The organism is Actinomycetospora cinnamomea, from assembly GCF_003096675.1.
GTDB lineage: Bacteria > Actinomycetota > Actinomycetes > Mycobacteriales > Pseudonocardiaceae > Actinomycetospora > Actinomycetospora cinnamomea.
Window position 1 is genome coordinate 1 of sequence record NZ_QEKW01000005.1, and the last position, 56455, is coordinate 56455.

General features: G+C 75.2%; 58 protein-coding genes and 1 pseudogene (1 of these 59 cut by a window edge). 27 read left to right on the forward strand and 32 right to left on the reverse strand.

Annotation, left to right across the window (positions count from 1 at the left end):
- From C8D89_RS11135 to C8D89_RS11160, 6 genes and pseudogenes are all read left to right on the forward strand, one after another.
- Positions 1–405: pseudogene (locus C8D89_RS11135) on the forward strand (metal-sulfur cluster biosynthetic enzyme); the annotation flags it as partial.
- Positions 406–433: 28 nt separating this feature from the next.
- The gene (locus C8D89_RS11140; protein WP_116708214.1) at positions 434–1066 is read left to right on the forward strand and encodes a hypothetical protein; all 633 of its coding nucleotides are present in this window, start codon (positions 434–436) and stop codon (positions 1064–1066) included.
- The gene (locus C8D89_RS11145; protein ID WP_116708498.1) at positions 1063–1659 is read left to right on the forward strand and encodes a hypothetical protein; all 597 of its coding nucleotides are present in this window, start codon (positions 1063–1065) and stop codon (positions 1657–1659) included. The genes C8D89_RS11140 and C8D89_RS11145 overlap by 4 nt, the downstream gene beginning before the upstream one ends.
- On the forward strand, positions 1660–1914 hold the full coding sequence (locus C8D89_RS11150; RefSeq protein ID WP_116708215.1) for a hypothetical protein: 255 nt from the start codon (positions 1660–1662) through the stop codon (positions 1912–1914).
- Between the two features lie 13 nt (positions 1915–1927).
- On the forward strand, positions 1928–2461 hold the full coding sequence (locus C8D89_RS11155) for a bifunctional nuclease family protein (RefSeq protein WP_116708216.1): 534 nt from the start codon (positions 1928–1930) through the stop codon (positions 2459–2461).
- 141 nt (positions 2462–2602) lie between these two features.
- The gene (locus tag C8D89_RS11160; protein WP_116708217.1) at positions 2603–4462 is read left to right on the forward strand and encodes a sigma-54-dependent Fis family transcriptional regulator; all 1860 of its coding nucleotides are present in this window, start codon (positions 2603–2605) and stop codon (positions 4460–4462) included.
- On the opposite strand, the gene C8D89_RS11165 is transcribed toward C8D89_RS11160, so the two are convergent.
- From C8D89_RS11165 to C8D89_RS11195, 7 genes are all read right to left on the reverse strand, one after another.
- Positions 4443–5324 (reverse strand): IclR family transcriptional regulator, encoded by an 882-nt coding sequence (locus C8D89_RS11165; protein ID WP_133251878.1) that lies wholly within the window; start codon positions 5322–5324, stop codon positions 4443–4445. The genes C8D89_RS11160 and C8D89_RS11165 overlap by 20 nt on opposite strands.
- A 139-nt stretch (positions 5325–5463) precedes the next feature.
- A complete protein-coding gene (locus tag C8D89_RS11170) occupies positions 5464–6963 on the reverse strand; it encodes a YcaO-like family protein (RefSeq protein ID WP_116708219.1) in 1500 nt (499 codons plus the stop codon).
- The gene (locus C8D89_RS11175; protein WP_116708220.1) at positions 6960–7805 is read right to left on the reverse strand and encodes an MBL fold metallo-hydrolase; all 846 of its coding nucleotides are present in this window, start codon (positions 7803–7805) and stop codon (positions 6960–6962) included. The genes C8D89_RS11170 and C8D89_RS11175 overlap by 4 nt, the downstream gene beginning before the upstream one ends.
- A complete protein-coding gene (locus tag C8D89_RS11180; protein ID WP_243418026.1) occupies positions 7796–8794 on the reverse strand; it encodes a Gfo/Idh/MocA family protein in 999 nt (332 codons plus the stop codon). Before C8D89_RS11180 ends, C8D89_RS11175 begins: the two co-directional genes overlap by 10 nt.
- Complete coding sequence (locus tag C8D89_RS11185; RefSeq protein WP_207787175.1) at positions 8791–9879, reverse strand: class I SAM-dependent methyltransferase; 1089 nt, start codon at positions 9877–9879, stop codon at positions 8791–8793. The genes C8D89_RS11180 and C8D89_RS11185 overlap by 4 nt, the downstream gene beginning before the upstream one ends.
- A 68-nt stretch (positions 9880–9947) precedes the next feature.
- The gene (locus C8D89_RS11190; protein WP_243418027.1) at positions 9948–10892 is read right to left on the reverse strand and encodes an HD domain-containing protein; all 945 of its coding nucleotides are present in this window, start codon (positions 10890–10892) and stop codon (positions 9948–9950) included.
- Positions 10889–12073 carry an inositol-3-phosphate synthase gene (locus C8D89_RS11195; RefSeq protein ID WP_243418028.1) on the reverse strand — a complete coding sequence of 395 codons (1185 nt, stop codon included), beginning with the start codon at positions 12071–12073 and terminating at the stop codon, positions 10889–10891. The genes C8D89_RS11190 and C8D89_RS11195 overlap by 4 nt, the downstream gene beginning before the upstream one ends.
- A 239-nt stretch (positions 12074–12312) precedes the next feature.
- Between C8D89_RS11195 and C8D89_RS11200 the strand changes: the two genes are divergently transcribed.
- Together C8D89_RS11200 and C8D89_RS11205 are read left to right on the forward strand one after the other, a co-directional pair.
- The gene (locus tag C8D89_RS11200; RefSeq protein WP_116708222.1) at positions 12313–12495 is read left to right on the forward strand and encodes a PspC domain-containing protein; all 183 of its coding nucleotides are present in this window, start codon (positions 12313–12315) and stop codon (positions 12493–12495) included.
- 94 nt (positions 12496–12589) lie between these two features.
- Positions 12590–13540, forward strand: a complete 951-nt coding sequence (locus C8D89_RS11205) for a slipin family protein (protein ID WP_116708223.1) — start codon at positions 12590–12592, stop codon at positions 13538–13540.
- Here the strand turns inward: C8D89_RS11205 and C8D89_RS11210 are convergent.
- From C8D89_RS11210 to hrpA, 7 genes are all read right to left on the reverse strand, one after another.
- Positions 13509–13694, reverse strand: coding sequence for a DUF1707 SHOCT-like domain-containing protein (locus tag C8D89_RS11210; protein WP_116708224.1), 186 nt, complete (start codon positions 13692–13694; stop codon positions 13509–13511). The two genes, C8D89_RS11205 and C8D89_RS11210, sit on opposite strands and share 32 nt — an antisense overlap.
- 7 nt (positions 13695–13701) lie before the next feature.
- Complete coding sequence (glsA, locus tag C8D89_RS11215; RefSeq protein WP_116708502.1) at positions 13702–14730, reverse strand: glutaminase A; 1029 nt, start codon at positions 14728–14730, stop codon at positions 13702–13704.
- A gap of 45 nt (positions 14731–14775) precedes the next feature.
- The gene (gene glsA / locus C8D89_RS11220; protein ID WP_116708225.1) at positions 14776–15777 is read right to left on the reverse strand and encodes a glutaminase A; all 1002 of its coding nucleotides are present in this window, start codon (positions 15775–15777) and stop codon (positions 14776–14778) included.
- An 89-nt stretch (positions 15778–15866) separates the two neighbouring features.
- Positions 15867–16208 carry a DUF4235 domain-containing protein gene (locus tag C8D89_RS11225; protein WP_116708226.1) on the reverse strand — a complete coding sequence of 114 codons (342 nt, stop codon included), beginning with the start codon at positions 16206–16208 and terminating at the stop codon, positions 15867–15869.
- Positions 16205–16582, reverse strand: coding sequence for a DUF3618 domain-containing protein (locus C8D89_RS11230; RefSeq protein WP_116708227.1), 378 nt, complete (start codon positions 16580–16582; stop codon positions 16205–16207). The genes C8D89_RS11225 and C8D89_RS11230 overlap by 4 nt, the downstream gene beginning before the upstream one ends.
- The gene (locus tag C8D89_RS11235) at positions 16560–17006 is read right to left on the reverse strand and encodes a phage holin family protein (protein WP_116708228.1); all 447 of its coding nucleotides are present in this window, start codon (positions 17004–17006) and stop codon (positions 16560–16562) included. The genes C8D89_RS11230 and C8D89_RS11235 overlap by 23 nt, the downstream gene beginning before the upstream one ends.
- A gap of 140 nt (positions 17007–17146) precedes the next feature.
- Complete coding sequence (hrpA, locus tag C8D89_RS11240) at positions 17147–21223, reverse strand: ATP-dependent RNA helicase HrpA (RefSeq protein WP_243418029.1); 4077 nt, start codon at positions 21221–21223, stop codon at positions 17147–17149.
- Positions 21224–21520: 297 nt separating this feature from the next.
- Here hrpA and C8D89_RS11245 point away from each other — a divergent pair, with 297 nt between their 5' ends.
- The 12 genes from C8D89_RS11245 to C8D89_RS11300 all read left to right on the forward strand — a co-directional run bounded on the left by C8D89_RS11245 (position 21521) and on the right by C8D89_RS11300 (position 32078).
- Entirely contained in the window at positions 21521–22075 is a 555-nt protein-coding gene (locus C8D89_RS11245) for an RNA polymerase sigma factor (RefSeq protein WP_207787176.1), read from the forward strand.
- The gene (locus tag C8D89_RS11250; RefSeq protein WP_116708230.1) at positions 22072–23619 is read left to right on the forward strand and encodes a dynamin family protein; all 1548 of its coding nucleotides are present in this window, start codon (positions 22072–22074) and stop codon (positions 23617–23619) included. Before C8D89_RS11245 ends, C8D89_RS11250 begins: the two co-directional genes overlap by 4 nt.
- A gap of 44 nt (positions 23620–23663) precedes the next feature.
- Positions 23664–24473, forward strand: coding sequence for a serine/threonine-protein kinase (locus tag C8D89_RS11255; protein WP_165825653.1), 810 nt, complete (start codon positions 23664–23666; stop codon positions 24471–24473).
- A gap of 111 nt (positions 24474–24584) precedes the next feature.
- The gene (locus C8D89_RS11260) at positions 24585–24917 is read left to right on the forward strand and encodes a hypothetical protein (RefSeq protein WP_116708232.1); all 333 of its coding nucleotides are present in this window, start codon (positions 24585–24587) and stop codon (positions 24915–24917) included.
- A 12-nt stretch (positions 24918–24929) separates the two neighbouring features.
- Complete coding sequence (gene grpE, locus C8D89_RS11265; protein WP_116708233.1) at positions 24930–25337, forward strand: nucleotide exchange factor GrpE; 408 nt, start codon at positions 24930–24932, stop codon at positions 25335–25337.
- Positions 25334–27187 carry a dynamin family protein gene (locus C8D89_RS11270; protein WP_116708234.1) on the forward strand — a complete coding sequence of 618 codons (1854 nt, stop codon included), beginning with the start codon at positions 25334–25336 and terminating at the stop codon, positions 27185–27187. The genes grpE and C8D89_RS11270 overlap by 4 nt, the downstream gene beginning before the upstream one ends.
- Positions 27184–27558 carry a hypothetical protein gene (locus tag C8D89_RS11275; RefSeq protein WP_116708235.1) on the forward strand — a complete coding sequence of 125 codons (375 nt, stop codon included), beginning with the start codon at positions 27184–27186 and terminating at the stop codon, positions 27556–27558. Before C8D89_RS11270 ends, C8D89_RS11275 begins: the two co-directional genes overlap by 4 nt.
- The gene (locus C8D89_RS11280; protein WP_116708236.1) at positions 27537–29240 is read left to right on the forward strand and encodes an Hsp70 family protein; all 1704 of its coding nucleotides are present in this window, start codon (positions 27537–27539) and stop codon (positions 29238–29240) included. The genes C8D89_RS11275 and C8D89_RS11280 overlap by 22 nt, the downstream gene beginning before the upstream one ends.
- 49 nt (positions 29241–29289) lie before the next feature.
- Entirely contained in the window at positions 29290–29700 is a 411-nt protein-coding gene (locus C8D89_RS11285; RefSeq protein ID WP_116708237.1) for a hypothetical protein, read from the forward strand.
- Positions 29701–29789: 89 nt separating this feature from the next.
- Complete coding sequence (locus C8D89_RS11290) at positions 29790–30554, forward strand: class I SAM-dependent methyltransferase (protein ID WP_207787177.1); 765 nt, start codon at positions 29790–29792, stop codon at positions 30552–30554.
- A 205-nt stretch (positions 30555–30759) separates the two neighbouring features.
- Entirely contained in the window at positions 30760–31722 is a 963-nt protein-coding gene (locus tag C8D89_RS11295; protein WP_243418030.1) for a sensor histidine kinase, read from the forward strand.
- 11 nt (positions 31723–31733) lie between these two features.
- Positions 31734–32078 (forward strand): VOC family protein, encoded by a 345-nt coding sequence (locus C8D89_RS11300; protein WP_165825654.1) that lies wholly within the window; start codon positions 31734–31736, stop codon positions 32076–32078.
- Here the strand turns inward: C8D89_RS11300 and C8D89_RS11305 are convergent.
- The gene (locus C8D89_RS11305) at positions 32075–32716 is read right to left on the reverse strand and encodes a maleylpyruvate isomerase family mycothiol-dependent enzyme (RefSeq protein ID WP_116708239.1); all 642 of its coding nucleotides are present in this window, start codon (positions 32714–32716) and stop codon (positions 32075–32077) included. The two genes, C8D89_RS11300 and C8D89_RS11305, sit on opposite strands and share 4 nt — an antisense overlap.
- 48 nt (positions 32717–32764) lie before the next feature.
- Between C8D89_RS11305 and C8D89_RS11310 the strand changes: the two genes are divergently transcribed.
- Positions 32765–34171 carry a metalloregulator ArsR/SmtB family transcription factor gene (locus tag C8D89_RS11310; protein WP_165825655.1) on the forward strand — a complete coding sequence of 469 codons (1407 nt, stop codon included), beginning with the start codon at positions 32765–32767 and terminating at the stop codon, positions 34169–34171.
- Between the two features lie 30 nt (positions 34172–34201).
- A complete protein-coding gene (locus C8D89_RS11315) occupies positions 34202–34840 on the forward strand; it encodes a response regulator (protein ID WP_116708241.1) in 639 nt (212 codons plus the stop codon).
- On the opposite strand, the gene C8D89_RS11320 is transcribed toward C8D89_RS11315, so the two are convergent.
- Positions 34841–35326, reverse strand: a complete 486-nt coding sequence (locus C8D89_RS11320; protein WP_116708242.1) for a CoA-binding protein — start codon at positions 35324–35326, stop codon at positions 34841–34843.
- Entirely contained in the window at positions 35323–36648 is a 1326-nt protein-coding gene (locus C8D89_RS11325) for an O-acetylhomoserine aminocarboxypropyltransferase/cysteine synthase family protein (RefSeq protein ID WP_116708243.1), read from the reverse strand. The genes C8D89_RS11320 and C8D89_RS11325 overlap by 4 nt, the downstream gene beginning before the upstream one ends.
- A gap of 104 nt (positions 36649–36752) precedes the next feature.
- On the opposite strand from C8D89_RS11325, the gene C8D89_RS11330 reads away from it, so the two are divergent.
- Positions 36753–36986 (forward strand): hypothetical protein, encoded by a 234-nt coding sequence (locus C8D89_RS11330; protein ID WP_116708244.1) that lies wholly within the window; start codon positions 36753–36755, stop codon positions 36984–36986.
- Here C8D89_RS11330 and C8D89_RS11335 read toward each other — a convergent pair whose 3' ends face one another.
- The 11 genes from C8D89_RS11335 to C8D89_RS11385 form a co-directional block, all read right to left on the reverse strand.
- On the reverse strand, positions 36987–37397 hold the full coding sequence (locus C8D89_RS11335; protein WP_133251879.1) for a hypothetical protein: 411 nt from the start codon (positions 37395–37397) through the stop codon (positions 36987–36989).
- Positions 37394–37894: a GNAT family N-acetyltransferase gene (locus tag C8D89_RS11340; protein WP_165825656.1), complete on the reverse strand. Its 501-nt coding sequence runs from the start codon at positions 37892–37894 to the stop codon at positions 37394–37396. The genes C8D89_RS11335 and C8D89_RS11340 overlap by 4 nt, the downstream gene beginning before the upstream one ends.
- A 36-nt stretch (positions 37895–37930) precedes the next feature.
- Positions 37931–39088, reverse strand: coding sequence for an acyl-CoA dehydrogenase family protein (locus C8D89_RS11345; RefSeq protein WP_116708247.1), 1158 nt, complete (start codon positions 39086–39088; stop codon positions 37931–37933).
- A complete protein-coding gene (locus tag C8D89_RS11350; RefSeq protein ID WP_116708248.1) occupies positions 39089–40630 on the reverse strand; it encodes a class I adenylate-forming enzyme family protein in 1542 nt (513 codons plus the stop codon).
- On the reverse strand, positions 40627–41661 hold the full coding sequence (locus tag C8D89_RS11355; RefSeq protein ID WP_116708249.1) for a TIGR03617 family F420-dependent LLM class oxidoreductase: 1035 nt from the start codon (positions 41659–41661) through the stop codon (positions 40627–40629). Before C8D89_RS11355 ends, C8D89_RS11350 begins: the two co-directional genes overlap by 4 nt.
- The gene (locus C8D89_RS11360) at positions 41658–43517 is read right to left on the reverse strand and encodes an acyclic terpene utilization AtuA family protein (RefSeq protein WP_116708250.1); all 1860 of its coding nucleotides are present in this window, start codon (positions 43515–43517) and stop codon (positions 41658–41660) included. Before C8D89_RS11360 ends, C8D89_RS11355 begins: the two co-directional genes overlap by 4 nt.
- Positions 43514–45526 carry an acetyl/propionyl/methylcrotonyl-CoA carboxylase subunit alpha gene (locus C8D89_RS11365; protein ID WP_207787178.1) on the reverse strand — a complete coding sequence of 671 codons (2013 nt, stop codon included), beginning with the start codon at positions 45524–45526 and terminating at the stop codon, positions 43514–43516. The genes C8D89_RS11360 and C8D89_RS11365 overlap by 4 nt, the downstream gene beginning before the upstream one ends.
- Positions 45527–45622: 96 nt before the next feature.
- Positions 45623–47248, reverse strand: coding sequence for an acyl-CoA carboxylase subunit beta (locus C8D89_RS11370; protein ID WP_116708252.1), 1626 nt, complete (start codon positions 47246–47248; stop codon positions 45623–45625).
- Positions 47245–48069 carry a TIGR03084 family metal-binding protein gene (locus C8D89_RS11375; protein WP_116708253.1) on the reverse strand — a complete coding sequence of 275 codons (825 nt, stop codon included), beginning with the start codon at positions 48067–48069 and terminating at the stop codon, positions 47245–47247. The genes C8D89_RS11370 and C8D89_RS11375 overlap by 4 nt, the downstream gene beginning before the upstream one ends.
- Positions 48069–49259 (reverse strand): acyl-CoA dehydrogenase family protein, encoded by a 1191-nt coding sequence (locus C8D89_RS11380; protein ID WP_116708254.1) that lies wholly within the window; start codon positions 49257–49259, stop codon positions 48069–48071. The genes C8D89_RS11375 and C8D89_RS11380 overlap by 1 nt, the downstream gene beginning before the upstream one ends.
- A 53-nt stretch (positions 49260–49312) precedes the next feature.
- Positions 49313–50824, reverse strand: a complete 1512-nt coding sequence (locus C8D89_RS11385) for a long-chain-fatty-acid--CoA ligase (RefSeq protein ID WP_116708255.1) — start codon at positions 50822–50824, stop codon at positions 49313–49315.
- Between the two features lie 84 nt (positions 50825–50908).
- Between C8D89_RS11385 and C8D89_RS11390 the strand changes: the two genes are divergently transcribed.
- Positions 50909–51592: a TetR/AcrR family transcriptional regulator gene (locus C8D89_RS11390; RefSeq protein WP_165825657.1), complete on the forward strand. Its 684-nt coding sequence runs from the start codon at positions 50909–50911 to the stop codon at positions 51590–51592.
- A 32-nt stretch (positions 51593–51624) separates the two neighbouring features.
- Here the strand turns inward: C8D89_RS11390 and C8D89_RS11395 are convergent, their stop codons facing one another.
- The 4 genes from C8D89_RS11395 to C8D89_RS11410 form a co-directional block, all read right to left on the reverse strand.
- Positions 51625–52434: a hypothetical protein gene (locus C8D89_RS11395; RefSeq protein WP_116708257.1), complete on the reverse strand. Its 810-nt coding sequence runs from the start codon at positions 52432–52434 to the stop codon at positions 51625–51627.
- Between the two features lie 46 nt (positions 52435–52480).
- Complete coding sequence (locus C8D89_RS11400; RefSeq protein ID WP_116708258.1) at positions 52481–53077, reverse strand: dihydrofolate reductase family protein; 597 nt, start codon at positions 53075–53077, stop codon at positions 52481–52483.
- A gap of 30 nt (positions 53078–53107) precedes the next feature.
- Positions 53108–53548 carry a DUF6069 family protein gene (locus C8D89_RS11405; RefSeq protein WP_116708259.1) on the reverse strand — a complete coding sequence of 147 codons (441 nt, stop codon included), beginning with the start codon at positions 53546–53548 and terminating at the stop codon, positions 53108–53110.
- A gap of 85 nt (positions 53549–53633) precedes the next feature.
- Positions 53634–54080: a nucleoside deaminase gene (locus C8D89_RS11410; RefSeq protein WP_116708506.1), complete on the reverse strand. Its 447-nt coding sequence runs from the start codon at positions 54078–54080 to the stop codon at positions 53634–53636.
- Between the two features lie 116 nt (positions 54081–54196).
- Here C8D89_RS11410 and C8D89_RS11415 point away from each other — a divergent pair, with 116 nt between their 5' ends.
- From C8D89_RS11415 to C8D89_RS11425, 3 genes are all read left to right on the forward strand, one after another.
- Positions 54197–55033 carry an Fpg/Nei family DNA glycosylase gene (locus tag C8D89_RS11415; protein ID WP_116708507.1) on the forward strand — a complete coding sequence of 279 codons (837 nt, stop codon included), beginning with the start codon at positions 54197–54199 and terminating at the stop codon, positions 55031–55033.
- A gap of 99 nt (positions 55034–55132) precedes the next feature.
- Positions 55133–55855: a hypothetical protein gene (locus C8D89_RS11420; RefSeq protein ID WP_116708260.1), complete on the forward strand. Its 723-nt coding sequence runs from the start codon at positions 55133–55135 to the stop codon at positions 55853–55855.
- Positions 55852–56455, forward strand: partial view of a glycosyltransferase family 2 protein gene (locus C8D89_RS11425; RefSeq protein ID WP_207787179.1) — the beginning only. The gene runs 1367 nt beyond the window's last position; only the first 604 of its 1971 coding nucleotides appear in the window; it begins with the start codon at positions 55852–55854; its stop codon lies off the right edge, out of view. Before C8D89_RS11420 ends, C8D89_RS11425 begins: the two co-directional genes overlap by 4 nt.

The window sequence follows — 56455 nt, forward strand, 5'->3', positions numbered from 1 at the left end:
GCGGCGCGGGCGGGTTTCGTGAGCTCGATGGCCGGCAGCGAGGTGGGCGAGGCGGTCTCCGAGCTCCACGACCTGCGGCGCACGTTCACCGAGCGGGCGATGCTGGCCGGCACCGACCTCGTCGTCCGGCCGCTCGTGCGGGCGGGGACGACGCCGGAGCAGCTGGTCGGCATGACGCTGGCCGACGCGCCGGCGAGCGAGGACCTGACCCGGTTGCGCGCCCGGCGTCGCGAGCTCGGGATCCCGGCCGACGACGACGCCCCGCTGGTGGTCGACGCGGCAGGCCGTGCCGTCGGGATCGACGCGCTGCCGCTGCACCTGCGCAAGGCGCGCAGCTACCAGGTGGGCGTCGACGCGAACACCAGCATCTGCCGCGGCCAGCTCGCGGCCCGCTACGGGCTGTAGAGCAGCCCGCCGAGAGGAGGGGCGCGCCATGGCGCCCGTGCCGTCCGAGCCGGTACGGCTCGACCCCGGCAACCACGAGGACGCGGGCGCCGGGCGCTGCCTCATGGAGCACGTCTCGGTGCTCGCGGGCGAGCCCTTCCGGGCCTGGCCGCGGTGCACCCATCCCGCCGTGGCGGCGCTGGCCACCCAGGTCAACGACCGCTGCTCGACCGACGGCCGCCGGGCGCTCCTGCGCCGGGCGGAGGCCCTGACGCTGGCCGACAGCGACGACCCGGCGCTGACGTGGCGACTGGTCGCCGTGGCCGCCGGGACGGTGCTCGCGCTGCGTCCGGGCGACCCGGTGGCGACCCGGCGCCTCGCCCGCGCCCGCCGGGCCCGGCGGGTGTGGGGTGCGGCGGTGCCCCGCGGGCTGGCGCGCCGGCTCCCGCGGTGGGCCGTCGTGGCCTGCGGGCTCGCCGCGCTCGACGATCTCGTCGCGGCGCTGTGGGCCGTCCTCGCCGTCGCCGGGCCGCCGTGCACACCCCAGCGCGACGTCGTGCTCGTCGCCCTGCTCGACGCCGTCCTCGACGAGGTGCTCGACGAGGACCGTCCGTCCCCCGACGGCCCGCGGCGCGGCGGCATCGCCGCGCCCCGTGCCCCCCGAGAGGAGATGTGCGCATGACCGCTCCCAGCGAGACCCCGCGCACCGTCCGGCGCATCGCGTCCCCGGCCGCCGCCGCGCTGGCCGACCTCGCCGCGATCTTCGACGACCTGCAGACCGTGCTGCTGTGCTGCGAGCGCCTCGTGACGCAGCTGAGCGTCCCCGAGCCGGACCCGGTGGTCGTCGAGTCGCTGTGGACCACCGCGCTGCTGTCGTACTCCCGGTGCTTCGCGCCCGGCGGCCGCGGGATGGGCCTGACCGAGGCCGACGTCGAGGGCCTCGAGCTCGAGGGCGAGGTGCTGGCCTGGCACAAGATGGTCCGCCAGATCAAGAAGCACTACGCCGACCCGGCCGTGAACCCGCGCGAGACCTTCGAGGTCGGTGTGGCCGTGTCCGACGGGACGCCGCAGGGCGTGGCGATCACCTCGACCCGCCAGGCGCTGCCGGACACGATCTCCGTGCACCAGACCGGGGCCATCGCCTACCAGCTCAGCCAGCTCGTCGACGCCCGCATCGGCGAGCACCAGGCGACGGTGCTGGAGGGCGCCCGCACGTTGAGCCCGGCGGAGCTGGAGACGCTGGACGAGGTGGAGCTGACCGAGGGGAGCGAGTAGGTGATCGAGAAGTACAACCCGTGGACGGTCGTCAACGTCGTCTTCCGTCACCTCGCGGAGCAGGGCCTGCACCCCGTGCTCGGGGAGTCCGGCGACCCGTCGGCCGCCGCGTCCCAGCTGCTCGAGGCGCTCGGGATCACCCCGGGCGACCCCTCGTGGGGTGAGGGCCAGGACGCCGAGCGCGTGCGCAACGACCTCGCCGCGCTGCGGGAGGCCTTCGAGGCCGACGAGTCGACGTCGTCGCGGGACCGATGAGGGGGGAGCCACGGTGGCGGAGGTCCGGTTCGCACGGCTCGCGGTGCACCGCATGACCCGGGAGCCGTTGGCGCTGCTCGTCGAGACGGGGGGCGATCGCTGCGTCGTGGTGTCGGTGCGTGCCCCGCAGGCCGAGGTCATCGACCGCGGGGCCCGCACGGACGACGGGGACGAGGACGGGCGGATGACCCAGGACCTCGTCGCGGACCTGGCGGCCCTGGTCGGGCGGCGGCTCGAGCGGGCGGCGATCACGGAGCTCGTCGACGACCGGTTCCGCGCCGAGCTCGTCCTCGACGACGGCGCGCGCCTGCCCGGCCGGCCCAGCGACGTCCTGGCCGTCGGCGTGCGGGAGGGGCTGCGCCTCGAGGTCGCGGACGCGGTGCTCGACGCGGTCGGCCAGTCGTTCGCCGAGCTCGGCGGCGACCGGTCCGAGCCGGCACGCGAGGCCGCCGAGGAGGTCGAGCGGATGCGGGAGTTCCTCGAGGGGGCGACGGCGCAGGACTTCGGGGCACCGGGCGCGGACGGCGGGGAGCGCGGTCCCGGCTGACCAGCACGGAACGTCGGACGGTCCTGACCTGCGACGTCGTCTCGATCCGAGACAGTCGCAGGTCTCCTCCGAGGCCCCGTCCGGCCGTACCATGTCGTGTTGCGCATCACTCCGGTGTGGGCGCAGATGGCGAGGTGGCCCATGGACCGACGCGCCGAGAGCGACCTCGGCCGCGCCCGCGAGCACTTCGTCGACCGCGGTGCGGTGGACGCCCGCAGCGTGGTCCGGCCCGAGATCGTCGACTCCTGGGAGCGATCCCGGCGCGCCGGTGTGGACGCCACCCAGCTGGCGTTGCCCTACGAGCCCGACCTCGACTTCGACGGGAGCCTCGCCAACTGCGCGCGCCCGGTGCTCGACGACCTCGCCGAGCGCCTCTCGGGGATGTCGGTCGCGGTCGTGCTCACCGACGCCGACGGGCGCGTGCTCGAGCGGCGCGTCGGCGAGGGTGAGCTGCAGCGCCGGCTCGACGCGATCTCGCTCGCGCCCGGGTTCAGCTACGCCGAGGAGTTCGCGGGCACCAACGGCGTCGGCACGGCGCTGGAGGGGGCCATGCCGGCCCTCGTCGTCGGCGCGGAGCACTTCAGCGAGCGGCTCCAGGGGTTCGCCTGCGCCGGCGCGCCGGTCCGCGGCCCCGACGGCGGGCTCGCCGGCATCCTCGACGTCACGTGCCTGCGCGCCGAGGCCAACGACCTCATGCGCTTCCTGGCCCAGCAGGCGGCCACCGACATCGAGGACGTGCTGCGCGAACGCGGCGGCGCCGGGCTGCGCCGGTTGATGGCGGCGTTCCGGTCCACGTGCGGGCGCAGCCGCGGGCCGGTGTTCGCCCTGACCGACGATCTGGTCATGGCCAACCGGGCGGCCCGGGTGCTCTCGGGCGCGGACCAGGAGCGCATCGCCGTCCGGGCCGTCGAGCGCGGTCACCCCGCCCGGCCACGGCAGGACCGGGTGCTGCTCGCCGACGGGCCGGCGCGCCTGATGATCACGCCCGTGCCGGCCGGGCGCCCCGCGGGGGTGGTCGTCGAGGTCGTGCGCAGCCGCAGCAGCCTGCGGCTCGCGGGCGGGGACGACGCGCCCCCGGCGCTGCTGTCCGTGCCCGCGGGCGGCCACGAACCGCCGGCCCAGGACCGTCCGCTCCCCGGGCTCGCCGGCACCTCGCGCCCGTGGCGGACCGCGGCGGCCGGGCTCCGCGCGGCCGCGGGGTCGGGGCGCAGCACCGTCGTGGTGGGCGAGCCGGGCACCGGCAAGACCGTCGCGGTCCGCGCGGTGCACGGCGAGGTGCGGCCGACGGCGCGGTGGATCACCGTCGACGGCGCCGACCCCGACGCGGCCGTGGTGCTCGCCGGCTACGCCGCGGAGGCGTCGGGGACCCACGGGCGCGCCGGACCCGCCGGGCCGGCGGGCGCGGGCGGTCCGGGGCCGGCCACCGTGGTCGTCCGGCACGCCGAGGCGCTCGACGCCGCCGGGGCGGGGGCGCTCACCGCGCTGCTCGGGGAGGTCCCGTCGACGTGGTGGGTGGTGGGGCTCGTCAGCGGCGAGCGCGCGCCGGAGGACGGCCCCGTCGGTGCCGTGCTGTCCGGGTTCGCGACGTCGGTGGTGATCGAGCCGTTGCGCCGGCGCCCGGACGACGTCCCGCTGCTCGCCGCCGCGCTGCTCGCGCGGCTCGCCCCGGCGCGACGTGCGCGGTGCACCGCCGAGACCACCGCGCTGCTCGCCGGCGCCCGCTGGCCAGGCAACGTCACCCAGCTCGCCGACGTGCTGCGCCGGGCGCTGGCCGCGCGGCCGGCCGGCGACATCGAGCCGTCCGACCTGCCCGCGGAGTTCGCGGTGCACGGCACCCGGCGCCGGCTGACCCCGCTGGAGGCCGCGGAGCGCGACCTGATCGTCTCGGCCCTGCTCGAGGCGGGCGGCAACCGCTCGGCGGCCGCGGCGGCCCTCGGGATGGGCCGGGCGACGCTCTACCGCCGGCTGCGGGCCTTCGGGATCACCGACGTGGGCCGCTGACGAGGTCGTCCCGCCCGACCGGCGCGTCGGGCACCGGGGGCACCGGGCGGGCCGCGAGCTCGCCGGCCCACTGGACGGTCGCCCGCTCCGCCACCGCGCGGACGGTCGCGAGGAGCTCGTCGCCGTCGGCGGCCAGCCGGCGCGCCGAGCAGGACACGCCGATCGCCACCGTCGAGGTGCCCGACGGGGCGACCACGGGGGCGGCGACGGTGGCGAAGCCCTCGGCGTACTCCTCGCGGTCGACCGCCACACCGTCGCGGAGCACGCCCTCGAGCTCGCGACGCAGCGCCTCGGTGTCGGTGATGGTGGCCGGGGTCAGCCGGGCGAGCGGCTCGCCCTCCACCGCCTCCCGGTACACCGGCGAGGTGGCGAGCAGCACCTTGGTCAGCGCGAGGGCGTGCGCGTGGTGCGGCGGGATGTGCTGGCCCAGGCCCGGGAGCTTGGCCAGCCCCTGGTGGCCGCGGGTGTCGGTGACCGACGCGACCACGGTGCCGGTGCGTCGTACGAGGTAGGCGCGCTGGCGCGTGCGCCGGTACAGCTCGGTGGCGGCCTCGGCCAGCACGGCGCCCGGGTCGGGGTCGCCGGGCACCGGGCTCGCGGGCTCGGTGGTGCCCCACGCGCCCCACGGCGGGGCGTCGGTGAGGCGACAGCGTCCCGAGCCGTCCCGCTCGGCGTAGCCGGCGTCGCACATGGTGTTGATCATGTAGCGGGCGGTGGCGGCGCTCTTCCCGAGGTACTCGGCGAGGTCGGCGGCGCACAGGCCGCCGGGGTGGTCGCCGAGCAGGCGCAGCGCGCGCAGGACCGTCGCCGCGGTCTTGAGCGACCGCGAGCCCCCACCCGTCACCACTCCGTCGTCGTCCACGTCCCCGAACGTAGGGCGTCCGGGGTATGACGCCTGTCTCAATGTGGGACGGCCACCCACGTGCGTGATCTTCTGACCTATAGCTCAGAAGATCACGCACGTAGGGGACCACCGCGGACCGGCCCCACGAGCTTCCCAGTCAGCGGAGGTCGACGGGCTCGCCGGCGTCGGCGCGGGCGAGCGCGTGGCGGCCGGGCTCGCGGTAGAGCGGGTAGAGCTCGCCGACGGTGCGGTCGACGGCCGCGCGGTCGAGCCACGCGGATCCGCCCAGGCGCTCGCGGCCCTCGGCGGTCAACGCGACGGGGGCCGCGCCGGCGTGCGGCGGCTCGCCGAGGCCGGCCAGCGTGCTGCCGCGGGCCAGGAGCCGCTCGACTCCCCGCGCGCCGATCCGCCCGTAGGACATCGTCTCGGCCTCGAGCCCCGGCACGATCACCTTGACCGCGGCCGCCGCGCCCGTGTCCGCGACGACCGTGAGCACGTCGAAGCCGTCGAGACGGGCCAGCAGGTCGTCGAGGACGGCGCCCGGGTCGTCCAGCCCGGGGGTGTGCGGGAGGTCGGTGAACGCCACCGTCCCACGGTGCGACAGCACGGTCGGGGCCAGCAGGTCGCGCAGCTCGGTGGCGGTGCGCCCGACCCAGTCGGCCATCGCCTCGAACGCCCGGCGCTCCTCGGCGTGCGGGGGCCGGGCGAGCTCGCGTTCCCAGTAGTCCGCGTCCATCAGCGGCCGCACGGCGTCCAGGTCGGCGTGGGCCACGAGCTTGCGGACCCGCGCCGCGCAGAACTCCAGCAGCGCCTTCTGCAGCGCGGCCTCCCGGTCGGCGTGCGCGGCCTCCCCGCACGCCGTCACCGCGATCGGGTGCGGGGCGTCCTCCGGGTCGGTGTCGTGGCCGACGACGTGCAGGACGGTGACGCCGAAGTCGGTCGAGGCGAGCTTGGCCGTCACCGTGACGCCGACGTCGGCGAGGTGGTCGAGCAGGCGACACGTCTCCGGGTCGCTCACCCCGGCGGTGTCGATGACGATGCCGCGGTCCATGGCGCGGAACGCCGTGGTGTTGCCGTCGCGCTGCAGCAGCTCGCCCAGCCCGTGCCCGACGGCGCGCTCGACGGTGTCGCCCGCCCCGCAGCCGTTGGTGATGACGGTGATCAGCCGCTCGTCGGCGGGCTGCCAGTCGATGTCCACCGGGTACGGAGCGGCGAACTCGGCGGGGACCAGCACCTCCTCGCCCGTGCGCCACCGCGTGGTGGGCAGCCACCAGCGCGGCCGGTCGGGGTCGTAGGCGGTGCCCGCGGGCAGCACGAGGGACACGGGGTCGGCGACGCGGTCGTCGCCGCGGGCCGCGCGCAGGTCGGTGTACGACCCGCGCACCGGCTCCAGCTCGCGCAGGCGCCGCGAGAGCAGCATCTCCTCGGCCAGCTCGGCGTGGGCGGCGACGCGGGCCCGCGACGCGGAGAAGCCGTAACCGAAGGCGGCGCTGCGCGGCCACCGCCCGGACGGGTCGGCGTAGTCGGCGCTCACCACCGCGACGCCCGTGCGGTCGGCGCCGTGGACCTCGTGGTCGCCCACCTCCCCGGGCGGCAGCGCCGCGTCGAGGTCCGCGGTGACGCGGTCGTGGGTCCCGTCGGCCGACGACCCGGTCACGAGAGCTCCTCCAGCGGGATCGGGCCGGCCAGCGGCTGGGCGGAGAGCAGCCGGTCGTAGAGCGCGATGACCTGCTTGGTGGAGATCCCCGCCGCGTACTCGAACGGCGTGGCCACGGCCTCGAAGTCGAGCCGCTCGATCACCGCGTAGGCGTCACGGATCTCCTGGTGCGACAGCGGGATCTGCGCGTGGAACGCCTTGTGCGCCGACAGACCGACGGGCCGGCCGTCGGCGTCGAAGCTCGCCTTGAGCATGTCGCCGCAGAAGAGGATCCCGCGGCGCTCGTCGTGCAGCACCATGTGGCCGTCGAAGTGGCCGCCCGTGCGGTGGGCGACGAGCCCGGGCGCGAACTCGTGGCGGTCGTCGAGCGGCCACGTGACCCGGAAGGCCTTGGTCCACTCCAGGTCGCGGACCCCGATCGCCACCACCGGCGGGTCCAGCTCGTCCTGCAGCTGGAAGAGCGCGCCGTACCCGTGCACGTGGCTCGACGCCAGGGCCGCGAGCCCGCCGCGGCGGCGCAGCTCCTCGATCGCCGCCGGCGGGTAGAGCCCCGCGGCCTCCCAGCCGACCAGGCTCGTGCCACCCCCCGGGGGCCCGGTCTCGATCACCCAGCCACAGGTGCCCAGCCCGACCTGCGGCTCGCACCAGAACCCGGTGACGCCGGGCGTCACCTCCTCCCACCGGGCCTCGCGGCCGACGGCGAGGTCGTCGAACGCGCGGAACTCCCACCCGTCGGAGGGCAGGGCGTTGCGCACGTCGACACACACCGGGCACTGCGGCGGCGCCGCGAACCAGCGCTGCCAGTGACCGCAGTTGGTGCAGGTCCAGGCGCTCAGGGGCATGCCGCCTCCATCAGCAGGGCGTGCAGGGCGAGGTCGCGCTCGAGCGGGTAGGGCCAGGCCGTCTCGCCGCGCACCGCGGCACCGAACGCGGCGAGCTGGCGGGAGAAGGGGCCGGCTTCGGCGTCGAACGCGACGGGTTCGGCCACCCCGGTCACGGCGTCGATCCGCGTGAGCCGGCCGCCGGGGTCCTGGCCGAGGGTGTCCTCGGCGACGGCCTGGGCGCGGGTCCCGACGACCTCGAGACGCCGGCGGGGCAGCGGGTCCGCGGTGGAGAAGCTGACGTGCTGTGTCAGCAACGTGCCGCTCGCCGTGCGGCCGGCCAGCACCGCGCCATCGTCGGGCCGCACGGCGTCGGCCGCCGTCCCGACGTAGTGGTGCACCCGGGTAGCGGTCAGCGCCACGAGGTCGACGAGGTCCTCGCCGAGGATCCGGCCGGTGAGGTCGACGCCGTGGGGGGCGAGGTCGATCATCGCGCCGCCGCCGGCGCGCGCCGGATCCACGCGCCAGTTGTCCCGCCCGCCGGTCGGCGTCGCCCAGTCCGGTGGCAGCCAGCACCCGTAGACGATCCGCACGGTCGTCACGACGCCCAGCTCGCCGCCGGCGACCATCGCGGCGATCGCCTCGTGCGCGGGGTGGAAGCGCTGGTCGAACGCGGTGCCGGCGAGCAGCCCGGAGGCCGCCGCCACCATCTCCTTCGCGGTCGCCACGTCGTGGGCCAGCGGCTTCTCGCACAGCACCGGGATGCCGGCGGCCGCGACCGCCGCGACGACGGGCGCGTGCGCGTGGTTGGGCGTGGCGACGTACACCGCGTCGAGGCCCGGGGCGGCGAGCAGGGCGTCGAGGTCGCCGAACGCCGGCGCGAGCCCCTCCAGCGCCGCCGGGTCGCGGTCGTGGACGCCGACCAGGTGGGCGGACGGGTCGGCGGTGACCGCGGGCAGGACGAAGTCGCGCGCCACCCACCCGGCGCCGACGACCCCCCAGCCGGTCACCACGGCTCCGGCAGGTCGACGAGCAGACGGCGGGCGACCGCGTCGCCGGGCAGCGGGTCGGGCCAGCGCCGGGGCAGGTAGGTCGACGCGCGCGGCCCGTACTCCTCGCCCCACACGGGGTTGGGCCAGCGCCGCTCGCCGTCGGCGTAGAGCGGGTTGGGACGCAGGTCGGCGCCCGGCGCGGGGTCGAGGAACCCGGGCTCGGGCACGGCGGCGCCCTCGTCGCGGGCCAGCGCCACGGCCTCGGTGTCGCCGAGATCCCCGGTGTCGGCGGACCGGGGCAGGCGACGCTCCAGGGTGGCCGAGGTCAGCTCCTCCTCGCCGTACGTGCTCGCCCCGGGCAGCAGTGCGGCCCAGCCCTCGGGCGGGCGCGGGTGACCGGGCCGGCCCGTGGTGTGGCAGTGCGCGGCGACGACGGCCCCGCCCGCCCCGGCGTGCTCCGCGGCCGTGGCGAGCACGGCGGCAGGGTCGTCGAGGAAGTAGAGGACGTCGTGCACGGCCACGTAGGCGTCCCCGGCCGGCGACACCGGCCACGGGTGGCCGAGGTCGGCGCAGACGAGGGCGACGTCGTCGCCGACGACGAACCGGCGGGCGAGCCAGAGCTTGGCGAAGACGACGTCGATGCCGGTCAGGGGTCCCTCGTGGGCCTGCGCGAGGCGGCGCAGCAGGTGCCCGGCCCCGCACGCGAGGTCGAGCACCGGGCGCCCGGCCGGCGGGTGCGCGGCGGTGAGGGCGAGCACCGCGAGGCCCGACGGGTCGTGGTCGCGGTGCAGGAAGTAGTCGCCCACCCGACCGAGGCCGAGCCCGGCCACGGCCTCCCGCAGCGTCGTGGCGTCGAGGACGGCGCGCAGCTGCTCGGCCGGCGGCGGGGGCTCGTCCCACCAGTCGTCGTTGTCGGCGAGCAGTACGGCCGCGGCGTCCCGCTCCCGACCGTCGTCGAGGGCGGTGAGCGCGGCGTCCCGCACCGCGTCCCGCCCCGCCCGCAGGTACGGGACGCCCGCGAACACCGGCCACCGCGTCGTGCCGTCGGTGAGGCTGTGCGGGGTGTCGGCGCGCAGCGCGGCCCCGTTCTCCGGGCTCCGCACGGCGGCAGCGAACGCGCGGTTCGCTGCTTCTATGCGCGCGAACTCCCCGTTCGCGGCACGCGGCGCGCTCACGGCAGCAGCCCCGCCGCGTCGAGGACGGCGTTCTGGTGCGCCTGGACCGGCGAGGCGTGCACGAGCTCGAGGTCGACCAGCGCCTCGCGGGCCGTGAACGCGGCCGCGCGGGCGTGGTGGTGCACCTGCAGGACGCGGTCGAGCACGTCCGCGGCGTGGAACGTCGCGCCCAGCGGGGTGTGGGCGTCCGCACGCGCCGCGAGCAGGCCGCGGACCCGGTCGGCGAGCGGGCCCGGCAGCGTCGCCAGCTCCCGCTCGGCCAGCCGGTCCACGACGGCCTCGAGGTGCTCGCCCAGCAGCATCTCGCCGGCGAACCCGGCGTCGGGCATGGCGGCGTTGTGCAGGTGGTGGGCCAGCCCGAGCAGGAACGCCTCGCCCCGGTCGGCGCCGTGGTCCTCGGCCAGCAACGCCCCGTACACCGCGACCGCCCAGCAGTGCTCGCCGTGGTCCTCGGGCGGTTCGATGATCAGCCGCGGGCGGCCGGGCGCCGTCGCCCCGGCACGCGGCTGGCGGCACAGCGCGCCGACGAACGCCGGCGGCACGGTGGCCGTCGTCCCCGGGTCGGGCGCGGCGTGCAGGCGCTCCAGCGTCGTCGGGTGCAGCACGCCCGCGGCGACCTCGTCGATCGCCCGGTCCCGCACGGCGCGGGCCTCGTCGGCGGTCAGGCCCGCGAGCGCCAGGACGCCGGCGTCGATCCCCGCCAGCCGGGCGCCGGCCACGGCCGCCGCGGTCTCGGCGTCGGCGACCGACACGGGGTCGGCCCCCTCGACGAGGGCCGCCCACGCGCGGACGAACGCCCGGGCGGCCATCGAGTCCTCGGCGTCCGCGGTCCGGACCCGCTTGAGGTCGCCGACCTCGCGCAGCAGGCCCGGGACCGCGGCGTAGCGCCCCGAGGGTCCCGACGGCGCGGGCAGGACGCCGCTCGACGCCCCGGCTGTCACGGGGCGCCCGCGCCGATCCACTCCCGCAGCACCTTCTCCTGCACGTGCAGGGCGTGCTCGGGACGCGAGCCGTCGCGGGTCACCGGTGCCTTGAAGAAGTAGCCCAGCTGCTCCTGGGCGCCGCCCTCGCCGCGGCGCTGCGCCTCGACGACGAGCCGGACGAGCTCGAGCACCAGCGGCGCGGCGAGCACCGAGTCGCGGCACATGAAGTCGACCTTGACCTGCATCTTCTGGCCGAGGAAGCCGACCAGGTCGATGTTGTCCCAGGCCTCCTTCTCGTCGCCGCGTGGGCGGTAGTAGTCGATCCGCACGACGTGGTCGTCGACCTTGTAGCCGAGGATGTCGTCGAGCACCGAGCCCTTGGTGTTGACCTTGCTGGACAGCGACGCCGGGTCGTCGAGGATCTCGCCGTCGCGGTTGCCGAGGATGTTGGTGGAGTACCAGCCGTCGACGGTCAGGGCACGCGAGCGGAACGCCGGCGCCAGCACGGTCTTCATCATCGTCTGGCCGGTCTTGCCGTCCTTGCCGGCGACCGGGACGCCGCGCGCCACCGCGAGCTCCTGCAGGGCGGGCACGTCGGCCGCCGCGCTCGGTGTGAAGTTGATGTACGGGCAGCCCTCGGTGATCGCCGCGTAGGCGTAGACCATGCCCGGGGTGATCGCGGCGTCGTCGACGTCCAGGGCCTTCTCGAAACCCTCGACCGTGGCCAGGGCCGGCAGCGTCAGGTTCGGCCAGCGCTCGGTGGAGGCCAGGTTCACGACGACGAGGTGATCGAGGTCCTGCTCGACGCGGAACCGCCGCAGGTCCTCGGCGATGTGGGCGACCCGGTCGCGCAGCGCGGCGACGGCGACGAGGTTGTTGCCGCGGGCGTTGCGGCAGTACTCGGGGTCGGCGACGGCGGGCCACGGCTCGATGCCGGCGAGCGCCGGGCCAACGACCTCGATCTGCCGCGGGTCGAGCACGCGGTGCCCGTGGGCGGCCTTGGCGAGGTCGTCGCCGTCGACGTCCCAACCGGCGAACACCATCGACGTGTAGGGCACCAGGCCCTCGGCGTCGGCGAAGGGCAGACCGTCCCGCCCCATGGCGCCGAGCTTCATCATCTCGACGCCCGCCACCGCGGTGGTGGCGACCGCGCCACCGAGCCCGACGATGGCCACTCCCGTGCGTGCTGCTCCGGCCACGCGGTCCTCCTCGACCCTGAGCCTCCAGGTCCGATCGGACCCCCGCCGAGGTACCAACGGTCGTGCGCGGTCGAAACGGTGATTCGGCGACGAGCGGTGCGGCCCGCCCGGTGCTCGGGGTCCCGAGGGGCACCCCGGGAAACGCCGGGGTCGGGCACGGAAGCCGCCGGCCGGACGTTGGGGGAGTGTCGGGAGCGAGGACCCCGGGAACGGCCCGGGGCACACGGAACGGAGGCGTCATGGCCACGCTGACCAGGCCACAGCACAACAAGGTGATCGCGGGTGTGTGCGCGGGACTGGCGGAGCGCTTCGGGATGTCGGCCGGGGTCGTGCGCCTGCTGTTCGTGCTGTCGTGCCTGCTGCCGGGCCCGCAGTTCGTGATCTACATCGCGCTGTGGGTGATCATGCCGAAGGCGTGGTGATTCAGCCCGCTCTCAGCTCCCGGTCAGGTGCCCACCAGGCGCCGATCAGGCACGGCGAGGATGGTGGACACCGACTCACCGAGAGGAGTCGGACATGGAAGCGTTCCTGATCGTCCTCGTCGTGATCGGGCTCCTGGCGCTGATCACGGGGGGATCCGCGATCCACGCCGTCCAGCAGTACCAGCGCGGGATCGTGCTGCGCTTCGGCCGGCTGCTGCCCGCCGTGCGCCAGCCCGGGCTGCGGGTGATCATCCCGTTCGTCGACCGGATGCGGAAGGTGCCGATCCAGACCACCGTCCTCGACGTGCCGTCCCAGAACGCGATCACGAAGGACAACGTGACGATCGGAGTCGACGCCGTCGTCTACTTCCGCGTCGACGACCCCGTCCGCGCGGTGATCAACGTGGACGACTACCTGCGCGCCACGTCCCAGGTCGCCCAGACGTCGCTGCGGTCGGTCATCGGCCGCGCCGACCTGGACACGCTGCTGTCCGATCGCGAGGCGATCAACAGCGAGCTCAAGGCGGTCATCGACGCGCCGACCGAGGACTGGGGCGTGAGCATCGACCGCGTGGAGATCAAGGACATCGCGCTGCCCGAGGGCATGCGGCGCTCGATGTCGCGCCAGGCCGAGGCCGAGCGCGATCGGCGGGCCCGCGTGATCTCGGCCGAGGGCGAGCTCGAGGCGTCGGAGAAGCTCACCCAGGCCTCCGAGCGCATGAGCGCCGCCCCCGGGGCGCTGCAGCTGCGCCTGCTGCAGACCGTCTCCGACGTGGCGTCGGACAAGAACTCCACGCTGGTCATGCCGATGCCGGTGGAGCTGCTGCGCTTCTTCGAGAACGCGACCGGGACGGCGACGGGGACCGCGAGCACGCCGGGCGTGACCGGTCAGGGCACGGGTCAGGGTGCAGCGACCGACCCCGAGGCCGCGCGTCGCGCGATCGAGGCGGCCGCCGAGCCGCTCGCCCGCGACGGCGCCGAGCCGTTCACGGACGACGAGGCGGACGAGCCGGTCACCAGAGGTGACCGGGCAGGTCGCGGGTGAGGTCGGAGAGCTCGCCACGGGTCGTCGCGGCGTAGGCCGCGGCGACCCGTTGGTCGAATTCCTCGACGCTCAGCCGGCCGTTGCCGACGGCCCGCTGCAACCGTTCCACGGTGAGCTCGCGCTCGGAGTCCGAGGCCCGTACGTCGCGCTGCACGACCCCATCATGCCCGGGTCGGGGTCGAGCTCGGCTCCGCTGCGTCTCCCGCGGGCGTGGGCTGGGCGAGCCGGCCGAGGATGGCGTCCTGCGGGTCGGCGAACACGTGCAGGCCGAAGACGGCCGACATCTCGCGGCACAGGGCCACCCCGCGCACCGAGTTGCCGTGCACGTCCAGGCCGGGGGAGTACACGCCGAACCCGAAGTACCGGGGCAGCACGAAGACGATGTCGCCGGACACGCCGCTCTTGGCCGGGATGCCGACCTCGCTGGCCCATTGACCCGCCGCGTCGTACATCCCGCAGGTCATCATGACGCTGACGATGTCGCGCACGTGCTCGCGCGCGACGGCCCGCTCCCCGGTGAGCGGGTTGACCCCGCCGTTCGCGAGCGTGGCGCCCATGACGCTGAGGTCGGCGGCGTTCACCGTGATCGAGCACGCGGACAGGTAGGTCTCGACGACCTCGTCGATGTCGCCGTCGATCATGCCGAGCGAGCGCATGATGTAGCAGAGCCCGAGGTTGCGGTCGTTGCTGCGCAGCTGCTGGCGCAGGATCCGCTGGTCGACGGCCAGTTCCGGGTTGCCGGAGTACGCGCGGTAGCACGCGAGGATGCGGTCGACCTTCTCGTCGACGTCCCGGCCCGCGACGAGGTTCGCCGCCACCAGCGCGCCCGCATTGATCATCGGGTTGTGGGGCCGGTGGTTCGCCTCGTCGAAGGTGATCGAGTTGAAGGGGTCGCCGGAGGGCTCGACGCCGACGCGGCGCAGGACCTCCGCCGTGCCGTTGTCCTCCAGCGCGAGCCCGTAGGTGAAGACCTTGGACACCGAGTGCAGCGGGAAGCGCACCGAGCAGTCGCCGGCCTGCCACTGCGTGCCGTCGACGTTGGTCCCGGCGAGCCCGAAGTGGTGCCGCTCGTCGTCCGGCGCGTCCGGTGGGTAGTAGCCGACGACCTGGTCCTCGCCGAACGTCCGGTACTTCGCGTGGAGCTCGTCGAGCTGCCGCCGGACGAGCGCCTCCTCCTCCTTGTCGACCATGATCGGCATTCTGCCGTGGCCACCCGCCGTGGGGGAGTCCCGCCGTCAGGCCCGCGTCAACCGGGGCCCTCCGGTGCGGCCGAGGCGCCCGAAGCGGGTCTGGTCGGGGGTGGCGAACATGTGCAGCCCGTAACGGTCGGACAGCTCGCGGAACACCGCCTGGCCGCGCACCGAGTTGCCGTGGGCGTCGAGGCCCGGCGAGAACGTCGCGAGCCCGAGGCGGCCCGGCATGACGGCGACGATCCCGCCGGACACGCCGCTCTTGGCGGGGATGCCGACGTCGGTGGTCCACTCGCCGACGGCGTCGTACATGCCGCAGGTCATCATCACGCTGACGACGTCGCGGACGTGCCCGGCGTCGAGGGCCCGCTCGCCGGTCAGCGGGTTGACCCCGCCGTTCGCCAGGGTCGCGCCGAGCACCGAGAGCTCGCAGGTGGTGACCCGCACCGAGCACATCGACAGGTACACCGCGAGGTTGTCCTCGATGTCGCCGGTGATCATGCCGAGCGAGCGCATGAGGTAGCTGATCGCGAGGTTGCGGTCGGCCGAGGCCAGCTGGTCGGCGAGGAGGTCGGTATCCACGACGAGGTCGGGCACGCCGGTGAACGCGCGCAGCCGCGCCAGGATCCGGCCGACCTTCTCGTCGAGCGTGTCGCCGTGCACGAGGTACGCGGCGACGAGGGCGCCCGCGTTGATCATCGGGTTGTGCGGGCGCTGGTGCTCGTCGTCGAAGGCGATGGCGTTGAAAGGGTCGCCCGAGGGCTCGACGCCGACGTGGCGCAGCGTCGTCTCCCGCCCGTTGTCCTCGAGGGCGAGCGCGTAGGTGACGACCTTCGAGATGGACTGCAACGGGAAGCGGTGCTCGCAGTCGCCGACGGTCCACTGGGTGCCGTCGACCGCGGTGCCGGCCAGGCCGAAGATGTCCTCCTCGTCCTGGGCGGCGGGCAGCGCGATCGAGACGATGTCCTCGTCGTGCTGGTCGGCGTGATGGTCGTGCAGCTGCTCGAGCTGCTCCTGGACCAGGGCCTCCTCCGCGTCGCTCACCACGAGCGCGGATTGTCCATCCCGGCGGATCGGTTGTGCGTGACGGGGCTCGGATCCTCGTCAGCGTCCGGACGACGAGGGTCGTGCCGGGCTCAGTTGCCGGGCCACTCCCCGCTCCACCGCTCGAACGCCAGGGCGCCGGCGCGGTCGATGACGACCCTCACCACCGCGAAGATGGCTCCCTGCAGGCCCGCGGCGAGCAGGATCGTCTTGAGGTCGGTGCCGCTGTCCAGGGCGTCGGGGGGTTCGGGTGGCGCCGGGTGGGGAGCGACCCGCTGCCAGATCTTCGTGAAGATCATGTTGGCGATCAGGCCACCGAGCAGCGAGGCCACCATCCCGACCGGACGGTAGAGGACCTTCGCGCTGGTGCTGGTCGGTCCCGTGTCGTGCCGGCCCCTCTGGGCCTGCTGGGCCTGCTTGGTCTGCTGTGTCATCGGCGCACTTTCCTCCAGATCGCCCGGGTGACCACGAGCGCGACGAACCCGCCGGCGACCTTGATGGCGATGGCGCGGGCCTGCGGGGTGAGGTTGCCGTGGTCGTCGAGGGCGGCGTCCTTGACCTGCGCGTACACCTCGATGCCGCGGGCCTGGGCAAGACGGGCCTGGGCGGCGGCGCGCTGCCGGGCGTCCTCGACCGAGTCGCGGGCCTGGGCCTTCACGTCGAGCTTCTGGGTGAGCGCGTCGACGGTGTCGCCCAGCTCGGCGCGGGTGGCCTCGATGTCCGCGACCAGCTCCTCGGCTCCGGCGTCGGGGCCGGGAGGCGCGGGGCGGGCCCCCGTAGGGCGCTCAGGACGGTCGGGTGTGCTCACGGTGACGGGCCTCCTGTACCTGTTCCACGTCGCGGGAGACGTTGTCGATGGTCCGCTGGGGGGTGGGCGAGACCTGCTGGACCTCCTTCTTGCCGAGGAGACCTGCCACGCCCGCGGCGACGAACAGCGCCGCGGTCACGATCAGCGCGGACGCCCACAGGGGCAGCACCAGGGCGAGGGCGATGATCGCGGTGGCGATCGCGGCACCGAACCCGAACAGGGCGAGCACGCCGGCCCCGCTGAGCAGCCCGGCGCCCTTCCCCGCCTGCCGGGCGCTGTCCTTGAGCTCGACCTGGGCCAGCGCGAGCTCGTCGCGGACCAGCCGTGACGTCTGCTCGGAGAGCCGGGTCATCAGCTCGCCCACCGACGCGTCGGCCGGTGGGCCCGACGGCGGCGAGGATCGGTCGGGGGCGTGGTTGCTCATCAGCTCACTCCTGGAGGACGGTGCTCCTGCGGACGCTCGCCCGCGACGGCTGCGACGAGCCGCCCGACCCACCGCCGGGGTCGAGCCGGGACGCGTCGAGGTCGGCAGCGACGGGGCAGGGTGCCCGACGCCCCGGAGCGTTACGCCCGTCCCCCGGCCGGCGCCCGGAGCCCGGCCAACGCCTTCGTGATCCGCTGCTCGGAGACCGGGCCGGCCGTGCCGACCTCCTGGGCGAACGCGCTGACCCGCAGCTCCTGGAGCATCCAGCCGACCGCGTCGAAGGCGTCGCGGTCGAAGGTGCGCGGCTCGGCCGCCGCCCGCGTGCGCTGCTCGCGGTAGGCCGCCTCGACCCGGTGCACCACCGCGGTGGCCTCGGCGTCCCGGCGCGGCGCGGTCGGGAGCTTCTCCAGCCGCTTCTGCGCCGCGCGCAGGTAGCGGGCGACGTCGGGCAGCCGCGCGACCGGGGTGCGCGCGACGAAACGGTCGCCGACCAGGGTGTGCAGCTGGCCGCGGACGTCGTCGACGGCGTCGGTGAGCAGGCCGCCCGGCCGCGCGGCGACCTCGCCGAGGGCGAGCTCGACCCGTCCCGCCTCGGCGAGCACGGTCTCGGCGCGCGAGAGCACCTCGGCCGCGGCTGCCGGCAGCCGCGCCGCGACGTGGGCGCGCAGGGCCTCGAACGCCTCCGGGTCCCACGCCGGGCCGCCGCCCGTGGCCACGAGCGCGTCGACGGCGGCGTCCACGCAGTCCTCGGCGAGCGCGGTCACGTCCCGGTAGCCGCCCGCGGTCATGGCGCCGCGCAACCGCAGCACCGCGGTGTTGTCCAGCGAGCGCACCAGCGACTTCGCCGGCGACGGCACGGCGAGGCGCAGCAGCCGCCGGGTGCCGGCGCGCATCGCGTCGCGGGCCTCGAGCGGGGAGTCGAACACCCGCACGTCCACCGACGACCCGCGGTCGACGAGCGCGAGGTGGGCGGTGACGGTGCCGCCCGGGCGCTGCTGCTCGCGCGTCCGGGGCAGCGTGCCCACCTCGGCGAACGACGTCAGCCCGCGCCGCTCGACGCCGTCGGCGACCTTCGCGACCGCGGCGCGGGTCGCGTCGGCGTGCCGGCGGCGCAGCGCGCCCAGGTCCGGGCCCTCGGCGATCACCCCGTCGTCGTCGCCCACCACCCGGAACGTCAGCCGCAGGTGCGTCGGCAGGCTCGCGACGTTCCACGCCTCGACGGGCACGTCGAGCCCGGAGAGGCGCCTGACCGCCTCGGACAGCGCCGGCAGCAGCGGCTCGTCGCCGCGCGGGCGCCCGTCGTGGGCGAGGCGGGCGAGCAGCGCGCGGGCGGTGTCCGGCGCCGGCACCAGCGAGCGGCGCAGGGTCTTGGGCAGCGCGCGGACCAGCGCGGTGAGCATCTCCTCGCGCAGGCCGGGCACCTGCCACGCGAGGTCCTCGGCACGCACCTGCCCCAGCACCGCGAGCGGCACGGTGACCGTCACGCCGTCGGTCTCGGCGCCCGGCTCGAAGGCGTAGGACAGCGGCAGCGTCAGCCCGCCCGAGGTCCAGGTGTCGGGGAACTGCTCGGCGCTCGGGGCCTCCCCGGCCAGCAGCGCGGCGGGGTCGAGGTCGAGCAGGTGCGGGTCGCGCCGCTGGGCCTTCTGCCACCACCGGTCGAAGTGCCGCACCGAGACGACGTCGGAGGGCACCCGCGCGTCGTAGAACGCGAGGATCGTCTCGTCGTCGACGGCGAGCTCGCGGCGGGCGCGGCGCTCCATCTCCTCGACCTGCTCGAGGCGCTCACGGTTGCGCGTGACGAAGGCGTGGCGGGTGGTCCACTCGCCCTGCACCAGCGCGTGCCGGAGGAACAGGTCGCGGGCGACCTCGCGGTCGACCCGGTGGTAGTCGACGGTGCGGTCCATCGCCAGCGGCACCCCGAACAGCGACACCCGTTCGGAGGCGACGGCGGTGCCGCGACGCTTCGACCAGCGCGGTTCGGAGTACGTGCGGGTGACGAGGTCGCCGGCCGCACGCTCGACCCACGCCGGGTCGACGCCGGCGACGGTGCGCGCCCACAGCCGCGAGGTCTCGACGAGCTCGGCGGCCATGACCATCGTCGGCGGCCGCTTCGCCACCGTCGAGCCGGGCCAGATCGCGAACCGGGCGCCGCGCGAGCCCTCGTACTCGATGAGCGCCCGGCGCCGCGGCTTGCCGGTCCTCGGGTCCTTCGGCGGCTCCTGCGCCAGTCCGATCTGCGAGAGCAGCCCGGTGAGCAGCGCCTGGTGGACGCGGTCGGCCAGATCCTTGGAGACCTCGTCGGAAGGCTCGTTCCGCGTCAGGCCCAGCTCATCGGTGAGCTGGCGCAGCTGCGCGGCGAGGTCCTGCCACTCGCGGATGCGCAGGAAGTTCAGGAACTCGGCCTGGCAGCGCTTGCGGAACCGGTTCGACGAGAGCTCGCGCCGGCCGGACCGCACGTGCTCCCACAGGTGCACCCAGGACAGGAAGTCCGAGCGCGGGTCGGTGAAGCGCGCGTGCGCCGCGTCGGCCGCTGCGCCTTCTCCTCCTGGGGAACTCCTCCCGCCTGGCCGCTCCCTGGGGTCCTGCGCCGAGAGCCCGGCCGCGATCACGGTGACCTCGTGCAGGCAGCCCAGCTCCTCGGCCGCCAGCACCATCCGCCCGATGCGAGGGTCGACCGGCAGGCGCGCGAGCCGGCGGCCGGTGTCCGACAGGCGCGTGGCGTCGCCGCCGACGAGCGCGCCGAGCTCGGTGAGCAGGCGCACGCCGTCGCGGACCGCGAGCCGGTCGGGCGGGTCGACGAAGGGGAAGTCCTCGACGGGCCCGAGCTTCGCGCCCGCCATCTGCAGGATCACCGAGGCGAGGTTGGTGCGCTGGATCTCGGGGTCGGTGAACTCGGGCCGGGCGTCGAAGTCGTCCTCGGCGTAGAGGCGGATGCAGACGCCGTCGGCGACGCGACCGCAGCGCCCGGCGCGCTGGGTGGCCGAGGCCTGCGAGATCGGCTCGATGGGCAGGCGCTGCACCTTCGTGCGCCGCGAGTAGCGCGAGATGCGCGCCAGGCCCGGATCGATCACGTAGCGGATGCCCGGGACGGTCAGCGACGTCTCGGCGACGTTGGTGGCGAGCACGACCCGTCGCCGCCCGCCCGACGCGGGTTCGAAGACGCGGTGCTGCTCGGCGGCGGACAGGCGCGCGTAGAGCGGCAGGACGTCGAGGTCCTCCACGTGGGCCTGCTCGGCGTGCTCGCGCAGCGCGTCGGCCGCGTCGCGGATCTCGCGCTCGCCGGAGAGGAAGACGAGGACGTCCCCCTCCGGACCCTCCCGGCGCAGCTCGTCGACCGCGTCGACGATCCCGTCGACCTGGTCGCGGGGCTGGGAGGGCGGGTCGGCAGCAGGGTCGACGAGCGGCCGGTAGCGGACCTCGACGGGGTACATCCGGCCGGAGACCTCGACGATCGGAGCGGGTTCGCCCGAGGGGCTCCGGAAGTGCTCGGCGAAACGCTCGGGATCGATCGTCGCCGACGTGATGACCACCTTGAGGTCGGGGCGGCGCGGCAGGAGCTGGGCGAGGTAGCCGAGCAGGAAGTCGATGTTGAGGCTGCGCTCGTGCGCCTCGTCGATGATCAACGTGTCGTAGCGGCGCAGCAGCCGGTCCTGCTGGATCTCGGCGAGCAGGATGCCGTCGGTCATGAGCTTGACCAGCGTGTCCTCGCTCGCGCGGCTGGTGAAGCGCACCTGGTAGCCGACGACGTCGCTGTCGGTGGTGCCCAGCTCCTCGGCCACGCGCTCGGCGACGGTCCGCGCGGCGATGCGCCGCGGCTGGGTGTGACCGATGGTGCCGAGCACGCCGCGCCCGAGCTCGAGCGCGATCTTCGGCAGCTGGGTCGTCTTCCCCGAACCGGTCTCCCCGGCGACGACCACCACCTGGTGGGTCTCCAGTGCCGCCCGGATCTCCTCGACGCGGTCGCTGATCGGCAGCTCGGCCGGGTACGAGACGGCCGGCACCGACGCCCGCCGCCGCGCCAGCCGCTCCTCGGCCTCGGTGACGTCGCCGCCGATCGTCGCCAGCGTGCGGGCACGCCGCTCGGCGTCGTCGATGCGCTCCGCGCCCGCGATGCGCCGCCGCAGGCGGTGCTCGTCGGCGGGTCCGAGGGCGGCGACGCGCGCCGTGAGGGTTCCGAGGTCGGCGAGGTCGGTGTCCCGGACGGTCGCGGCGGGCACGAGGGCGGACTCCTGTCGGACGAGCGGTGTGGAGCGCGGGTCTCCCGCGTCGGCGGGACCACGACGGGACGGTGGTCTCCGGCGGGCTCGACCCTCCATTGTCAGCGCACGGAGCCGCAACGCTGTTCCCGCCCTCATTGGTCACGCACCGAAGCTAGAAGTAGGCTCAAAGAGTGAGTCGAGTGGTCGCAGTGTTGGACGCTGCGTAACGTCTCGCATGCTGGTGGGCTCGGTGGTGACCGCCGGTGACGCGGAGGCGGGCGATGGTGGGAGGAGGGACCGGTGGGAGGAGGGACCGTGGGCGTGGCAGGCGGGCGACCGGACACCGAGCTCGTGGTGCTCGCCGCGGGCGGCGACCAGGCGGCCTTCGCGGAGCTCATGACGCGGCACCGTCCCCGGCTCTACGCGGTGTGCCGGCGCATCACGGCCCACGACCAGGACGCCCAGGAGGCGCTGCAGGAGACGATGATCCTTGCCTGGAGGCGGCTCGGGGAGTTCGACGGCCGCTCGGCGGTCGGCACCTGGCTCTACCGGGTCGCCACCAACGCCGCGATCGACGAGGTGCGCCGCCGCAAGCGCACCCCCGAGCCGTCCGAGACGGTGCCCGAGCCCACCCCGTCCCGCGGCGCCGACGCCGCGGTCGTCGCCCGCACGGACGTCGACCGGGCGCTGGCCCAGCTGCCGCCGCAGTACCGGGCCGTGGTCGTGCTGCGCGAGCTCTGCGACCTGTCCTACTCCGAGATCGCGGAACTGCGCGACATCCCGGTCGACACCGTCAAGTCGCAGCTCTCCCGCGGACGCCGGGCCCTCGTCGAGCTGCTCACCGAGCGCCCGGCCGTCCAGCCGGCATGAGCTCGCCCGTCGGCCCCGTCGGCCCCGTCGGCCCCGTCGGCCCCGTCACCTCGCGGCTCGTCGAGGTCTGCACGCGCACCCGCGAGCGGCTGCGCACGCCCGTGCTGCGCGACCGCGTCGACGGGCTGATCACCCGCCTCGGGGAGCCGCGCATCCGCGTGGCGGTCGGGGGCCGGATGAACGCGGGGAAGTCGACGCTGGTCAACGCCCTGCTCCAGGAGCGGCTCGCCGCCACCGGCGCGACGGAGACGACGCGGCTGGTGACGTGGTTCCGGCACTCCCACCAGGCGCGGATCCGCGTCCACCGCCGCGACGGCACCGAGCGGGTCCTGCCGCTCCCTGCGGGCGGGGGCGTGGGCGCCTCGGCGGGCTCGCTCGAGGACGCCGCGGGGATCGGCCACCTCACCGTCGAGACCCCCAACGACACGCTGACCCGGCACACGCTGGTGGACACGCCGGGCATGGACTCGCTGTCGAGGCTCGACCCCGACTCGCTCGCGGCCCTGGGCGACGCCGACGCGGTGGTCTACCTCATGCCGCACCCGGGCGAGCGCGACGTCGAGGCCATCGACGCGGTCCGCGGCTGGGCGGGCGGCCTGCGGCTCGGGGCGGCGAACATGCTCGGCGTCCTCAGCCGCGTCGACACCCTCTCGGGCGAGGACGACCCATGGCCGACGGCCCGCCGTGTGGCCGACCGCTACGCCGGCGAGCTGCGGGCCGTGCTCTCCGACGTCGTGCCCGTGGCCGGGCTGCTCGCCGAGACGGCGCGCGGACCGGACTTCACCGAGGCCGACGCGCGGGCCCTGCGCGCGCTGGCCGCCGCCGACCGCGGCGGGGTGGCGCGGAAGCTGCGCACGGTGCAGCGGTTCCGTGGCTGGGCCGAGGCCCCCGTCGACGCCGGCGACCGCGAGCGCCTGCTCGAGCTGCTCGGCCTGCACGGCATCCGCGTCGGCCTCGAGCTGCTCGACGAGGGCCGCCGCTCCACGCCGGCGCTGCTCGAGGGCTTCGCGCAGCGCTCCGGGATCGCCACGGTGCTCGAGCGGATCGAGACCGTGTTCGTCGGCGGTGCCGACCGGCTGCGGGCCAGCGCGGGCATCGCCGCGCTCGAGCACCTCGGGTGGGACGCCCCCGACGAGGTCGACCGCCGCGCCCTGCTCGCGCTGCAGTCCGACCTCGACCGGCTGCGCCTCGAGCCCGCCCTGCGCCAGGTGGAGCTCGCGGGCGCGCTGGTCGACCTCGAGGCCGGGCGGATGCGCCTCGCCGGCGAGGACGTCGTGCGGCTGCGCGACCTCGCCACCGGCGCCGACGACGCGCGCCGGCTGGGCCTCGACGCGGGCGCAGGCCCCGAGGCGGTGGCCGCCGCGGCCGCCGCGCAGATCCCGCAGTGGCGCCGCCTCGAGGCCCGCCCGTCGCGGGTGCTGCAGCGCCACGCCCGCACGGCCCGCGAGCTGTGCGAGCACATCCTCTTCGCGGGGCCGGACGGCGCGGACCGACCAGCGGCGCCGACCCTGCCGACCTGGCAGGCTCGGTCGCCGAGCCGGTGAGCCCGGTGCCGTCGGTGCCGTCGACGCGTGGGGAGGAGGCCGTGGTGGGCGTGCCGCCCCGTGCCGGCCCTGCGCGGGCCGCCCTCGGGCCCTACGTGCTGGGCGACGTCATCCACCGCGGGCGCTCCGGAGAGGTCGTCCGCGCGCACGACACCGCGCACGACCGCGTCGTCGCCTTGCGGCTGCTCGCCCCCGACGGCGCCGACCGCGAGTACCGGGCCCGGTTCGACCGCGCGTGCGGCATCGTGCGCACGCTGCGCGAGCCGCACGTGCTGCCCGTGCTCGACCACGGCGAGCAGCACGGCCGCCTCTACGTCGCGACGCCGCTGCTCGCCGGGCCCGACCTGCGCACCCTGCTCTCCCGCGTCGAGGTCCTCGCGCCCGAGCGCGCGGTCGCCGTCGTCGAGCAGGCGGCCCGGGCCCTGGCCGCCGCCCACGGCCGCGGCCTGGCCCACCGCAACGTCAAGCCGTCGAACGTGCTCTTCGCCGACCCCGCGGCCACCGAGGTCCGCGTCGGCGACTTCGGGCTGGTCTCGCGCAACGGCCTCTCGCTCGACCACACCGCGCCCGAGCGCTTCCGCGGCGGGGCGACCGACCACCGCGAGGACGTCTACGCCCTGGGCTGCGTGCTCTACACCTGCCTCACCGGCACCCGCCCCTACCCGGGGCGCAGCCTGCCCGAGCGGATGCGTGGGCACCTCGAGAGCCCGGTCCCGCGGCCGTCGGAGCAGCGGCCGGGCGTGCCCGCCGCGTTCGACGACGTGATCGCCGGGGCGCTCGCGAAGACACCGGCCGAGCGGACCGTCACCGTCGGCACCCTCGCCGCGGCCGCCCGCGCCGCGCTCGGCGGGTAGATCCGGCGCAGATTTCTCCCCCGACGCCGGAACATCCGCCGGCCCCCGGCACGTCACAGTCGCGAACGGTCCACCGACGGCGGTGGGCCCGCGCACCCGGGGCAGGACACGATGAGCGGCTCGACCGGCGAGATGTACTTCAGCGCCGACGGCGGGGTGTACGACGCCTCCGGCACGATGATCGGCACCTACGAGACCGACGACGCGGGCCGCGTGGACGTCGTCTCCACCGACACCGACGCCGACGGCGTGCTCGACACGACGGTCTCCGACACCGACGGCAACGGCACCTTCGAGACCGGCGTGGTGGACACCGACGGCGACGGCTACTACGACACGATGATCGTGGACACCGACGGCGACGGCGACTTCGACACCGCCGCGATCGACACCGACCGCGACGGCCGGGCCGACACCGCCGCCCACGACCCGGCCGGTTTCTGAGCGCACACCGCCATGGCCTCACTGCCGACGACCCCGCATCCCGGCGCCCGCGGTCCCGCGCCCGACGAGAGCGTCACCGCCCCGGTGACGCTGCCGGGCGGGGCCGACGCCGCCGGGGAGCGGGACGCGCTCATCGCGCTGTGCATCGACCTCGCCGACCGGCTGCGTACCACCGCGCCCGGCCTGCGGGCTCGGCTCCACCGCGGGCTCGCCGAGGTCGGCGTCGTCCCCCTCGAGCCCGACGGCCGCCCGTTCGACCGCGCCCGGCACGACGCGGTCGACCGCGAGCCCACCACCGACCCCGCCCGCGACCGCACGGTCGCGAGCACCGAACGCCCCGGCTACGCCGACCGGGGGCGCGTCCTGCGCCGCCCCGAGGTCGTCGTCCACGCGCTGGAGCACCCCGGAGATCCCGCATGACCACCACCACTGACGCGCCGCCGACCGGGCGGCGGCCCCACCCGCTGACCGACGAGGTCCTGCGGTTGGTGGCCGGCGTGCGCGCGGCCGCCGTCGAGGACGGCGAGCAGGCCGCGGCCGAGGCGCTCGACACCGACGTCGCCCGCGTCCGCGCCGCCCACGCCGCGGTGGTCGTGGTCGGGGAGAAGAAGCGCGGCAAGAGCTCGCTGATCAACGCGCTGGTCGGGCGACCGGGCCTGCTGCCCGTCGACGCCGACGTCGCCACCTGCGTGCACATCGTCGTGTCGCACGGACCCGACGGCGCCACCGTCGTGCTCGGCGGCGGGCCGACCGGGCGTGAGGTGGGGCTCGACGACATCGCCGAGTACGCCGCGCTCGACCCCGGCGCGCGCGCCCCGGAGCACGAGGACGTCAGCCAGGTGCAGGTCCGGGTGCCGGCGCCGGTGCTCGCCGGCGGGCTCGAGCTGATCGACACCCCGGGCGTCGGCGGGCTGGTCGCCGGCCACGCCGCCCTGACCCTCGCCACGCTGGACCGCGCGGACGCGCTGGTGTTCGTCCTCGACGGCTCCAGCGAGATCACCGCCTCCGAGCTCGCGTTCCTCGAGCGCGCCACCGAGCGGATCGCCACGGTCGTCTTCGCGCTGACCAAGATCGACCAGTTCCCGGCGTGGGAGGAGGTGCAGGCCCGCGACGTCGCGCTGATCGCGCAGCACGCCCCGCGCTACGCCGACGCGCCCTGGTTCGGCGTCTCGAGCCGCGCGGCCGCCGACGCCCTCGAGGCCGAGGCCGACGGCGAGCTCACCGAGGCCGCCGAGGAGCGGGCCGCGAGCGGCATCGACCCGCTGACCGACCACCTCGCCGGGCTCGCCGAGGGCGCCGACGGCCTCCGCCTGGCCAACCTCGTCCACCAGGCGACGGCGACGGCCAAGCGGCTCTCCGGCCTGCAGGTGCGCCGGGCTCTCTCGCTCTCGCTCTCCGGCGAGTTCGCCGAGCTGGTCACGAAGGAGAAGGCGGCGCTCACCGCGCTGCAGGGCCAGAACGCGACGTGGCGCCAGACGCTCGGCGAGCGCTCGGCGCGCCTCGAGCAGCGGATGCGCACCGAGCTCGCGCGGCGGATCGAGGACCTGCGCAAGGAGGTCGGCGACCGCATCGCCACCGGCAGCAGCAAGGTCTTCGACGAGGTCGCCACCGACCTCCCGCCGCGCGCGCAGGCCCTGTGGATCGAGATGGACACGCTGCTGCGCCGCGAGCTCACCGCGCTGGGCGAGGCGCTGCTCGCCGACCTGGAGGGCGTCGAGGTCGACCTCTCCGGCGTCGTCCCCGACGCCCCCGAGCGGCTCGCGCAGCTGCCCGAGGCCGCCCGCGGCCAGGGCAGCACGAGCTTCGCCGAGCAGGGCGTCATGGCCGCCGGCCTCGGGATGGGGCTCGGGCACCTCGTGGCGCTGGTGGTCGCCCCGCCGGTCGGCATCCTGGCGGGACTGGGCGCGGTCGGGTTCTTCTCCTGGCGGCGCTGGAGCAAGGAGCGCGGTGCCCGCAGCCGGGAGGACGCCCGCCGCTACCTCGGCGAGGTGACCACGCGGCTGAACAACGAGATCCCGCCGGTGGTGGCCCAGGCGGTCACCGGGGCACGGGAGGTGCTCGGCCGCCAGATCACCACCGCGCTGGCGCAGGAGAAGGACCGGCTCACCGCGAGCCTGGCCGAGCACGAGAAGAACCTGGCCGCCGAGAAGAGCGCGCTGGCCCGCCGCAAGGCCGAGGTCGACGCCCGGCTGAAGAAGCGCAACGAGTTGCGGGAGACCGCCGAGCAGCTGGTCAGGAAGCTGCCGGCCCACCGAGGGGAGTCGTCGTGACCGCGCAGGGAGCCGGGGGAGCCGGTCGGGACGTCTGGCTGGACATGTCGCGCTACCCCGACACGGACCCCGACGCCGTGCTCACCGGGGCGGAGCAGGACCTGCTCTCGAGCTCGCTCACGGTCGACGACGGCGAGCTGCCCGACGCGGTGTGGGAGCACATGCTCGCCGTCGTGACGGGGCCCGACGCCGGCGCCGACGACGCCGACGACGCCGACGACGGGGACGCCACCGACCCCCCGGGCGACGCCCCGGCGGGCTGGGACGCCGACCCGACGGTGGAGGTCCACGACGACGGCGATCCGGGCGGGGAGCCGGCCGAGCTCGGGGACGCCTGGGAGGACGGCGCGTGGGACGGCGGGGCGGTGTGATCCCCCCGGGCCGCGGCTGGGACCTCGCGATCGACTTCGGGACCTCGTTCACCACGACCGCCACGCTGGTCGACGGGCGCACCGAGGTGCTGGAGATCGACGGCTCGAAGTACGTGCCGTCGCTGGTGTGCCTCGACGACGACGGCACGATCCTCGTGGGCCGCGACGCGCTCAACGAGTCGGCGATGGCGCCCGACCGCACCGAGCGGGTGCCCAAGCGGGCGCTCGTCGCCTCCGAGCACGTGCTGCTGGGGCCGCGGACCGTGGCCACCGTCGACCTCGTCGCGGCCGTGCTCGACCGGGTCGCCGGGGAGGCCGTGCGCCGGTTCTCGGGGCGGCGTCCGGGACGCGTCGTGCTGACCCACCCGGCGCGCTGGCAGGCCGGCGGGCTCGAGCTGCGCCGGCTCACCGAGGCCGCCGAGCGCGCGGGCCTGGGCGAGCCCGACCTCGTCGCCGAGCCCGTGGCCGCCGCGCACCACTACGTGCGCAGCGGCTCGGACGACCAGGCGGTGCCCGACGGCGGCATGATCGGGGTCTACGACTTCGGCGGCGGCACGTTCGACACCGCCGTCCTGCGCCGCCGCGGGGTCGGCTTCGAGCTCGCGGGCTCGCCCGGCGGCGACGTCGCCCTCGGCGGCGAGGATCTCGACGCCGCGTTCATGGAGATCCTCGCCGAGCACGCCGAGGCGCTCGACGCCGACCGGTGGACCGAGCTGTGGGAGGCGCCCGGGCGCGTCGCCGAGCGTCACCGCACGTTGCTGCGCCGCGACGTCACCCAGGCGAAGGAGGCGCTCTCGCGCCTGCCCGCGGTGAACCTGTGGGTGCCCGGCTACGACGACGAGATCCGCGTGACGCGCCGCGAGTACGAGCGCGCCGTCGAGCCGCTGCTCGCCCGCAGCGTCGCCGAGCTGCAGGACACCATCGGCCGCGCCGGCACCACCCCCGACGCGCTCGTCGACGTCTTCCTCACCGGCAGCACCAGCCGGACCCCGCGGATCAGCACGCTGCTCGCCGACCTGCTCGGGCACGTGCCCGGGATGCGCGACGACCCGAAGGCGGTCGTCGCGCTCGGGGCGCTCGCGACCGTGCCGGGTTCGGTGAGCGCGACGATGCACGTCCGGCTCCCGGGAGAACCCGCGCGCGGGCGCCGACCCGGCGGGCACCCGGCCCGGCCCGGCGTCCCGTCGCCGCCACCGCACGCGCCGCCCGCGCGGCCCACTCCGCCGCTGACACCGGCGGGCTTCCCCGCGCCCGAGCCTCCGCCGGACGGGGCCACGACGATCCGCCGACCGTCGAGCGGGCCGTCACGGGTGCCGCCCGGACGGCACGCCGCACCGGAGGTCACCGAGAGCGCCGCCGAGGACCTCGACGAGATCGCCCGGGAGATCGGCGCCGTCGCCGAGGCCGCCGGCGTCGCCGACCGGCTCGGGGCGCCGACCGTGCGCACCGGCGCGGGGGACGCTGCCGCACGGCGGCGGCTGGAGACCGCGCTGGAGGAGGTGGGCAGCGCGATCGGGGCGCGCTTCAGCCCGTTCCCCGGCCTGCCGCCCGCGGTCGCGCTGCAGGTGCTGCGCGAGGGACGCGACGAGCTCGGTGGCCTCGGGCGTTGCCTCGAGCGCCTCGACGCGGTGGCCGAACGGCTGGCCGGGTGGGCGACGTCGTCGGCCGTTCGGCCAGGGTGAGTACCCCGCCCGCGGGGTACGCCGGGCACGACGACGACGAAGGAGCCCCATGACCCACACCGCGACCCGACGCCCGACCGCGGCGCCCGCCGTCGTCACGGCCCTGCGCGTCCTGTCGGTGCTCACGGTCGTCGCCCTGCTGTTCCAGTTCCTGACCGCCGGCGGGCTCGTCGGCCAGAGCGGGGGCGGGGGCGCCCTGGCGGCCCACGCGACGGGGGCGATCGTGCTGCACGTCCTGTCCGGCCTGACGATGGTCGCGGCCGCGCTGGCGTGGCGGGGCGGCGCGGCGCTGTGGCCGCTGGTCGTCGCCGCCCTGGTGTTCGCCCTGAGCTTCCTGCAGGCCTACGTCGGCAGCTACGGGCCGCTGCTCGTGCACATCCCCGGCGCGATGGTGCTGACCGTCGGCTCGGTGCTCGTCGCGGCCTGGTCGTTCACCCGCGGGGCGACCGGGGCCCGGTAGCACGGGGCGAGCCCGCGGGTCCCCTTCTCCCCGCCGGTCTGTCACGCTGCCCCACGGGCGGAGCCGTCCAGGCAGCGAGGAGGCCGACCGTGACCGACCGGATCGCGGAGCACTACGAGCGCCTCGCACGCGCCGACGACGACCACTGGGCCTACGACCCCGACCACGTACGGCGCTTCGCCCAGGCGATGGCCGACACCCTGCGGCTGATCCGGACCGACACGATCGCCGACGTCGGCTGCGGCACCGGCCTCTACACGCGGCGGCTCTGCGAGTACGTCGAACCGGAGCGGCCCGTCCTGTGCGTCGACCCCGTCGCGGCGATGCTCGAGCGGCTCCCCGCCCTCCCGGGGCTGCGGCCCCTGCACGCGTCCGCGGAGGACCTCGCGTCGGGCCGGGTGGCGCTGCCGGACGACCGCGCGCTGGACGCGGTCGTCATGAAGGAGGCGATCCACCACGTCGCCGACCGGAGGGCCACGCTCGAGGGGCTCGTCGGCCTGCTGTCACCGCACGGTCGGATCCTCGTCGTGATGCTCCCGCGGACCATCCACCACCCGTTGTTCCGGGCGGCCCACGAGCGCTTCCGCGAGCTGCAGCCCGAGCCCGGCGAGATCGCCGACCTCGTCTCCGCCGCCGGGCTGCGGGCGTCGGTGAGCTACCGGACGTTCCACGTCGCGATCGAGCGGGAGCGCTACATCCGCATGCTCGAGTCGCGCTACATGTCGGTGCTGGGCGAGTTCTCCGAGGACGAGCTGCAGGCCGGCATCGACCAGTTCCGCCACGCCTACCGCGACCCGGTCCTGCGGTTCGACGACCACTTCGCCTTCGTGAAGGGTTGGGTCCCGCCGCGCTAGGGACGGGCCGGACGGCGGCATCCCTGCCGCCGCGTGCGTCGGCCGTTCCCCCGACCGCCGGTACCGCTCAGCGGACAGTGACGGGGAGGGAAAGTGATCACCGCCACGACCAGGCATGATGGGTCGGGCAACGACCCCGATCACCGGAGTGGCGACAGTGAGTGCCGGACCTGACCACGGGCGGCATGGTGATGCGGTCGGGGCGTTGGTCCATCCCGCGCTGTTCTACGCCGACGACCAGACCTACCTCGCCGGCACCGTCCCGTTCCTGCGCGAGGGGCTCGAGGCCGGGGAGCCGGTCATGATGGCGGCGCCGCCGACGAAGCTCGACCTGGTCCGCCAGGCGCTCGGACCGGTGGCCGCCGAGGTCGGCCTGCACGACATGACGCTCGCGGGCCGCAACCCCGGGCGCATCATCGCCGGGGTGCTGCGTGCGTTCGTCGACGAGCACGCCCACGCCGGACGGGTCCGCATCATCGGCGAGCCGATCTGGGCCGGCCGCAGCCCCCAGCAGTACGCGGCCGCCGTGCAGCACGAGGCACTGATCAACGTGGCGCTGGCGGACCGGCCGGCGACGGTGCTCTGCCCCTACGACACGACGGCGCTCGCCCCGGCGGTGATCGCCGACGCCCGCCGGACGCACCCCGTCGTCGTCGAGCGGGACACGACCACCACCAGCGAGCGCTACGCCGACCCCACCGACGTCGCCCAGTGGTTCAGCGGACCCCTGGCCGAGCCCACCGAGATCGGCGAGACGCTCGTCTTCAGCGCCCCCGACGGGCCCCGCATCGTCCGCCACGCGGTCGCCGAGCACGCCCTGCGTGCGGGGGTCGACGAGGACCGGGTCGCCGACCTGTGCCTGGCCGCGTACGAGGTCGCGGTGAACACCGTCGTGCACACCGGCCGGCCGGGTCTGCTCGCGCTCTGGACGCGGGAGTCCGGCTCCGCGTCGGGATGGGAGGCGGCGGAGCCGGCCGCGGTGGTGTGCGAGGTGCAGGACAGCGGGTGGATCGCCGACCCGCTCGTGGGGCGCCACCCCTGCGGTCCGGCCGACGGCCGCGGCTACGGCCTGCGCCTGGCCCACCAGCTCTGCGACCTCGTGCAGGTGCACAGCGACCCGAGCCTCGGGACGACCGTCCGGATGACGATGCACCGGGACGAGCCGTGAACGTGACGCACGTGGGTCTTCCGGTGCGCGACGCGGAGCGCAGCGTCGCGTTCTACGCCTCCCACTTCGGCTTCGACCCCGCCACGGCGACCACCCACGACGACGGCACGGTCATCGTCCGCAACCGCGACGCCTTCGACCTCGCGCTGCACCCCGACGCGGGCGTGGCCGCCCCGTTGCACCCGTTCCTGCACGTCGGGTTCCGGCTCACCGACGCCGACGCGGTGCGCGCCGTCCTCGCGGACCTCCGCGCGGCCGGGGCCGAGATCGTCGAGGAGTGGGACGAGCCGGGCTACGTGGCCCTCAAGTGCGCGGACCCCGACGGCCACCGCGTCGAGGTCTACTGGGAGCCCTAGGACCGCTCCCGCAGCACGGCCACGCCGTCACCGGCGAGCTCGTCGAGCACCGGGGGCCGCCCGACCATCGCGAGCACGAGCAGGCGCAGCGGACCGCTCACCTCGGGCCCGTCGCCGACCGACCAGTCCGTGTCGGTGGCGCGCAGGCGCAGCCCCGCGATGCGCTTCTGGGCGCCGACCAGCGGCTGCATGCCGCTCGCGGTGTCGGCCGCCGCGCGCAGGGCCCGCTCGTCGTGGGCGATCGTCGTGCCGGTCGGGTGGGCGATGTCCTCCCCGTGGGCGACGGTCTCGACCAGCCACGAAGCGGTCGGGCCGGGGGGTCCGGTCCGGGCGTGGATCCCGCGCTCGAGGCGGGCGAGCAGGCTCGCGACGGGCTCGGCGCCGAGCTCCTGGATGTTGCGGCCGACCATCCGCGGGAACGAGAAGCCGCTGCGCGCGAGGCCGAGGACGAACCGGGGTGGGGTCATCTCGAGGGTCGAGACGATGTGGGCGAGCGTGTCCTTCGTCGTCCAGCCCTCGCAGAGGGCGGGCCGGGACCACGCGGCGTCGTCGAGCCCCACGAGCGCCTCGTGCAGCCGGCGGCGCTCGGTGGCGATCAGGTCCCAGGTGTCGGCCGTGGTGCGCTTCGTTTCGCTCATCGACGAATGAGACTGCCGGCGAAACAGCCGGTCAAGGACGGAGGCGCGGTGGACGACAGCCGAGGAGTGCTGCAGGCGCTGGCGTCCCCGACCCGACGGGAGATCCTCTGGATGCTCGGCGACGAGGAGCGCGCGGCCGGCGAGATCGCCGCGGCGCTGCGGGTCACCGCCCCGACCGTGTCGGAGCACCTGCGGGTGTGGCGCGAGGCCGGCCTGGTCGCGATGGGGGGCGACGGCAGCTTCCGGCGCTACCGCGCCCGCCGCCCGGTGCTCGGCGCCGTGCAGGAGCTGCTCGGACAGGGCACCGAGCGCTGGACCCCGGCCGATGACGTCCCCGAGCGCGAGCGTGCCTCGGCGCGCACCGGCCACGTCGCCAGCGCGTCGGTCGAGCTGGCCTGTTCCCGGGGCCGGGTGTTCGAGGCGTTCACCGACGCGCAGCTGTACTCGCGGTGGCTCGGCGCGCCGGTCAGCGTCGTGGACGGGCACGTCTCGGCCACGCTGGAGTGGGGCACGCAGGTGCGGGGCCGCTACGAGCACGTCGTCGAGCCCGAGCTGATCGTCATGTGGTGGGACTTCGCCGACGACCAGGTGCCGGTCCCCGGCGGTGAGCAGCGCGCGTACGCCCACTTCAGCGACGCCGTGGACGGGGGGGGGGCGCGTCGAGGTCCACCAGCTGGTGGACACCCTGGAGCAGGCCACGTTCATGCACCACGCGTGGCGGCTGGTCCTGGGCCGACTCGCCGAGGCCGCCCCGCACCTCGTCGACGACGCGGCGGCGGCCGAACCGCGCTCCCGCCGGCCCAAGCACCGTGGGACGCCCCCGACCGGCTGAACCCGGCCGGCGGGCGGGCCGGCTGGTCCGGCGCCGTTGGTCCCGGCGGGGGTGTCCCGCTGGTCCCTCCCCCGGCGACCGTCGCCCGGCGAGGCTGGGCGGCGAGCGGCGGGCGCCGCCGGGAGGAGGACCCGCAGATGAGCACGGAGCACGACGCCGAGACCGGAGCCGGCACGGTCGTGGTCGGCGTGGACGGGTCGGCCGGCGCGCGGGTCGCGCTCGACCGGGCGCTTCGCGAGGGCGCGCGGCTGGGCACCGACGTCACCGCCGTCGCCGCGTTCTCGCCGTCGGACCAGTGGGCGATCGAGCTCGGCTCGGCGCCGCCCGATCTCGAAGCGGTGGGCGAGAGGGTCCGCGCCGGCGTGCAGAGGACCGTCGACGACGCCGTCGCGGCGGCGAAGGGGGAGGGTGTGGACGTCCCGGAGGTGCGGGTCGTCGCGGACGCGGGCGCGCCCGCGGACGTGCTGTGCCGCGTCGCCCGCGACGCCGAGCTGCTCGTCGTCGGGCACCGCGGCCGGGGCGCGCTCGCCACGCGGCTGATCGGCTCGGTCGGCCTCGGCGTCGTCGTGCACGCAAGGTGCCCGGTGCTCGTGGTGCGCGCGCCGGAGACCGCCGACGCCTGAGACCGCGGGCTCGCCGCCTACGCTCGCGGCGTGATCCGTGTGTTCCTCGTCGACGACCACGAGGTGGTGCGCCGGGGCGTGGCGGACCTGCTCGCCGGCGAGCCCGACCTCGCGGTGGCGGGCGAGGCCGGCACGGTGGACGAGGCCCTCGCCCGCATCGGGGTCGTGGCGCCCGACGTCGCCGTCCTCGACGTGCGCCTTCCGGACGGCAACGGCGTCGAGCTGTGCCGCGAGCTGCGGTCCCGCCACCCCGAGCTCGCCTGCCTGATGCTGACCTCGTTCACCGACGAGCAGGCGATCCTCGACGCCGTGCTCGCGGGCGCGAGCGGCTACGTCGTCAAGGACGTGCGCGGCAGCGACATCGCCGCAGCGGTGCGCGACGTCGCGTCGGGGCGCAGCCTGCTCGACCACCGGGCCGCCGCCGTGGTCATGGCGACGTTGCGCACGCCGTCGGGGCCCCCGGACCCCACCGCCGAGCTGACCCCGCAGGAGCGCGCGGTGCTCGACCTCGTCGGCGACGGGCTCACCAACCGCCAGATCGGCGAGCGGCTCCACCTGGCCGAGAAGACGGTCAAGAACCACGTCACCCGGTTGCTCGCCAAGCTCGGCCTCGAGCGCCGGGTGCAGGCCGCGAAGGTCGCGACCGAGGCGCGGCGCCGTCGCGGCTGATCACCGCTTGCGGGCGCTGATGACCCCCGTGTCGAAGCCCGCGAGATGCAGCCCGCCGTGGAAGCGGGCGTGCTCGACCTTGAGGCAACGGTCCATCACCACGGTCAGGCCGGCCTCGACACCGCGGTGCGCGAGCTGCTCGTCGTAGAGGCCGAACTGCGTCCAGAACGTCGCCGCCCCGGCCGCGATCGTCGCGTCGAGGACGTCGGGCAGGTCCTCGAGACGGCGGAAGACGTCGACGAGGTCGGGCGTCACCGGCAGCGCGTCCAGCGACGGGTACACCGGCCGGCCGAGGATCTCGCTCGCATTCGGGTTGACGAACCAGACGTCGTAGTCGGTGGACCCGAGCAGGTAGGTCGCGACGAAGTTCGACGCCCGTGCCGGGTTCGGCGAGGCGCCGACCATCGCGACGGTGCGCGTGCGGCGCAGGACGGCCTGGCGCTCCTGCGCGGTCGGCGGGGTCCAGGTGCCCGCGGTGCTCGTCATCGGCCGGACTCCTTCGTCGCCTCGGTGAGCGCCTGGTCGAGGTCCCACAGGATGTCGTCGGCATCCTCGATCCCCACGCTGATGCGGATGAGGTCGGGCCGCACGCCGCCCTCGCGCAGCTGGTCGGCGGTCAGCTGCTGGTGGGTGGTGGACGCGGGGTGCAGCACGAGCGTGCGCGCGTCGCCGATGTTGGCGAGGTGGCTGCACAGCTGCACCGACTCGATGAACCGCCGGCCCGCCGCCCGGGCCGAGTTCACCGGGTCCTCGTCGGCACCGCGGACCCCGAAGCTGAACACCGCTCCGGGGCCGGCCGGCAGGTACCGGCGCGCCCGCTCGTGGTGCGGGTGGCTCGGCAGCCCCGCGTAGCTCACCCACGCGACCCGCTCGTCGGCCTCGAGCCACTCGGCGACGCGCCGGGCGTTCGCGACGTGGGCCTCCATCCGCTGGGGAAGCGTCTCGACGCCCTGGAGCAGCAGGAACGCCGAGTGCGCCGACAGCGTCGCCCCGACGTCGCGCAGCTGCTCCGAACGGATCTTGGTGAGGAAGCCGTACTCCTGGAAGTTGCCCCACCAGGTCAGCCCGCCGTACGACGGGATCGGGTCGGTCATCTGGGGGAAGTTGCCGTTGCCCCAGTCGAACCGGCCCGACTCGAGGATCACCCCGCCGAGGGTGGTGCCGTGCCCGCCGAGGAACTTCGTCGCCGAGTGGATGACGATGTCGGCGCCGTGCTCCATGGGCCGGCACAGGTACGGCGTGGCCATGGTGGCGTCGATGATCAGCGGCAGACCGCGCTCGTGGGCCACCTCGGCCAGCGCGGCCACGTCGGTCACCTCGCCCGACGGGTTCGCGATGATCTCGGCGAACACGCAGCGCGTCCGGTCGGTCATCGCGGCGCGGAAGGCCTCGGGGTCGTCGCCGGCGACGAACGTCGTGTCCACGCCGAAGCGGCGCAGGGTGACGTCGAGCTGGGTGACCGTGCCCCCGTAGAGCGCGGCCGCGGCCACGATGTGGTCGCCCGCGCCCGCGAGCGTCGCGAAGGTGAGGAACTCCGCGGCCTGCCCGGAGCTGGTGGCCACGGCGCCGAGCGCGCCCTCGAGGCTGGCCAGGCGCTCCTCGAGCGCGGCGACCGTGGGGTTGGCGATGCGGCTGTAGATGTTGCCGTACTTCTGCAGCGCGAACAGGTTCGCGGCGTCGGCGGTGTCGTCGAAGACGAAGCTCGTCGTCTGGTAGATCGGCACCGCGCGGGCGCCCGTCGCGGCGTCGGGCACGGCGCCGGCGTGCACGGCGCGGGTGCGGAACCCCCAGGGACGGTCAGCGGCCACCCCGCCGTTCTACCGCACGACGACGGCACCCGGACGACCGGCGAATGATTGCCGACGGCGCATGGGTGGGAAGGCCTGCCACTCGTCGACACGGGAGGACCACCATGGCCGTCTGCGAGACCTGCGGGAACGACTACGAGCTGGCGTTCGAGATCACGGCGCAGGGTGCGACGCACACCTTCGACAGCTTCGAGTGCGCGATCCACAAGATGGCCCCGCGCTGCGAGCACTGCGGCGTCACGATCGTCGGCCACGGCCACCAGGCCGATGGCCGGTTCTTCTGCTGCGCCCACTGCGCCTCGGCGTCCGTCGGGGCGTCGACGGTCGACCACGCCTGATCAGCGGAAGTAGGCGTTCGCCGGCGCCTGGAAGGAGAACAGGATCGCCGCGACGATGAGCGCGGCCTGCAGGAGGCTGACGGTCGTCGACAGGAGGCCGAGGTTGACGCCGAGGCCCGCGGTGAGCAGGACGCCGAGCACGGTGAACACCGCGGAGATGCCGCCGAGGACGGTCAGCGCGATGCGGGCCCAGTTCTCGCCGCGGCGCAGGCGCAGCGCGCAGTAGACGATCGCGCCGAGGAAGAGCAGGCCGATGATCGCGCCGACGATGGTCCCCGCGGCCGCGGTAGCGCCCGGGGCCGCGGGCATCGTCGCGAACGAGAGGGCGCTGCCGAGGACGCCGACGACCACGGCGGCGATCCAGAGCCGGAACGAGCGTTCGACGGGGGTCGGCGGGGCGGGGGTGGTCACGGGCGCACGGTAGGGCACCGCAGGTCCCGTGCCCACCGCCAGACCGTGCCCTCCTCGGGGTCCGTGGCCTCGCCGTCGCGGAGGAAGCCGTGGCGGCGCAGCACCGTCGTCGACGCGGTCTCCTCGGGCCGGGTGTGCGCCACGACCCGGCGCAGCCCGGCCGCGGTGGCGTGCGCGAGCCACAGCCCGACCGCCGCCGTCGCCACGCCCCGGCCCCGACGCGAGGGCGCGACCGAGTAGCCGATCTCGACCTGGCCGTCGACCGGAGGGCCGGTGAAGCCGCCGAGCCCCACCACCTCGTCCCCCTCGACGACCAGGTGGGCGAACCACGCCGGGTCGACCCCGCCCTCGAGCGCGGTGACGGTGGGCTCCAGCGCCTCCGGGAACGCCAGGAACCCCTCGACCGGCGTGAGCCCGAAGCGCTCGGCGAACGCCTCCGGCTCGGTCAGCAGCGTCACCGCCTGTTCGGGCTGCAGCGGCACGACCTCGATCCCCACGTGAGCGATGTTCGCGGCTACAGCCGTGAATTTCACTCACATACCGTGCATCTTCGCGATGACCTGGAGCATGACCTCGTCGGCGCCGCCGCCGATCGACGTGATCCGCATGTCGCGCAGGAAGCGCGCGGTCCACGTCTCCTCCATGTAGCCCAGCCCGCCGTGGTACTGCAGGCAGGTGCGGGCGACATCCTCGCAGAGCCGGCCGATCGCGAGCTTGGCGATCGTCGCGAACTTCGAGGTGTCCTCCCCGCGCAGGTAGGCCTCGGCGCAGGCGTAGTTGTAGTGCCGGCACATGTCGAGGCGGGCGTAGAGCTCGGCGAGCTGGTAGGTCAGGTACTGGTTCCTGATCAGTGGCCCGCCGAACGCCTCCCGCGTGCGCAGGTAGGCCGCCGTGCGGTCCAGCGCCCGCTCGCACGCCCCGACCCGGCCGTAGCAGGCCACCATGCGCTCGTTCTGGAACTGGGCCATCTGCTGCTGGAAGCCGCGCCCGACCTCGCCGATGGTGTTGGCCACCGGCACCCGCGCGCCGTCGAACGCCAGCTCCGCGGTGTCCGAGCAGCGGTTGCCGAGCTTGTCGAGCTTGCGCGAGACGCTGACGCCGGGGGTGTCGGTGGGCACGACGATCTGGCTGATGCCCCGCGCGCCCCCCTCGTCGGAGGTCCGGGCGAGCAGGCAGAGCCAGTCCGCCTCCACCCCGTTGGTGATGTAGAGCTTCGAGCCGTTGATCACCCACTCGTCCGCTCCATGATCGTTCTCGCGGCGGATCGCGCGGGTCTTCAGCCCGGCGACGTCGGAGCCGGCGTCGGGCTCGGTGACCGCGATCGCCGTGACGTGCGCCCCGCGGATCGCCGGTGCGAGGTAGCGCTCCTTGAGCTCGTGGCTGCCGAAGCGGGCCAGCGACGGCGTCGCCATGTCGGTCTGCACGGCGATCGCCATGCCGACCCCCGCGGCGTCCGCGCGCCCGATCTCCTCGGCCAGCACCACCGAGAACAGGTGGTCCGCGCCCCCGCCGCCGTACGCGGGGTCGTACTCGAGGCCCAGGAAGCCGAGGTCGCCGAGCTTGCCGAACAGCTCGTGCGTCGGCATCCGCCCCTCGCGCTCCCACGCATCGACGTACGGGTCGATCTCCCGCTCGACGAACGCCCGCACGGTCTTGCGGAACGCCTGGTGCTCCTCGGTGAACGCGACCATCTACGACCCCTTCTGCACGCGCCGGCGGAGGACGGCTTTCTGGATCTTCCCGGCCGGTGTCAGCGGCAACTCGTCGACGAACTCGACGACGCGCGGCACCTTGTAGTCCGCCAGGCGCTCGGCGGCGAGGGCGACGAGCTCGTCGGCGGTGACGGTGCTGCCCTCGCGGCGGACCACGAAGTAGTGCCCGACCTCGCCGTGGGTGTCGTCGGGCTCGCCCACCCCGGCCGCCATCGCGACGCCCGGGTGCGCGCCGAGGACGTTCTCGACCTCGACGGGGTAGACGTTGTAGCCGCCGGAGATGAACATCTCCTTGAGCCGCCCGCGCAGCGCCAGGTGGTCGCCCCGCACGCGGGCGACGACGTCACCCGTCGCCAACCAGCCGTCGGGACGGAACGTCGCGGCGTCGGGCACGTTGCGGTAGCCCGCCGCGACCGACGGGCCGCGCAGCCAGAGCTCGCCCTCGTCGGCGTCGGTGCCCTCGATGGGGTCCACGACCCGCGCCTCGATCCCCGGCAGCGGTACACCGAGCGTGCCGGCGACGGTGTCGGCGTCGTCGTCGAGCGCCGACATCACCGCGGCGCCGGAGGTCTCCGACAACCCGTAGAGGTTGACGACGCGGGCGTGCGGGGCGGCGGCGGTGATCGCCGCGCACAGGGCGGGCTCGACGTTGGAGCCGCCCGCGACGGCGTAGCGCAGCGTCTCCAGCGTGCCGACGCCGGCGCGGGCCATCTCGGCGAGCAGCAGCGTCCACATCGTCGGCACGCCGGCGAAGACCGTGACGCCGTGGGTGGTGACGTCGCGCAGCGCGCCCGCCGGGGAGAAGCCGGGGGTCAGCACGACCTCGCTTCCCGCGACGAGTGCCGAGAGGAGCGTGCAGGTCAGCCCGCCGACGTGCGTGAACGGCATGGTCGCGAGGAACCGGTCGTCGCGGCCGAGCCCGAGGTGCTCCGCCTCCGCCCCCGCCGAGGCCAGCAGGCTGCCGTGCGTGAGCACCGCGCCCTTCGGTGCCCCGGTGGTGCCCGAGGTGTAGAGCAGGACGGCCGGATCGCCGGTGCCCGCCTCGTCGCCCCGGGCCGCGGCCGGCGCCCCGCCGACGAGCTCGTCCGCGTCGGTGACCACGTGCTCGAGTCCCGGCAGCCGGGGCCGCAGCTCGGCGTAGAGGGCGGTGAGGTCGGTGTCGCCGGCCTCGGGCACGGTCACGACCAGGCGCGCCCCGGAGTCGCCGAGCATGTGCTCGAGCTCGCTCCCGCGGTAGCGGACGTTGAGGGTGACGAGCACGGCGCCGAGCCGGGTCGTGGCGAACAGCAGGCCGACCCACGCCGCCCCGTTGGGCAACGCCACGCCGACGCGGTCGCCCGGCCCGACGCCCCGCGCGGCGAGTCCCGCCGCGAGCCGGTCGACGTGCTCGTCGAGCTCGGCGAGAGTGACGGCCCCGGGTTCCCGCGCCACGGAGCGCAGCCGGCCGGGCTCCGCCTCGCGGAGGAACACGGCGTCCGGGCGGTCCCGGGCCGCGGTGCGCAGGAGGCCCGAGATGCTCATGTCGGGAGCCCGTGCAGGTAGGCCAGGGCCGGACCCCAACGGTCGGTCTGCGAGCCGGTGGGGGCGTAGAGCGGGATCCGCTGGGCGACGCTGCCGAAGCGCCGCTCGAGAGCGGGGCCGACCTGGTCGGGCTCGGCGACGATCGCGATGGTGTGCAGGACCTCGTCGTCGAGCGCGTCGCCCATGGCCTCCCACTGAGTCGGATCCTCGGCCGCTCGCTTGGACAGGGTGTTGAGCTCACGGGCGAGCTCGCCCCAGCCGTGCAGCTCGAGCACCGGGTGATAGGCCGGGGTCGAGCCGTAGAACGCGACCTGGCGGCGCACCTCCCGGACCGACGCGGCGAACTCCTCCTCGGTGTCGCCCGTCGCGATGAGCGCCGTGGCCGAGAACTCGAACCCGCTCCCGTCGCGGCCGGCGCGCTCGAAGCCCCGGTGCAGGGCGGGCAGCGTCACCTCGTGCAGGTAGCGCTCCGTGGAGAACGCGTGGGCCATGAAGCCGTCGGCGACCTCTCCGGCGACCGCGGTCATCCGCGGGCCGACGCCGGCGAGGTGGATCGGTGGGTGGCCGTGGGGGTTCGGGCCGGGCGAGAAGAAGGGCGTCATCAGCGTGTGCGTGTAGAACTCGCCGCGGAACTCGAGGCGCTCGCCCGTGGCCCAGGCGTCCCAGATCGCCCGCACGGCGCGGATGTACTCGTGCATCCGGTCGGCGGGGCGCGACCAGGGCATCGAGAACCGCTTGGTGACGTGCGGCTTGATCTGCGTGCCGAGCCCCAGGACGTAGCGCCCGCCGGTGACGAGGTGCAGGTCGTTGGCGGTCATCGCGGTCGTCATCGGGGTGCGGGCGAACGCGACGGAGATCGCCGTGCCGAGGGTGATGCGCTCGGTCCGCGTCGCCGCCAGCGTGATCATGACGGCGGGGTCGTGCTGGGTCTCCGACGCCCACACCGCGTCGTAGCCGGCCTTCTCCGCGGTCACCGCGTCGTCGGCGAAGCTGTCCAGCCCGCCGGTCACCACGGTCGCGTCGACCTTCATCGCAGCAGCTCCTCGGGTACCTCGACGTGTCGGGCCCGCACGAACTCGCCGAGCCCCTTGGCCTGTGGGTCGAGCGCGAGGTTGTCGGCCACGCCGCGGCCGAGGAACCCGACGACGGTCACCCCCACCGCGCGCAGCTCCGGCAGCGCCCAGAGCCGCAACGGGCAGCCCGCCGCGTCCTCGCCGAGCAGCCACGTGACGTGCTCGTCGTCCCACCAGCCGGCGAGCCAGTCGTACGCCGCGTCGTCCCGTGCCCACAACCCCAGCGTCGCGTTGCCGCCCTTGTCGCCCGACCGCGCGCCGACCAGCCGCCCGAGCGGGACGCGGGCGGCGGGGCTGGGGGCGGCGGGGCTGGGGGTGGCGGAGCTGGGGGTGGCGGGGCTGGGGGAGCGAGGGACGCCTTCGCTGCGTGCGACGCAGTCGGGGCGTCCTTCGCTGCTCGGGCGGGCGGCAGGGTTCTCGGTGCGAGGGGCTCCTTCGCTGCGTGCGACGCCGTCGGGGCGTCCTTCGCTGCTCGGGCGGGCGGCGGGCGGGTCGACGGTCCGGACCCGGTCGCCGAGGCCCACGAGCTGGGGCAGGTCGGCGGCGGGCAGGAGGATCGGCCAGAAGACGCTCGCGGCGCTGCCCGGGCCGGGCGGGGCCGTGGCGAAGAAGCCCGGGTAGCCGGCGAGAGCGGTCTCCACGGCGGCACGCGACAGGCGTCCCGCGGCCTCCTTGGTGCCCGCGACGGCCACGGTGAGCAGGGCGACCGCCTCGGTCATGCGTGCCGGGTCGGGGCGGTCGGCGCGCAGCAGCCGGGTCTCGACGCGGTCGAACGCCTTCCGCCCGCCCGGCACTCCGGCCCACAGCGCGGCGAGCGCGTGCTCCGCCTTCGCCTCGACGTCGAGACCCGTGAGCACGAAGGTCATCTCGTTGTGCCAGCCGGCGGGCACGACCGCGCCGACCTTGACGGTGTCCGGCGGCGCCTCGCCGCGGGTCCCGGCGATCCGCACGCGATCGGGCGCCTCCTGCGTGAGGGCGACGGTGTCGAGGCGCGCGGTGACGTCCGGGGTGAGGTAGCGCGGCCCGTCGACCTCGTAGAGCAGCTGCGCGGTGACCGTCTCCACGGTCACCGCCCCGCCCGTCCCCGCCGCCTTGGTGACGACCGCGGAACCGTCGGCCTCGATCTCGGCGACGGGGAAGCCGACGTGCTCGGTGCCGTCGAGCTCGCCGGCGAACGAGAAGTTGCCGCCCGTGGCCTGTGCGCCGCACTCGATGACGTGCCCGGCGACGACCGCGCCGGCGAGGGCGTCGAGGTCGTCGGCATCCCAGCCGTGGTGCCACGCCGCGGGGCCCACGACGACCGCGGCGTCGGTGACCCGGCCCGTGACGACGACGTTCGCGCCGTCGGCGAGCGCCGCGACGATACCGCGGCAGCCGAGGTAGGCGTTGGCGACGACCGGCGTGTCGGGCAGCGGCTCGCCGGTCTCGAGGTGCGCGGTCTGCTCGGGCGGCAGGGCGCGCACACGGTCGGTGACGTCGTCCCCGCCCACCCAGGCGACCACGGCGCGCTCGTCGATCGCGGCGATATCCGCGGCGCAGCCGGCGGGATCGAGCCCGCCCGCGTTGGCGACGACGAGGATGCCGGCGTCGAGGCAGTCGGCGAGCACGTCGCGCATCTGGCGCACGAACGTCGATGCCCAGCCGCCGGCGCCGCGCTCGCGCTGCTTGGCGAGCAGGCCCATCGTGAGCTCGGCGAGCCAGTCACCGGTGAGGACGTCGACGTGGACGCGGCCCTCGCGGTGGGCGTCGACGATCTCGCGGGCGGCGGCGAGCCGGTCGCCGTAGAACCCGGACACGTTGGCGATCGCGATCACTCGGCGACTCCCAGCGTGACCAGCGTCGCGTGCGCGTCGACGTACTGGCCGACCGCGACGTGCACGGTCTCGACGACCCCGTCGGCGGCCGCGAGCGCCGGGTGCTCCATCTTCATCGCCTCCAGGACGACGAGCTTCTGGCCGGCGACGACGTGCTCGCCCTCGCGGACCAGCACCTCGACCACCGTGCCGGGCACCTCGCTGACCGGCCCCGCCCCGCCCGCCGCGGCGTCGGGAGCGGGCAGGCGGGGCACCTCGCGCCAGGTGCTGTGACCCTCGCCGTCGTCGACGTACGCGGCGCCGTCGTGCTGGGCGACACGGCAGCGGTACTCCACGCCGTCGAGGGTGAGACGGACGGTCCCCGGGGTGAGGTCGCGGAGGCCGAGGTGGTGGTCGATGCCGTCGACGGTAAGGGTCAGGCCGGTGGCGTCGAGGCGGTGGCTGACGGCGACCTCGCCGTCGGGGCCGGCCCAGCGGATGACCGGGCGGGGCGTGTTCCGGAGCGTGCGCCACCCGGGCGGGGCGAGGGGGGCCCGGGGGTCGTGGGCGCGCCGGGCCGCGGTGGTGGCGGCGACGGCGGCCGCGAGGTGCACGAGGCGCGGGGTCGCGGGTTCCGGGGTGCGCAGGTCCCGGTGGGTGTCGAGGAAGTCGGTGCGGGTGGCGCCGGCGAGGAAGTCGGGGTCGCGCAGGACGGCGACGAGCAGGTCGCGGTTGGTGGTCGGCCCGTGGATCTCGGCGTGCGCGAGCCCGGCGGCGAGCTTCCTCGCGGCCGCGGTGCGCGTCGGGGCGTGAGCGACGACCTTGGCGATCATGGGGTCGTAGAACGCGCTGACCTCGCCGCTCGTCCCGAGCGCGTCCTCCCAGCGGAGGGTGTCGTCATGGCGGTAGTGGTGCAGGGTGCCCGGGCTCGGCCGGTCGCCCGCCGCCGGGTCCTCGGCGTAGAGCCGCACCTCGATCGCGTGCCCCCGAGGCCGCACGTCGTCCTGCGTGAACGGCAGCGGCTCCCCGTCGGCGATCGCGAGCTGCAGCGCGACCAGATCGACGCCGTACACCTCCTCGGTGACCGGGTGCTCCACCTGGAGCCTGGTGTTCATCTCGAGGAAGAAGAAGTCGAACTCGGGGAGTTCGAGCAATGCGGCTTTGCTGGCGTCAGACGCCAGGAACTCCGCATCCTCGATGAGGAACTCGACGGTCCCCACGCCCACGTAGCCCAGCTTCTCCGCCAGCGCGACAGCCGTGGCGCCCATGCGCTCACGCAAGGCCGGGGACACGACCGGCGACGGCGCCTCCTCGACGACCTTCTGGTGCCGGCGCTGGATCGAGCACTCGCGCTCGCCGAGGTGGACGACGCGCCCGTGCGCGTCGCCCACCACCTGGATCTCCACGTGCCGGGGGGCGTCGAGCAGGCGCTCGAGGAACACTGTGCCGTCGCCGAAGCTCCGCGCGGCCTCGGTGCGGGCGGAGCGGACGGCGTCGGCGAGCGCGTCGGACGAACGGACCTCCCGCATCCCGCTGCCCCCGCCGCCCGACGAGGCCTTGACCAGCAGCGGGAAGCCCACGGCGTCGGCCGCGCGGGCCCAGTCGCCGGGGTCGTCGGTGTCGAGCAACGCGTCGGGCAGCGTCGGCACGCCGGCCTCGCGGGCCAGCGCTTTGGCGGTGTGCTTGACGCCCATCGCCTCGATCGCCGCCGGGTCGGGGCCCACCCACGTCAGGCCGGCGGCGGCGCACGCGCGGGCGAAGGACGCGTTCTCCGACAGGAACCCGTAGCCGGGGTGCACGGCGTCGGCGCCGGTGGCGCGCGCCGCGGCGAGGACCTGGTCGACGTCGAGGTAGGTCTCGGTGCTCGTCGACCCGCGCAGTGCCACCGCCCGGTCGGCCTCGCCCACGTGCGGGGCGTCGGCGTCGGGCTCGGAGTAGATCGCGACCGTGCGGACGCCGAGGGTGCGCGCCGCCCGGATCACCCGCCGCGCGATCTCCCCGCGGTTGGCCACGAGCAGCGTGCTGATCACTGGCTCACCTCGAGAATGTGGAGTTCCTGGCGTCTGACGCCAGCAAAGCCGCATTGCTGGCACACCCCGTGTGCCACCACCCACCCGAGCACGCGCTCACATCCGGAACGGCGCGAAGCGGGTCGCACCGGTGATCGGGGCCGAGTGGACGGCCGAGAGCGCCAGCCCCAGGACCGTCCGCGTGTCGCGGGGGTCGATCACGCCGTCGTCCCACATCCGCCCCGAGGCGTACACCGCGTTCGACTGGGCCTCGACGGCGTCCTCGATCGCCTTGCGGGTCGCGCGGTCGGTCTCCTCGTCGTACTCCCGGCCCGCCCGCTCGGCCGAGCGCCGCTGCACCATCGACATCACCCCCGCCAGCTGCGTCCCGCCCATGACCGCGATGCGGTGGTTGGGCCAGGTGAACACGAACCGCGGGTCGTAGGCGCGCCCGGACATGCCGTAGTTCCCGGCGCCGTAGGACGCGCCGACCATCAGCGTCAGGTGCGGGACCTCGGAGTTCGACACCGCGTTGATCAGCTTCGCGCCGTCCTTGATGATCCCGCCCCGCTCGTAGGCCGAGCCCACCATGAACCCCGTGATGTTCTGGACGAACAGCAGCGGGATCGATCGCGCGTTGGCGAGCTGGACGAACTGCGCGCCCTTCTGCGACTCCTCGGAGAACAGGATCCCGTTGTTCGCCAGCACGCCGACCGGGAAACCGCCGATCGAGCCCCAGCCGCACACCAGCGTCGTGCCGTAGAGCGGTTTGTGCTCGTCGAACCGCGAGCCGTCGAGCACGCGGGCCAGGACGTCGCGCACCTCGACCGAACGCTTCGGATCGCTCGCGGCGCAGGCCAGCAGTTCCTCGGCGTCGAACCGCGGCGGGTCCGCCGGCAGCGACGGCCCCGGTCCACCGCGACGCCAGCCCAGGTCGGCGACGATCCGCCGCCCGATCCGCAGGGCGTCGCGCTCGTCGGCCGCGAGGTGGTCGGCGAGCCCCGACTCGCGGGCGTGCATCTCCGCCCCGCCGAGGGTCTCGTCGTCGACGTCCTCGTTGATCGCCATCTTCACCAGCGGCGGCCCGCCCAGGTACACCGTCGCCTGCCCGCGGACGAACACCGTGTACTCGCTCATCCCCGGCATGTACGCCCCGCCGGCCGTCGACGAGCCGAAGACCAGCGCGATCGTCGGGATGCCCCGCGCCGAGAGCCGCGTCATCTCCCGGAACGTCCGCCCGCCCGGCACGAACAGGTCGGCCTGGCGGGGCAGGTCGGCGCCTCCGGACTCGACGAGCGCGATCACCGGCAGCCGGTTGCGCTCGGCGATCTCCAGGGCCCGCAGCTGCTTGGTGACGCCGATCGGCGTGATCGACCCACCCTTGACGGTGGGCTCGTTCGCGACGACCAGGCACTCGACGCCGCTGACCGCCCCGATCCCGACGACGAGCCCCGCGCCCGGCCTGGTCAGGTCCGGTTCGTGGGCGCCGGCGAGCGCACCGATCTCGAGGAACGCGGCGTCGGGGTCGAGGAGCAGGTCGACGCGCTCGCGCGCGGTGAGGCGGCCCCGGTCGTGGTGCCGGTCGACGTACTTCGCCCCGCCGGCCTCGAGCACCGTCGCGGCCACCTCGTCGACACCGGCCAGTGTGGCGAGCATCGCCTCGCGGTCGGCGGCGTACTCGGGCGAGGACGGGTCGAGCCGCGAGCCCAGCACCGCGGCGGGCGAGATCTCCGGGACGCTCATGCGCGGACCGGACCCTTCCCCGGCGTCCCCGCGAACGCCTGCCCCAGCAGCATCCACTCACGCGCGGCGTCGCCGGTGACGACGAGCCCGGTGTCGTCGACGTGGCGCCGCCGCACGAGCACGAGGCAGAACTCCTCGACGTCGCCGGTGATGGCGTCGCCACGTGAGCGATCCGGGTCGTCATGGCGACCCGGATCACTCACGCGAGCTCCGCTCATCCACCCCCACACCGCGCCGGACGGACCGGTGAGCTCGACGCGGACGGGGGTGTCGGGGACGTCCATCCCGCGCACGCGGTAGCCCTGTGCGCGGGCGCGGACGGCGAGGTCGGCGACGTGGCGCAGGCGGTCGGACGGCGGCAGCCGCGTCCCCAGCGCGTCGGCGACGTCCGCGCCGTGCGCCCAGGTCTCCATGATCCGGCTGGTGATCGCCGACCGCAGCGACATCGCCGGCCCGAACCAGGGCAGCCGCGCGGTGGGGTCGCAGGCCCGGGCGGCGCGGTCGAAGGCGACGGCCGCCTCCTGCCAGGCCGCGAGCGCCGCCGGCCCGGACGCCGGCACCTGTGCGTTCGCGGCGTCGACGAAGCCCTCGACGTCGGTGATCGCGTCACGCTCGGCCTCGAACGCCTCGGGCGTGGAGATCGCGCGGGCGAACGCGCCGTCGAACCACGCGAGGTGGGCGACCTGGTCGCGCACCGTCCACGGCTCCGCCCGCGTCGGGCGCGACCAGTCCGCGGGCGGCCGGTCACGCAGCAACGCCATCACCGCGGCGCGCTCGTCGTCGAGGTCGGCCAGCAGCTCGTCGACCGAGGGCCCGGCCATCAGCCGTCCAACCCGAGCCGGCCCGCCACGACCTCGTTCATGATCTCGGTCGTGCCGCCGCCGATACCGAGGATCCGCGCGTCGCGGTAATGGCGCTCGACCTCCACGCCGTGCATGTAGCCCATCCCTCCGTGCAGCTGGACGGCGCGGTCGACGACGGCGTCACACGCCGCGACCGCGGTGTTCTTGGCCATCGCCAGCTCGGTGACGACGTCGGTGTCGGACGAGCCCGCCTGCCACCGCGCCAGCACGTCGCGCACGTACGTGCGGGCGACCGTCGCCTCGCGGGCCATCTCGGCGACCTGGTGGCGCACCACCTGGCGCCGGGCCAGCGGCTCGCCGAACGTGCGGCGGCGGCGGACCCAGTCGACGGTCAGGTCGACGCACCGCTGCGCGGTGGCGTAGGCCTGGACCGCGAGCGACAGCCGCTCGGCGGCGAAGTTGACCATGATCTGGCGGAAGCCCGTACCCTCGGCGCCGACGAGGTTCGACGTCGGCACGCGCACGCCGTCGAAGCGCAGCTCGGCGGTGTCGCTGCAGTGCCAGCCCATCTTGCGCAGGCGGGTGCGCGACACCCCGGGCCGGTCGGTCTCGACCACGAGCAGCGAGACGCCGCGGTGTCCCGGCCCGCCGGTGCGCACGGCCGTGGTGACGAAGTCCGCGCGCGTCCCCGAGGTGATGTAGGTCTTGGCGCCGTCGACGACGTACTCGTCACCCTCGCGGCGGGCGCGCGTGGTGATCGCCGCGACGTCGGAGCCGGTGTCGGGCTCGGTGATGCCGAGGCTCGCGATCGCCCGCCCCGCCAACGCCGGGCGCACGAAACGGTCGATCTGCTCGCGGTCGCCGGCGGCGGCGATGTGGGGGACGCCGATGCCGTGGGTGAACAGGCCCGCGCACACGCCGCTCGTCCCGCCGGAGAGGATCAGCTGCTCGGCGACGAGCAGGGAGTCGACGTGGTCGCCGGCGCCGCCCGCGGCGGCGGGGAAGCCGAGCTCGAGCAGGCCCAGGTCGCCGGCGCGCTCGTGCAGCGACCGCGGCAGGGCGCCCTCGTCCTCCCAGCGCGCGAGGTGCGGGACGACCTCGCGCTCGGTGAACTCGGCGACCAGCGCCCGCAGCGCCCGCCGCTCCGGAGTCGCCCAGGCGTCGTGCGCCGAGCCGGGGGAGCGAGGGTCGCCCTCGCTGCGTCCCACGCATCCAGGGCGTCCCTCGCTGCGCTCGTGGACCGCGTCGCCGGGGCGCGCCGTCACCGTGCGACCGCCTCGGCCCGGCCGGCGTAGCGCTCGCGCAGCACGCGCTTGAGCAGCTTGCCCGTGGCGTTGCGGGGCAGCTCGTCGACGATCTCCACGCGCCGCGGCGCCTTGAAGTGCGCGATGCGCTCGCGGGCGAACCCGATCACCTCGTCGGGGTCGACGGACCCCTCGGGCACGACGACCGCCACCACCGTCTCGCCCCACGTCGGGTCGCCGACGCCGATCACCGCGACGTCCGCGACGCCCGGGTGGCGGTGCAGTACCTGCTCGACCTCGACCGGGTAGACGTTCTCGCCGCCCGAGATGATCATGTCCTTCTTGCGGTCGACGAGCGTCACGAAGCCGTCGGCGTCGCGGATCCCGAGGTCGCCGGAGTGGAACCACCCGTCACGGACCACCTCGGCGGTCGCCTCGGGCCGGTTCCAGTAGCCCGCGAACACCGTCGGCCCGCGCAGCGCCAGCTCGCCGACCTCCCCGACGCCCACCTCCTCGCCGGACCCGTCCACCAGCTGCGCGTCGACGTGCATGAACGGGCGCCCGACCGATCCGGCGTGGGTGAGCACGTCGCGCGCGTCGAGGAAGAGCGCGGCGGGGGAGAGCTCGGTCATCCCGAAGCCCTCGGTGAACGTCCAGCCGAGGCGGGTGAAGTGCTCGATGACGGTGACGGGGCAGGGCGCGCCGCCCGAGATCGCCCAGCGCAGATCGCGCATCGGGGGTACCGCCGCCAGCCGGGTCAGCGCCGCCCACATCGCGGGGACGAGGAACTGGGTGGTGACGCCCTCGCGGGCCATGAGCTCGACGAACGCCGCCGGGGCGAACGACGGCACGACGACCACGGTGCCGCCGGCGTAGAGCGGGGGGAGCGCCGAGAGCCCCAGCGCGCCGATGTGGAACAGGGGCGCCGCCGCGATCGTCACGTCGGTGCCGCCGATGCCCGGCCCCGCGGTGACCATGTTGATCGCGTTCCACAGCATGTTGTCGTGCGTGAGCACCGCGCCCTTGGGCACGCCGGTGGTGCCCGAGGTGTACATGATCACGCAGGGGTCGTCGCCCGCGACCGGGCGCGCCTCGAGGGCCTGGTCGCCCGGCTCCTCGGCGAGCTCGACGACCGACGACACCGAGCCCACCGCGTCGCCGCCGGCCGCGAGGGCGTCCTCGGCCAGCGTCGCGAACGCCGCCGAGCGCACCAGCACCGTCGCCCCCGAGTCGGCGAGGACGTGGGCCACCTCGCCCGGCGCCAGACGGTGGTTGACCGGGACGGTGATCGCCCCGAGCCTCGCGGCCCCGAAGAGCCATTCCAGGTAGGCCGCGGAGTTCTCGCCGAGCAGCGCGACCCGGGCGCCCGCGCCGACCCCGAGGGCGGCGAGCGCAGCGGCCCGCGCCCCGATCCGGCGGTCGAGCGCGGCGTAGGTGTGCCGGGCGCCGGTGGCGACGTCGACCAGCGCCTCCGCCTCGGGGCGCCGCAGCGCCCGCCGCGCGATCCAGTCGGCGATCCCACCGTCCATCGCCGTCCTCCTCGAGAGATGACCCACGCCGGCGTGGCCTGGGCTACTCTGCCCGTACGTGCGGTCAGTTCACAAGGGGGCGCGATGACGGAGCCGGTGGTGGCCCCGGGGCGGGCCCGCGGCGGGCGGCGCGACGAGATCCTGGCGACCTTCACCCGGCACGTCGCCGAGCGCGGCTACGACCGTGCGAACTTCGGCGACGTCGCCGCCGAGCTGGGAATGAGCAAGGGCACGATCGTCCACCATTTCGGCACCAAGCACCGGTTGCTGGCCGAGGTGCAGGAGCGCTACATGCGCCGCCGCCTCGACGAGGCCCACGCCCTGCTGGCGCGGCTGCCCGCGCCGGAGCAGCGGATCGCGGCGTTCGTGCACGCAGGCGTGCGCTACTCCACCGACGAGCCGGCGACGACGGTCGCCTTCCAGCGCGAGGTCGTGCGCCTGACCGACGAGCCCGGGATGGAGACCGCGCGGGCCCAGCGCGACGCGTACCGCGACCTGGTGGTGGCCGTCCTGCAGGACGGGGCCGACGCCGGGGTCTTCCTGCCCGGCGACGCCCGGCTGCGCAGCCTGCAGATGTTCGGCTCGCTGCACTGGATGTGGACGTGGTTCGACCCGGCGGGCCGGCTGCGGCCCGGGGACGTGGCCGCGGAGTTCTGTCGCACGCTGCTGCGCGGCCTCGGCGTCCCCGAGGACGAGACCGCCACGGCCGCCGACCCCGACGGGCCGGTCGCGCGCTGCGTCGCGGAGGTGTGCGCTCCGCGCCCGTGAGCACTCTCGACTGCTCCAGCACCCGGAAGTGCTCACACGCGCGTCAGCGCACCAGCCCACTCCGCGAAGCCGGGGCTGGTCGGCGGCCAGAGCCAGCCCAGGGCGAGCTGGGCGACGGCGACGACGGCCAGCGCGAACACCAGCCCGCGCCGCGGACGGCGCGGGACGGCGATGAGCGCGAGGAGGGTGAACAGCACGGTGGTGCTGACCTGTGTGAACAGCAGCCCCGTCCAGACCGCGACGACCGACCCGGCGATGGGCAGGAGGTAGCCGATCAGCGGCAGCGGTTCGCGGATGCCCATGGAGACCGCCATGAGCAGATACAGCGGGGCGTGCAGCAGGCCGAGGCCGACGGTGACGGTGGCGGCACCGAGCGAGGCCCAGACCCCGCCGGGGAAGGCGAGGAAACCGGGGCTGTCGACGAGCGTCGCGAACGCCGCGCCGGAGAAGCGCCACTGCAGGAACGTCCACGCCGCGATGACGAACACGACGGGGAAGACCACGACGCCGACCGTCGCGGGGACGGCGGAGGGCTCGTCGCGGAAGCGTTCCCGCGCCAGGAAGACGGTCGAGGCGCCGAGTGCGAGCGCGAACGGCACGGTGATCGGACTGAAGCAGAACGCGAGGGCCAGGGCGAGACCGGCGCTGAACCCGCCCTCGGTGCTGCGCTCGCGCGCGAACCGCACGAAGCCCTGGACGGCGATCGCGAGCAGCGAGAGCGTCGCGATGCCGGGCAGGCTCTCGCTGACGAGGTAGGCCACCGCCGGCACGCCGAGGATCGGCAGGAGCAGCAGCCCGACCAGCCACCACGGGACGTCCCGCCGAACGGAGCACGCGCGCAAGGGGCCCGGGACCGCTCGATCGAGTGGTCCCGGGCCCTCGGGGTGCTCAGCGGGCGCGGCGGTACGAGCAGATCACCACGCCGGTCGTCGCCTGCTCGACGGACACGAGCTCGAGCGTCCGCGCGTTCCCGGACGTCGGGAAGACGCCCTTGCCGCCTCCGAGCAGGATCGGCTCGATCATCAGGCGGTACTCGTCGACGAGGTCGGCGTCCGCGAGCTGGGTCGCGAGCGACGCGCTCCCCTGCACCAGGAGGTCGCCGCCGTCCCGCTCGCGCAGGTCGCGCACGGCCCCGATCGCCCCGTCGGCGGCGTCGGAGGGCAGGAGCCGCGAGTTCTCCCACGTCAGGTCGGCCCCGGTGAGCGTGCGGGAGGCGACGTACTTGGTCATCCCGTTGATCCGGTCGGCGAACGGGTCGTCGGTCTGGTGCGGCCACACCGCCGCCGAGACCTCCCAGGTCCGCCGGCCGAACAGCATGGCCTCGGCGTCGCGCAGCGAGCGGTCCCACGTCGCGCCCAGGGTCTCGTCGAAGTAGGGCACGGACCAGCCGCCGTGGGCGAACCCGCCGTCGGTGTCCTCGTCGGGCCCGCCGGGGGCCTGGGTGACGCCGTCGAGGCTGGTGAACTGGGTGACGACGATGCGCACGGTGGTCTCCCTCGGTCGGGGGGCGGGTGATCAGCGGCGGGTGAAGGCGGGAACGAGGACGGCGGCGACCGCCAGGTGGATCAGGGTCAGGCCGACGCGGGTGGACGGCGACGCCTCGACGAGGCCGACCGGGATCATCGAGAGGGCGAGGACGCCGACGGCGAGCACGGTCCAGGCGGTGCGGCCCCACCGCGCGACCCGCTCGGCCAGCGCGAGCACGCCCCAGCCGACGAGGCCGATGATCGCGGTGCACGCGGCGGTGGTGGGCGCGTCGACGCGGGCCGTGCCCTGGGCGTCGGTGATCCAGTAGTCGGCGCCGGCGAGCGCGCCGACCGCCCAGGCGACGAGCGCGGCGGCGACGGCGCCGACGATGCCGAGCGCGCGGGTGCGGCGGCGGGAGCGGACCGGCGCGTCGGTCTCGGTGGAGGTGGCCGCGGTGGTGGTTGCGGCGGTGGCGGTGGCGGTGGACATGGTGACCTCCGGTGGGCTTCGGGGCTGGTGCTGCCCCTAGGTCGAACGGCGGTCACCGCTTTCGACACAGCCCTCGGAGAAATCGTCACTCCGGTCCGCCGATGTCCTCCAGCCACGCCTCGGGGTGCTCGGTGGCGAAGCGCTGCATCAGCGCCGCGCAGTCGGGGTCGTCGAGCACGGTGACCTCGACGCCGTTCTCCGCGAGCCACGCGTGCTGCCCGCCGAAGTTCTCCGCCTCGCCCACCACCAGGCGCGGGATGCGGAACTGGCGGATCAGCCCCGCGCAGAACCAGCACGGCGACAGCGTCGTCACCATCGTCGTGCCGCGGTAGTGCGGGCGCCGCCCGGCGGCCCGGAACGCCGCGGTCTCGCCGTGCGTCGCGGGGTCGCCGTCCTGGACGCGGCGGTTGTGCCCGCGTCCGAGCAGCTCGCCGTCCGGCCCGAACAGCGCCGCGCCCACGGGCACCCCGCCCGCCGCGGCCCCGGCGCGGGCCTCCTCGAGCGCGACGGCGAGCATGTCCCGGGGCTCCATCACGCGGCTCACCGTGCCACGTGCCGGTGTCAGCGGTGTGGCACCACGGACACTGGGTGTCCGTGGTGCCACACCGCTGACACGCCGAACGGCGCGCGCGAGGCATGCTGGGCCCCGTGCCGGAGCTCCCCGAGGTCGAGAACGCGCGTCAGGTCGTCGAGAAGGCCCTCGACCGGGTGATCACCGGCGTCGACGACCGCGACGAGTTCGTCTGCCGTCCCCACCGTCCCGGGGAGATCGACACCGCGCTCAAGGGCGGCCGGCTCGTCGCCGCGCACCGCCGTGGCAAGACGATGTGGTGCGACACGGTCACCGCCGACGGCGCCGAGGGTCCGCACCTCGGCATCCACCTCGGGATGGGCGGACGGGTCTTCGTCACCGGCCCGGACGGCGACGCCGACAGCCTCTACGCCGGCGGCGACCCGCACGTCGGCGGCATGCCGCGGAAGGCCGGCGAGCGCCCGGACAGACCCGACTGGGATCGGGTGCGGATCACGTTCGACGACGGCGGTGAGCTGCGGCTGTTCGACAAGCGCCGCCTCGGGCGCGTGCACCTCGAGCCCGACCTCGACGCGCTCGGCCCCGACGCCGCCGAGATCACCCGGGACGAGTTCCGGGCCCGCGTCGGCAAGGGCACGGCCCCGATCAAGGCCCGGCTGCTCGACCAGTCGGTGCTCGCCGGCGTCGGCAACCTGCTCGCCGACCAGACGCTCTGGCAGGCCCGCCTGAACCCGGCGCGGCCCGCGGGCGAGCTGTCGACCGAGGAGCTCGACGCGCTGCGCCGCGAGCTGCGCAAGGCCACGCGCAGCGCGATCTCCCGCGGCGGCGTGCACACCGGCGACGTCATTCCGCACCGCGCGAAGGACGAGACGTGCCCTCGCTGCGGTGCCCCGATGGAGCGCGGCACGGTGGGGGGACGGACGACCTGGTGGTGCACGCTCGAGCAGGCGTGATAGCACGCGCCGTCACCAGAAGTCCGAGACCGGGTAGCCCGATCAGGTGGAGAGCGCCGCAAGGTCGTCACACAGAAGTATTTGAACGGTCGACTTGTCGTGCGCAACCAAGCCGCCCGGCATCGCCGACCGTCGCCGCTCGCCGTTCTCAAGGGGACCGTACGGGCCTCGGGGACGGACCTCGCCCTCGCCGCCGCCTTCGCCCTCGGCACGCTGCCCGGCGCCGTGGTGCTCCTCGTGACCTGGCTGCCCGGCAGCCCTCTGATCGGGCTCGCCCTGCTCCTGCCCGGAGCGTTCGCCGTCGGCGGCGAGCGCCTCAGCCGCCGCCCCGCGGGTCCCGACATCCACGACCGCCAGCTCGACCACATCGTCGCCGCCCTCGTGGCGGTCGCCGCGGTCACGCTCGTCGCGGCGGGCTCCGTCGCCGGCGGGACGACGCAGCGCTCCACGCTCGTGCTCGCGACGCCGCTGCTCGCGGTCGGCCTCAGCGCGCTCCTGCACGGCACCCGGCGGCTCTGGCAGCAGCGCGCCGCCCCGCTCCTGCTGCTGCTCGCCTGGCCGGTGCCGTGGGAGGCCGCGCTGGCCCCGGTGACGGCGCGGGTCGGGCGGGAGGACCTGGCGCTCGCGGTCACCGCCCTGGTCGTGGCCCTGCTGGCCGTGCTGCTCGTCGCGCCGCGGCGCCGCGCGGCGGCCACGCGGATCGCGGCACCGGCCCCGGCCGCCGGACCCCGGGCCCTCGTGGTCGTCCCGCATGAGCCCGTCACGACCACACTGCCCGTCGCGGTCGCGGAGACGGTCGCCGCGCCGAGGGCCGCGGCGTGAGCGCCCCCGCCACGATCGCCGCCCGGTACGCCCTCGCGCGGTACACGAGCCCCGCCGAGCAGCTGGCGCTCACCGCCGACGGGTTCGCGGACGCCCACCCCGAGCTCTCGGCGCGCCCGCGGCCGCTGCGCCGCCGCGTCCGCGTGGTGTTCCTCGCCGTGCTGGCCGTCGTCGGGGTCTGCCTCGTGCTGTGGCCGGCGACCGTCGCGGCCACCGTCGTCGGGGCCTTCGTGCTGCTGCACTGCGCGACGACCCTCCATCGCCTCGAGCTCATCCGCCGCGCCGTGGCCGACGACCCGACGATCGAGGTCACCGACGAGGACGCCCGGGCGGTGCCGGACGCGGCGCTGCCGCACTACACCGTGCTGGTGCCGGCCTACCGCGAGCCGGAAGTGATCGCCCGGGTCGTCGCCGGCATGACCGCCCTGGAGTACCCCGCGGACCGGCTGGAGGTCCTGCTGCTGCTCGAGGCCGACGACGGCGAGACCCTCGCCGCCGCGCGGGCCGCGCTGGGCGGCGAGCGGCGGGGACCGATCGCGATCGTCGAGGTCCCGCCCGGCGAGCCGCGCACGAAGCCGAAGGCCTGCAACATCGGCCTGC

What these genes read in the sequence shown, in the direction of transcription:
- C8D89_RS11140 (WP_116708214.1), top strand. Translation starts at nt 434, where the DNA reads ATGGCGCCCGTGCCGTCCGAGCCGGTACGGCTCGACCCCGGCAACCAC.
- C8D89_RS11145 (WP_116708498.1), top strand. Translation starts at nt 1,063, where the DNA reads ATGACCGCTCCCAGCGAGACCCCGCGCACCGTCCGGCGCATCGCGTCC.
- C8D89_RS11160 (WP_116708217.1), top strand. Translation starts at nt 2,603, where the DNA reads ATGGACCGACGCGCCGAGAGCGACCTCGGCCGCGCCCGCGAGCACTTC.
- C8D89_RS11175 (WP_116708220.1), bottom strand. Translation starts at nt 7,805, where the DNA reads ATGCCCCTGAGCGCCTGGACCTGCACCAACTGCGGTCACTGGCAGCGC.
- C8D89_RS11200 (WP_116708222.1), top strand. Translation starts at nt 12,313, where the DNA reads ATGGCCACGCTGACCAGGCCACAGCACAACAAGGTGATCGCGGGTGTG.
- C8D89_RS11205 (WP_116708223.1), top strand. Translation starts at nt 12,590, where the DNA reads ATGGAAGCGTTCCTGATCGTCCTCGTCGTGATCGGGCTCCTGGCGCTG.
- glsA (WP_116708502.1), bottom strand. Translation starts at nt 14,730, where the DNA reads ATGGTCGACAAGGAGGAGGAGGCGCTCGTCCGGCGGCAGCTCGACGAG.
- C8D89_RS11225 (WP_116708226.1), bottom strand. Translation starts at nt 16,208, where the DNA reads ATGACACAGCAGACCAAGCAGGCCCAGCAGGCCCAGAGGGGCCGGCAC.
- C8D89_RS11235 (WP_116708228.1), bottom strand. Translation starts at nt 17,006, where the DNA reads ATGAGCAACCACGCCCCCGACCGATCCTCGCCGCCGTCGGGCCCACCG.
- C8D89_RS11250 (WP_116708230.1), top strand. Translation starts at nt 22,072, where the DNA reads ATGAGCTCGCCCGTCGGCCCCGTCGGCCCCGTCGGCCCCGTCGGCCCC.
- C8D89_RS11260 (WP_116708232.1), top strand. Translation starts at nt 24,585, where the DNA reads ATGAGCGGCTCGACCGGCGAGATGTACTTCAGCGCCGACGGCGGGGTG.
- grpE (WP_116708233.1), top strand. Translation starts at nt 24,930, where the DNA reads ATGGCCTCACTGCCGACGACCCCGCATCCCGGCGCCCGCGGTCCCGCG.
- C8D89_RS11270 (WP_116708234.1), top strand. Translation starts at nt 25,334, where the DNA reads ATGACCACCACCACTGACGCGCCGCCGACCGGGCGGCGGCCCCACCCG.
- C8D89_RS11285 (WP_116708237.1), top strand. Translation starts at nt 29,290, where the DNA reads ATGACCCACACCGCGACCCGACGCCCGACCGCGGCGCCCGCCGTCGTC.
- C8D89_RS11305 (WP_116708239.1), bottom strand. Translation starts at nt 32,716, where the DNA reads ATGAGCGAAACGAAGCGCACCACGGCCGACACCTGGGACCTGATCGCC.
- C8D89_RS11320 (WP_116708242.1), bottom strand. Translation starts at nt 35,326, where the DNA reads ATGACGAGCACCGCGGGCACCTGGACCCCGCCGACCGCGCAGGAGCGC.
- C8D89_RS11330 (WP_116708244.1), top strand. Translation starts at nt 36,753, where the DNA reads ATGGCCGTCTGCGAGACCTGCGGGAACGACTACGAGCTGGCGTTCGAG.
- C8D89_RS11345 (WP_116708247.1), bottom strand. Translation starts at nt 39,088, where the DNA reads ATGGTCGCGTTCACCGAGGAGCACCAGGCGTTCCGCAAGACCGTGCGG.
- C8D89_RS11350 (WP_116708248.1), bottom strand. Translation starts at nt 40,630, where the DNA reads ATGAGCATCTCGGGCCTCCTGCGCACCGCGGCCCGGGACCGCCCGGAC.
- C8D89_RS11355 (WP_116708249.1), bottom strand. Translation starts at nt 41,661, where the DNA reads ATGAAGGTCGACGCGACCGTGGTGACCGGCGGGCTGGACAGCTTCGCC.
- C8D89_RS11370 (WP_116708252.1), bottom strand. Translation starts at nt 47,248, where the DNA reads ATGAGCGTCCCGGAGATCTCGCCCGCCGCGGTGCTGGGCTCGCGGCTC.
- C8D89_RS11375 (WP_116708253.1), bottom strand. Translation starts at nt 48,069, where the DNA reads ATGGCCGGGCCCTCGGTCGACGAGCTGCTGGCCGACCTCGACGACGAG.
- C8D89_RS11385 (WP_116708255.1), bottom strand. Translation starts at nt 50,824, where the DNA reads ATGGACGGTGGGATCGCCGACTGGATCGCGCGGCGGGCGCTGCGGCGC.
- C8D89_RS11390 (WP_165825657.1), top strand. Translation starts at nt 50,909, where the DNA reads ATGACGGAGCCGGTGGTGGCCCCGGGGCGGGCCCGCGGCGGGCGGCGC.
- C8D89_RS11405 (WP_116708259.1), bottom strand. Translation starts at nt 53,548, where the DNA reads ATGTCCACCGCCACCGCCACCGCCGCAACCACCACCGCGGCCACCTCC.
- C8D89_RS11410 (WP_116708506.1), bottom strand. Translation starts at nt 54,080, where the DNA reads ATGGAGCCCCGGGACATGCTCGCCGTCGCGCTCGAGGAGGCCCGCGCC.